Here is a 57,671-nt window from a genome sequence, read left to right on the forward strand (position 1 = left end):
AAGTGGGGGTTCCTGAAACTTGATCCCCATAAGCCAAAACATAGTAGGTTCCGGTTTGTTCGATGGGAATGACAATTTCGGGATCAGCGTTAAAAGGTTGTACTGTCGTTAGGTCAAATTGTCCTCTGGTGGGCATTTCCCCATAACTGACATAAAGTTCGTTAAACGCTTGATCCGAACTACTATCTAACTGTAAACGAATCGCTTGCCCGGCATTGGCATCGAAACGGTAGTAAATGGCTTGTCCTTGCGCTAAGGTCCCTGTGTCTGGCGTATCTAGGGTTAAAACTTCTACGTCTAAGGTCACTTGTTCCCCAGAAACCCCGACATTGTTACTCTCATCCACTTCCGGAACTTGGTTACGGATATCACTGCGAACAATCACATGATAATCCCCTAAATTGACCCCTGGGACAACACCGTTTAAGGTTTGACTATAACTGTCTCCACTGGCAATATTTCCAGAACGAGTGACTTGCCCCACTAAGGTGTCGTTAATATCCCATTGGGTATCCCTAGACAGATAAACCGAATCGGTCCAAGTGCCGAAAGCGGTGTCAGTTCCTTGGTTTTCGACGCTGTAACTAATACTAATCCCTTGGCCTGGAATGGCACTGTTAGGAACCGTAACATCTGTGACGACTAAATCGGAGGGTGCCGGTAAAATAATCTCAGTCGAAAAGCCATCAAAATTGGTATTATTTGACTCTCCATCCCTTTCATAAACGGCATTACCGCTATCTGTGACCACAAAGGCATAATACCGTCCGGCTAACCCACGGGGTACGTTAAAGCTTTCGGTGACGGTATAACTTTCACCCTCATTAATGACTCCTGTCTGGTTGCGGAAACCTAAATAAATATCACTGCTGCGATCAAATACCTGATCACGGGATAGATACACCGCATCATACCAATTTGCTCCTGTGGCAGCCCCATTATTGGCCACGGTCCAGGTTAAGGTTAAAGGTTGTCCTGCAATACCTTGGGTGGGTGCATCTACGGATTGTACAGTCAAATCAGCCGTCGGTGTCGGGGTAATGGGCAGTTTTCCCTCGCTGGTACTACCACCACCACTACTACTATCACTGGCTTTAACGTTATTATTCTCAAAATTCCCCTCAATGACATTATTATCCCGATCTGTCCTCACTAAAACATGATAATTACCATCACGATCAACCGGCAGATTAAAGGTTGCTGTTGCGGTATAACTTTCTGAGACATTTAACGCCCCGGAACGGAACACAGAACCTAAAGAAATATCATCGTTACTGATGGTAGTATCTAAGGATAAATAGACATCATCGTACCAATAATTGCTATTGGTGCGGCCAAACCCAAGATTTTCTACGGTCCAACTAATATTAACCGGGGTTCCTGACTCTAGGGTTGTGGGTAAAGTGATGGCCGTAACTTGTAAATCAGGGGTATCACGAGCAATGGTTATGGGTAAAGCATTAGACCCATTATTCCCTTCATTGCTGCCTTCATAGACGTTATTGGTGGCATCTGTGACCACAAAGAACTGATAATCCCCGGCTAAACTGAAGGGTAGAGCAACGGTTTCTGTCCGACTATAGGTTTGATTGGGGGTTAATAATCCAGTTCGGCTAAAGGTGGCGAGGGTAATATCGTCGGCATCCCCTAATACGCCATCCACAGAAGCAACAATGCGATCGCTCCAACTGGTGACAATGGTATCCCCAACTCCCTGATTTTGCACCGTCCACTGTACTTGAATGGATTTTCCAGCTTCTCCTGTGGTGGGAATAACCGCTTCTGTCACCACTAAATCGACGGGTTGAGAAACAATTTCGACTTGATTGGCACTTTGAACTAAATTATTGTCATTATCTAACTCAAAAACCCGATCGCCGTCATCGGTTACCCCAAAAACGTAATAGGTTCCGGTTAAGGTATTACTGAGGGCAAAATTGGCCGTACGTTCATAACTATCCCCTGGGTTAAGAATACCGTAACGGTTAACACTACCCAGTCGAATGTCTGTAATAGGATCAAAGTCCTCATCCGTTGAAAGATAAAAAGTATCGATCCAAGAACCATTAGGGGTTTCCGTTGCGCCATAGTTAGTGACACGGTAATTAATAGTTAAATTGCTACCAGAACGGGCATTATTGGGAATAACTAAGGTTTCAAATTCTAAATCAGGGGGTGGGGTTAAAAGAATGCTAGTAGGGGTGGTATCAAGGTTACTGTTGTTATTGTCAAAGATATGTTCGTAAACTTGGTTATAAATATCGCTTTGAACAAAGAAGAAGAAGTCGCCATCAACCCCAATGGGTAAATTAACTGTGGCAGAACCGGTATAACTATCCCCTGCATTGAGCGCACCACTATGATAAAAGGTGCCTAAAATGCGATCGCTTGCGTCTAAGGTTTCATCTTCGGACATAAACACCCGATCCCACCAGGCCGTCTCTAAAGTGCGTCCATTGCCTTCATTGGTCACAGTCCAACTTAAGTTCATGGGTTGCCCAGAAAATGCCCCTATGGGTGCATTAACATTAGTCACTTGTAAGTCTGGGGGTGGGGTTAAGTCCACATCCGTCGGACTGCCAGCACCCCAGTTATCCCCTTCGTTACCCACTTCTGTGACATAGTTATAAGCATCTGTCTGCACTAAGAAATAGTAATTACCATTGATTCCTTGGGGTAGGGTAACGCTTAAACTGTTGCTATAACTATCTCCTGTATTGAGATAACTAGGATTGGTGGTTCGTCCTAAATAGGTATCCGTATCATCAAAGGTTTGATCTAAGGATAAATAGACTGTGTCGTACCACACCGGTGCGTTGGTTCCCCCTGTACCCACGTTACTCACAGTCCATTCTACGATGGTGTCTTGACTGGAAAAGGCTGTCTCTGGTGCGGTGACACTGCTAACTTGTAGGTTAGGAATGGGAGAAAGTTCTAGGGTGAGGGTGTCCTCATCTGTCGTGGTGTTATTGGACTCGTTTTGGGTTCCTTCGGGAAGATTGCCATAATAATCCGTGGTGACAGCAACTTGATAATCCCCAGTGAGATCCAAGGGTAGGGTAAAAGATTGAGTTCTTTCAATGGATTCTCCTGACGCAATATTGCCGGTAAAGTTAAAATAGCCTAAATCTCTAACAAATGCCCCTGTACTAGCATTAACCAAATAAACGCGATCCCACCAAGTTCCCTCCGCCTCGGCTGGCCCTTGGTTGGTAACGGTCCAACTAACATCAATGGGTTGCCCTGATAAGGATTCAACAGGTGCATTAATATCACTTACGACTAAATCAGGGGCGTTAAGATTAATGGCCACCGCACGAGCATTATTATTATTATCCGTCTCTCCTTGGTTTCCTGAACCATCGGCCACAAAGATTAAATAGCGATCGCCAGTGGAAAAATTGGGTAAGTTCAGATTACGGGTGACAGTGTACTCTTCTCCTGCACCGAGAGGGGTTTGCTCAGAAATCAATTCTTGAGTCACCAATGTATCAGCATTGGCATCAAAAACAGCATCGTTGGAGAGATAAATGCGATCGTACCAATCCGTTGCAGCCGAGGTGGTTCCTTGGTTTTGCACCGTCCAAGACACTTCAATACTCTTACCCAAAGTTCCTATTGTGGGAACTGTCGCACTCGAAACGATTAAATCTGGTGCGGTTAAGGTGATAGGAACAACCGTTAAGTTATTATTTTCGTTGATTTCTCCTTGACGATTATTATGATCCGTTGCAAAGATTAAATATTGATCCCCGGTGGCGAAACTGGGTAAAACAACGTTTTTACTGATGGTATAGTTAGCCCCTACCTCTAAGGGAGTTTGGGTAGCAATGTATTCTGCAGTGACTTGAACATCACTACCGTCTAAGGTTTGGTTACTGGATAAATAAACTCGGTCATACCAGTCTCTGGTGGCTGTTCCGGTGCCTTGGTTGCTAACGGTCCAGGTTAATTCTACTGTGTCCCCTAAAACTGCCGTTTCTGGGGCATCAGTAGCGGTTATGGTTAAGTCTGAAGCAGAAATATTGATGGGAACTGCCCGCACATTGTTGGTTTCGTCTGTTTCCCCTTGGCGGTTGTTCAAAGATGAGGAATAAGTATAAATGCTATCGGTGACAAACAATAAATAGCGATCGCCGGTTTCGGTGCTGGGTAAGCTAATATTGCGACTGCTTGTATAGGTAGCATTGGCATCTAAAGGGGTATTACTGCCTTGCCACAGAGCGGTCAAATACTGATCACTACTATCAAAGGTTTGATCACTAGAGATATACACCGAATCATACCAGTCTGCATTGGCAGCCACAGTTCCCTGGTTCGTCACATCCCAAGATACGGCAAAGGTTGCTCCGACGGTAACTGACTCTGGGGCAGAGGCATCACTGACAGTTAAGTCAGGGGCATCTATGCGGAAAGCAACGGCGCGATCGTTATTGGTTTCGTCGGTTTCTATTTGAGCGTTATTGCCATCGGTACGGAAAATTAAATAACCATCCCCGATAAAGTTTGTCTGAGTGGGTAGGGTAATGTCTTGGGTTTGGGTATAACTTCCCCCTGGTTCGATGGGGGTTTGAGACGCTGCTGAAATACTGGTAATAAAGGTGTCAGAAAAATCATAGGTATCATCACTAGACCAATAAACATAATCAAACCAATCTCCCGGTGCTTCTTCTGTTGTTGATTGGTTTTCCACTGTCCACGACAGGCTAACGGTTTCTCCTAATGCTCCTGACTCCGGTGCAGTTGCTGCGGAAACCATTAAATCCGGTGCACCGATGGTAATGGCAATGGCGAGATCGTTATTATTATCGTTGGTTTCTCCTTGAGCATTGTTACCATCTGCTCGGAAAATCAGATAATAGTCTCCTGGGTTAACATTGGGTAAGGTAAGACTGCGATCTATGGTATAGTTGCCCTCTGGTGCTAAGGGGGTTTGAGGGCTAATGGATTCAGACGTAATGAAAATATCACCAAAACCACCAATGGTGTCATCGGTTGATAGATAAACATAATCGAACCAATCTGCAGGGGCGGCCACCTCTCCTTGATTAGTCACTGTCCAAGAAACATTAATCTCTTGATTACTTACTCCCCGACTGGGGGCAGTGGCATCACTAATGATTAAATCTGGCGCACTTAAACTAATAGGAAGGATAAACGTATTATCGGTTTCATCGGTTTCGCCCTGCTGATTATATTGATCAGCAATAAAAATCAAATAGCGATCGCCTGTTGCCGTGGTCGGAATAACCAGGTCACGGGTTTCTGTATAACTTCCACCTGTTCCTAATGGACTTCTCGAACCTTGCCAAATTTCAGTTACATAGGTATCAGAAAAATCAACGCTTTGATCCGATGAAATCACCACTCGATCATACCAATCTGCATTGGCTGCAACGGTTCCGTTATTTTCTACTGTCCAGGAAACGGAAAGGGTTTCTCCTAAAATTGCTGTATCGGGAGCAGTTGCACCAGACAAAGTTAAGTTAGGGGCAGTAATATTAATAGCTTGGCTATAAACGTTATCGTTTTCATTAGTTTCTTGCTGATTGTTATAATTATCTGTTTTAAATAGTAAATAGCCACTACCGACAGCTTGTCCAGATAAATTAAATGTCCGATTAATGGTATAGGTTTCTGTTGGTTCTAAAGGTAAACCTTCAAAACTATTAACAAATTCTTCATAGAGATAAACATCATCACTATCTCCAAAAATATCGTTTTCTGAAAAAACAACGCGGTCATACCAAAAGGTTCCTGTGGTGGCAGAACCGATATTGTCTACTGTCCAAGATAAGGTAACACTTTGTCCTGTTGTAGCAGTAGTTGGGGCGGTTACTTCCCTAACAACGAGGTTAGGAAAACTATTACTACTGGTTAATGTATAGTCTCCTGTTGCGCCACTACTAAAGCTGGTTACCCTGACAATATAGTTGGTATCAGCTTCCGCCGTAAAGGTTAATAAGGAGTTTAACCCTTCTCCTCCATCATCATCAGAAGTAATTAAGGCTTGAGTATCAGCATTAATTAATTGTAAATAAGTATCGAAAGGTGCCGTTAAACCGATGCTAACTGTCTCACCTGGGTTAACATCTGTTAATGTATAATCATCGCTGTACCTTCCTGATCTTGTTGGATTAAGGGCATCATCAACACTTAAAGACCCTGTAATCGTTTCATCAATAGCAGAAATTGTTCCAACAATTGGCGGAGGGGGAGGGGTTGTTACTTCAAAAGGAACCGCAAAGGTGTTGTTATTTTCATCGATTTCTATTTCATAATCATAACGATCTGTTGCAAAAATTAGATAACCATTTCCGTTTAATTCATTGTCATAATCAGGTAAATAAATACTCCTCGTAATGGTATAACTGTCTTCAGGATTGAGGGGTAAGTTATAGGGATTAAATTCTTCTCCTTCACCAAAATCATAATATTGTATTGGCTCATCGTATAGATATATATCTCCTTCATCTAAGACATCATCAGTAGAAAAATAGACTTCATCATACCAAACATTACTAGCAGTGGCTACAGTTCCTTGGTTTTGCACTGTCCAACTGACATCAATATAACTGTTTAACTCACTTGATGCAGGTGTGCTAACCTCTGTAATAACTAAATCAGAGCCATTTCCTGCAGTACCGAGAAAAAGACTATAAACGTTATCGTTTTCGTTGCTTTCAGGTTGAATTCCATTCGGCTCAAAGAAGTCAAAATCAGTAATAAAAAGTAAATATTGATTATTGGTGACTCCAAAATCAGGTAAGGTAACCTCCACAGTTTGAGTGTAACTATCTCCTGGAATTAAGGGATCAAATTGATGATAATCCGTCAAAATACTTGTTAAAAAGATATCCTCAAAGGGGTCAAAGGTTGAATCATCTGATAAGTAAACCCCATCAGACCAGCTTTCCCACGTATCAAATCCTCCTATATTTTCTACTGTCCAAGATACAGAAATGTTTTCATTTGGCTCAGGATTAATCGAAGCAGTTGAAGCGTCGGTTACGGTTAAATTAGGTAAGCCAAATGTTTCCCAATCAAAGGAATAAGTATTATCATTTTCTGGTGCAACCCATTGTAAATAATAAATTCCATCACTGGTTAATTGAGTTTCAAAATACTGACTATAAGGACTACTTTCTAAAGTCTCTGAGGTAATTAATGTTCCCTCAGCATCGTATAGATTTAAGGTAACAGGATGGGTTAAATTACCAAGTTCATAACGAACTCTTAAAAAACTTTCTCCTGTGGTTGCTTCGATTTGATACCAGTCTTCATCAAGCAGCAATAAATTAGTCAAATAAATCCCTTCTTGTTCCCTAATATCGGCGGCTGTTTCTAAGGTATTATTATCTTCAAATTCATCAGGGACACTACTAAGGACTTGGGTTGACCAACTTAGATCATAACTGTTACTAATTTGATTAGTATTGGGATCACTAGAAGGGGAATTAATCCTTAAATAATAATCTCCTGGATCTAAAATCGTAGTAATTTCTTGTTGAAAATTACCCGTAATTGAACTAGGACGATAAAGTCCAGAAGCAATTAATGTCCCTGATGGGTTATATAATCCTAAATCAAGATAACGAGAATTAGTGGGAAAATTAATAATAGTTGAGAAATATTCTTCTCCAGCATCAACGGTTACTTTATACCAGTCTTGATCCCCTGCATAGGAAATGCCTTGACCATTAATACTACTTAATAAAACTCCCTCTGATGCTGTTAAATCATAAGCAGTTGCTAGGGTGTCATTGTCTTCATAATTATCATCGGTTATATCGATGGCAAATCTAGCAAAACCACTTCCTGGGGAACGAATTCCCTCGGTCCGTAATGGATCGACATTGCCTTGATCATCAGCAACGGTTAAGGTATCCCCTTGGGTAACATATAAATAACCGTTTAAATAAACAGAAGCACTGCCTTTACCAATATTAAAAGGTGCGTCGGGCAAGTTTTGGCGATCGCTGACATAAACTATTCCTTCAGGAGTCTCACTAAGGATCACTCTGGCAAAATCAGCGTTATTAATTAATCCTCGTCCTTCATTAAACGGCCAAGTATCATTACTGGTTTCTCCCCGTAACAAATATAAGACGTTACCGGTTGCGGTAACGGAATTGCCCCATAAACTGGTGCCATTGTCGTTACTGGTCCACCCTAAATCATTGTTTAAAGAGTAAATTAAAGTCTGTTGAGAGGCCAGAGGGGTTTCTCCGTCGGGGATAGATGTCAAAAAACTTCCCTCTGGATAACCTGTCTCATTGTTAGTCCACATCACCAGTTGATCGCCACTGAGATGATACAGTCGATCATTGGTGGCGTTATATTCCCAGTCTCCTCCTCTGGGAAAATGTTGACCCGTAAAATTCCAATTGGGGGTTAACTGGGTATGGGTTCCCCCACCGTCAATGTTATCGGTTCGGGCAAAGTTATACTGGCCCCCTCCGACATGATGAAGAATGACCGGTTCTCCGTCTACATCTACCCCCACCAGGCCAGCATTACTATCAATTAAGGGACTATCGATGGTGGTTTTTTCCCATTCTTGTGTCCAGGTTCCGGTGGTTCCGGTGGTTAAATCATAGGAATAAAGGGCCGCAATTTGGGGGCCTGAGCGAAATTGATAATAATAAAGAGTATCGCCTGATACAAATAAGGGATTAACTAGATTGCCGGAGGAAAACGCATCTCCGTCTACTCCATCAAGATTTAAGGTTGGTAATGGATCCCAGGTATCGGTTTCGGGATTATAACGCCCAAAACGAACAGAACCGTTAGTAATACCTAAATTATCTAATCTTTCATTGGGATCATCTACTAAATCACCGTTCAAATCAATATAATCATCGTTTCCATCTCCACTAAAATCCGCTGCATAGAGGTAGGTTCCATCAGTAGCTAACCCTCCTCCTGCACTAATACCATAGGTAAAAGGAACATCAGCTAAGGTTTCCCAAGTATCTTCATTGTTTTCTACCTCAATGACTTGTCCGTCGAGATTGATCCATCCGTGATCATTTTCGGTTTTTAACTGGGTTAAAGTCGTCTCTGATAAGGGTTCTCCCATCACTAATGCTGAGAATATCTTCCCTTCGTCTCCTTGACTATCATTGTCTGCACCATTTAAGACAACATCCACATGATGGCCATATTCTTCTATGACCACGGCAGTTAAATTGGCGATCGCTTGTGAGTCTCCTCCGAGAACAGCGGCGTTAATATACTCTAAATACTCATAAGCTAAATAAATTGTCCCTGTTTCGGCACTATAAGCCCCATTTACCCCATTAAGCTCTGCTCGATAGCGAATTTCTACAGCAGGAAAGTTACTCAATTCTCCTGTAGACCAGGCCGACTGTAAGCTATCCAATGCTGTGGTTGTCTCAAAGGCCGTTGCCATTTTAGAGACAAATTCCGAGTCGTTGGCAAACCCTTGTAATTGGGTTTGCGTTAAGGAAAAGGCTTGGTTTAATACTGCCTCTAGGGAGGGTTCAATTAATAAAGAATGGGCTGTTAATAAGGAATCGATCCAAGAGGGTGCGCTCATTTCTAGTCTAAATTTAATCTTAAGTTAATGATAGTTTCAACGGATAAACTCAAAAATCTTCGTGAATTCTAGTTAGTTTTTTCAAATTTATCAACCCCAATCACCAAAGCAACAAAAATCCTTTATTTTTTGTAACTTTTCTTTATATACCTACTTTAAATAGTTAGCTTAAGCCTATTTATTTCAAGGTTTCAGGGTTAATTATTTTTTCTCAGCCGAAAGCAATCAACTTTTGTGTTGATAAAAAATATATGAATTTAATCTCATATCAAAACCGAAGAAACAAGAGGATTGATATAAGGAAAAAATAAGGTTAGGGAGATTTAATTTTGAATATCTTTTGATATCACAGCCTATATTAAAGCATAAATAAATACTCGATGGTGTTATCGTTATGTATAACTTCGTGTTATTTTTTAGGAAATACTGACATTTTGCACGCTGTACAAAAAAACTTAAATGAGGGTTCAGTGGTGAATCTCCAACTATAGTCTGTGATTTCGTTGGGGTGTGTTCAAAACAACAGGTAGATTAGTTAATTAGCAGATTGATAGGTAGTTTAACAACAATATCGCTTATGGTCATTTCTATTGCTCATCTGGGCCCCGTTGGCACCAATGCAGAAACAGCCGCCTTAGCTTATGCTCATTGGTTAGAAGAAAACCAGGAAAAATCCTCTTTACTCTGTCCTTATCCGAGTATTGCTCAAACCTTGCATTCTGTGGCTCAAGGAGACACGAATAAAGCCGTGGTACCGGTGGAAAATTCAACAGAAGGCAGTGTGGCCATTACCTTAGACACGCTCTGGCAACTCGATCGCCTACAAATTCAGCAAGAGGTGGTTTTACCGATCATTCATGCTTTCTTTTCACGGGGAACCGCTCTGAGTGGCATCAAAACCGTTTATTCCCACCCTCAAGCCTTGGCACAATGTCAACGATGGTTGCAGCAAAACCTGCCCAATATCCCTTTAATTCCCACTAATTCTACTACCGAAGCCCTACAAAAAATCAGCCTCGAACCCACGGCCGGGGCGATCGCGGCCCCCCGTGCGGCCAAACTGTATCACGTTCCCATTTTAGTCAATCAGATCAACGATTATCCGGATAACTGTACTCGGTTTTGGGTGATGACCTTAAACCCTACGCCGACGGTGGGCAGTCGTATCTCCTTAGCCTTTAGTGTCCCTGCTAATATTCCTGGTTCTCTGATGAAACCGTTGCAAGTATTTGCTGAACGGGACATTAACCTGAGTCGCATTGAATCTCGTCCCACTAAGCGATCGCTTGGGGAATATGTCTTTTACCTCGATGTTGAAGGCAACCAAGATGATCCCAAGATTATGGATGCTCTCAAGACGTTAACCAACCATACAGAAGTTCTCAAAATCTACGGTAGTTATCCGGTTGTGTTTCTGCGAGATACAGATATTGAGCAACTTTAAGGGGTTGCTGTTCATTGATAAGCCTATTTCAGCACATCTTTAAGGGCGGTTCGTGCCGCTAAATGATTACGGGTAGAGGTTAAAATTTCGATTTCCCGTTCTAGACGACCTTTGGTTTCTTGCATCTCTAAAAGGGCTTGTTGTTCTGCTGCAACACCGTATAAATTACCGGCTACCCAGTAAGATAATTCTACCGGAAGGTCGGGCAAATCATCGGGTAATTCGATTTTCTGGTCGGTCAACTTGGCCGAAAGACGGACCACATCCCGTAATAATTGTCCTACTTCCGTGGCCAAGGGTTCAACGTTTTCTGTAGTTGGCTTATCTTCAAGCCATTCAACTAAACCCACTCGATAAGGCTTTTCGCGAACATATTCGAGGATACGGAACCGTTGTTGTCCCATGGTTAAAATTTTCATGCGATCATCCGGAAGACGCTGAAAGCGAACTAACTCCGCACAGGACCCTACTTTAGCAATTTCTCCGTTGACGGGGTTGACCATGACCACACCAAAACGGCGATCCCCTTCTAAGATGGTATTCATCATCATGCGATAACGAAACTCAAAGATATGCAGAGGAAGAGGACGACCAGGAAATAATACGACTTCGGGTAGGGGAAAGATAGGAAGTTCTCGAACTGCAAGGGAAGAAGATGTCATAATACTCAAGCGCGCGTCTTAGCTTTTAATTAATACTTTAACTGATTTTTCTCAATTAGATCAGTTGACTTCTCCAGGGTTTTGTTCAAAATTGTTTCATCAACTTTTCTTATGGTTGAACTATCATTAAGGAAGTCGGCTAAATTATCTCTGCTTAATTCCTTTAACCCTTATGCCATAAACGGGCATAACCAGCCAAAAGCTAACAAAGTGAATTAAGATGAAAAAACAGGTTGCTCTGAGTATTCTTGCCCTGTCTTTGGGTTTATTTCCCTTCCAACCCACCCAAGCAGCATGGGACCCACCGACGCTATCAGCTGTTAGTAATGGACTAGACGCATTTTGGGGCGGAATTTTGACCCGTTTAGGGATACGCTATACCTATCCGATGGTTTATTCTCATCAAAATCTTGAATTGACCCCTTGTGGACCTTCGTTATTAGCCCATTATTGTGCTGATTCTAACACTATTCATCTGAATATGGTTCAAATGGATAAATTAGTCGAAACAGTCGGTGACTCTGCTGGCTTTTTCGCCTTAGCCCACGAATATGGTCATTCTGTGCAGAAACATTTAGGGATTCTTGACAAGAATTTGCCTATCGTGGTTTTGGAGTTGCAAGCTGACTGTTTAGCAGGGGCGTTTTTTGCTGCGACTGATGAGTTAGGGATATTAGAACCTGGAGATGTCAAAGAAGGGGCTATAACTGCCATGATGACAGGGGATTATGATTATGAACATACCCATCATCATGGAACCCCTGAACAACGAGGACGGGCATTTCTCAGTGGATTTAATGACCCTAAATCTTGTTTTCAATAGAGATTAATCTTCTTATTTGATTGTGTTTATTTATCAGGTAACTGATATTGAGACACAATTTTTTTTGCATAGTTCGGGACATGATTCTCTAACTTTTCAGGATGATTTCGTTTGACATATAAATAATTACGGGTGAAATGGGAATCAATAGAAAAACGGGCATATTCTAAGCCTTTGGGTCCAACTCTTTCAATGACAACGCCCATTAATTTGGCTGCCCACATGGGTAGGGTAACTCCTTTATCATAAGCGGGAATGCTTTGTTGAACCGCTTGTTTTCTATCCCCTTGAGAAATGACTGGTTTTGTGTTGATTTGGTCTTCTACTAAGGCTAACATTTCTTTTCCTGTCTCATTACGAACCATAATCCATTGCCAGCCAAATTCTGCCCCCATATAGCCTACCACTAAGTCAGCTAGGGAGTTAACATAATCAAAACAACTCATACAAGATGGGGCAAAAACATCTTTTAATTTATTCGTTTTTAAGCCAAAAAAGGGAACTTTTTCTACGGAACCATCTTTATGTTTAAAATGAACTCGAAAGTCCTGCATAAATTCATAATGAACCACTGTATCGGGAGATTGACTGGTGGTTTCTAAGAATTTTTGTAACCCTTCACGGGTCACATTATCGACACAGGGAGTTCCTAATACATAGAGTTTCTCTAATCCTAATTCTTTTTCTACTGCCCTTAATGCTTGAATTTGACAGCCAACTCCAATCACTAATAAGCGTTTGAGGTTAGATTGTTCGATTTGTTCTAAGATAGATAAATTAGGGGATAAAGTGGGTTTATTTACCCTAGCCGCCAAAACCTCCTCAGAAGTCCTAGCAATGACTGGCATCGGTTGAAATCTATCTTCTTTTGTATTTTGAACACATACGACTCCTTCAACTAACCCTTTTTCTAACATTTCACAAGCAATGGTACTCACAATTCCTGTCCATTGTGCGCCTTCTATGGGGTCTTTTTTTTGGGCTGCCATCATCTCTTGATGAACCCCAAAATAGCAGTCATTTTCATCTTCTAAATTGCGACTTTTTCCGTGAGCAATGGTTTCTAATTCTGCAATTTGTTGATTGAGAAATGCACAAGCTTCTTTAACATAATGAATATAATAGGTATCACATAACCCACACTCACTACAGAGTTCTTTTGCGGGACGACGACTACCAGATTTAAGGGCTTTTGCTTTACTGTGAGGGTGAATAGATGTCATAGATTATAGTATTTCTTAAATTACATTGAATCAGTGAACAGTGAACAGTATATATGATATTAGATTACGCTATTATCGTCAGTTATTATTTTTTTGTAAACTAATGTAACAAAACCTAGTATAGTTACTATTTTATCCTTAAACTTTTGATTAAACTTTAGCTATAATATTGATATAATTACTCATTTATCATTAAAAACTATGATTAAAACTTCTTCTAAATCTCTTAGCTTAAAGGAATTTTTGGCATTACCAGAAACAAAACCAGCCAAGGAATATATTAACGGAAAAATTGTTAAAAAGCCAATGCCAAAAGGGAAACATAGTACCATCCAAACTGAACTTTCTACCGCTATTAATGTTACTTTAAAAACTCAAAAAATAGCTCGTGCTTTTTCCGAATTAAGATGTACTTTTGGCGATCGCTCTATTGTTCCTGATATCACTATTTTAAAATGGGATCATATTCCTCGTGATGATAATGGTGAAATTGCAGACTCATTTTGTCTTGCACCAGACTGGGTAATTGAGATTTTATCCCCTGAACAAAGTCAAACAAAAGTTGTCAAAAATATTTTATATTGTTTAGATCATGGAACAGAAATAGGATGGTTAATTGATCCTAATGATAAATCTGTAGTCGTTTATTTTTCTCAACAAAAACCTATGTGTTTTGAAGCAAAAAAAGATAATTTACCTGTTCCTAATTTTGCCAATTCTTTTCAATTAACGATAGAAGAATTATTTGTATGGTTATTAGAATAATCAACTAAGATAAAATCTATTTGTTATTCATCGATTCTATCCAACTATCATTAAAAATCCCTTCATAAATGGGATTATGAACCTTTAAAAATTGATCATCTTTAATAATGAGTCCTGATAAAATAAGTTCTCTAATTTCTTCATCATCACTGATAGGATAATTAGGTTGATGTAGTATTGTCTGATAGCGTTTTAAGAGTCGTTTTTTATCAAGAGAACTTTTCAAAATGCGATCGCGAATGGTTCTCAAATGTTCCGGTTCGTCTTGACATTCCCAATTTTCTATAATCTGCGATCGCACTAATTCTCTAATCCATTCATCTTCTTGATCTTCAGGAATTTCCCTGGGAGAATTATGAATTAATTGACAAATTTTTTGTGTTAAAAAGGGTTGCCCATTAGTCCAATATAAAACAGCTTTCAACACAGCTTGAGGATGATTAACTTTAAATTTCAATCCCTCTAATAAAGGTTGTGCTTCATGAAACTGAAACCCTTGTAAATGAATAACTTGACCAATATTGAAGGGAGTTCGTTGTTTATCTTCTAATAATTGAGAAGGACTAGCAACCCCTAATAAAGCAAAAGTAAGCCGTTTATAATCAGGATTATCAGCCCTTTTATTATAACAACTTCTCAAGAAAATAAAAAAGTCATCCATAGGAAAATCTAAACTTAATACACTATCAATTTCGTCAACAAAAACAACAATATTATGAGAAAGATTCGGCAAAATAATCTGATAAATCAATTCTCCTAACCCCTGTACAGGTGATAAAAAGTCATGTTGTTTTAACCAGTCTCTAATATTCACTTTATCTAATAAATTTAACCCACTTAATAGGATATAAATAAATCCTGCATACCATTGTTTTATTGTTAATTTTCGATTGCCAATTTCTGATAAATCCACAGCAACACAAGCAAAATTTTCTGCTTGTAATCGTTTCATAATTTGAACTCGAAGGCTCGATTTTCCCATTTGTCTTGCATTTAAAATATAGCAAAATTCGGCTGCTTTTAAGGCTTTATAGACATAGCGATCAGCGGAACGAACAACATAACTAGGAGCATCTATCGGTAAACTTCCACCCACTTGATAATCATAGCTTTTTTCATTTTCAGCACTCCTGAGTAAAGCATTTTCTATTATTAAATCGGCTTGAGTTGCTTTGAGAATTTTTAAGGTTGCTGTTAGTTCTTCGGTTCTTTCAAGAACTTTTTTTTCTAGGGTAGCATTATAATGAGATAGTTGCTCTTTAGTTTGTTGTAAATCAAGATTTTTTTTCGCTAATTCTTCAGTAAAATGAATGCGATCTGCCTCTGCTTTTTTTCTTTGTGTAATATCTTGAAATGCCGCAATAACATAAGAAATATTTCCTTTTTCATCATAAATTGGTTGGGCAGAAATTTCTAGAGGAATATGCTGTTCCTTATGGCGAATTTCTACATCTGACACCGTGGTGCTTTCCCCTTGTAAGGCGCGTCTAACTGGTAATTTATCAAGCGGATATTTTTGCCCAGTCTGTAAACAATAGGGTTGATAAATCTTAGTCAAATCATCAAAATTAACTTCGCTCAAAAGTTCTTCTCCGAAAATTTTTTTAGCTTGATTGTTAGCATAATAGGGGTATCGAGTCTTAGCATTAATAATAAAAATACCAACGGGAATATCGGCTAAAAATTGGGTTAATTGCTTTTCATTATTGCGTAACGCTTCTTCAACTTTTTTACGCTTTTCAATTTCTTGTTTTAATTTATTTAAAGACTTTTCTTGTGCTTCTCTGGCTGCTTTTTCCTGGGCGAAAGCCCTTTTAATTTGTTGAACATGATTTAAGGTTTTAGTGGTCGTAATTTCTAAATCCTTAAAATCAATCGGTTTTGTTAAAAAGTCAAACGCCCCGCAATTCATAGCTGAGCGAATATTATCAAGATCCCCATAAGCAGATATAATAATCGCTTTAATAATGGGATCAATTTCTTGAATTTTACTTAATAGGGTGAGTCCATCCATTTCAGGCATATAAATATCCGTCAAAACCATATCAATATTGCCATAGACTCGGATATACTCTAACGCTTCTAGTCCATTATGAGCAAAGACAAAATCAAGTTCTTTTTGTCTTATTTTTTTTCTAAATTTTTGTCTAATTAGTCGTTCTAAATCTAATTCATCATCAACGACTAAAATTTTCGGGATTTCCATACAACTCACATTTTAGTTAAATTAATTCACTAATTTTTTCTTTAAGATGTTCAAATTCAATGGGCTTAGTTAGATAATCATCGGCTCCATATTGTATGGCTGTTTGATAATTATAATCATCTCCATAGGCTGTGATCATAAATACCTTGATATCGGGATAATTATCTTTAATGATTTTCAGCAATTCTAAGCCATTCATTCCTGGCATATTAATATCAGCCAAAATCAGAATCAAATGATTTTCTTGTTTGTCTATACAATTTAAGGCATCCTCAGCCGAAAAAACAAAAGAAAATTCTACCTTTTTTTGTCGAATTTCTTTTCTAAACTTTTGTTTAAACAAGAGGGTGATATCTTGTTCATCATCCACAACCATTATATTCATCAAAACAATACCTTAGAATTTTTTTGATTCAGTAAAATTGGTGAACATCTGAGACAGAATTGCTTCTATTTTAGCAGTGTATTCTCTTAAACCTTCCTTAATTGTCCATTTATTCAGTTTAGTTCACCCAAAGTTCTCAGACCCTGGTAGGATAAATCCTGACAGCTACTATAAAAATATAATTAAGATGACACAAACAGATGGCATTGCCCCTCACGGCGGTCAATTAATTAATCGTATTGCGACCACCGCAGAAAAAGAGGAATTTTTAGCCCAAGCCGACAAACTCCCCAGAATTACCCTAGATAAACGGGCCACTTCTGACCTGGTTATGATTGCCATTGGTGGGTTTAGCCCTCTTAAAGGCTTTATGGAAAGGGCCGACTATGAAACCGTTGTCGAAGATATGCACTTAAGCAATGGGGTTCCTTGGTCAATTCCGGTTACCCTATCAGTGAGTGAAGAAGTAGCCGACTCTCTCCAAGAAGGGAACTGGGTGAGATTAGACGATCCCAATGGTAACTTTATCGGGGTGCTAGAACTGACCCAAAAGTATCACTATAATAAAACCCACGAAGCTGTCAACGTCTATAGGACTGACGAAAGCAAACATCCAGGGGTGAAAGTTGTTTACGATCAAGGGGCCGTTAATTTAGCTGGTCCTGTGTGGTTATTACAACGGGATGAACACCCCCTATTCCCCAAATATCAAATTGATCCGGCTGAGTCTCGCAAACTCTTTAAAGAAAGAGGTTGGGCCACTGTGGTTGGGTTTCAAACCCGTAACCCCATCCACCGCGCCCACGAATATATTCAAAAATGCGCCCTAGAAGTGGTAGATGGCCTGTTCTTACATCCCCTCGTCGGTGCCACCAAAAGCGACGACATTCCGGCCGATGTACGGATGCGTTGTTATGAAATTATGATGGATAACTATTTTCCTCAAGATCGGGTAATTCTCGCCATCAACCCTTCTGCCATGCGCTATGCAGGCCCGAGAGAAGCCATTTTTCATGCCATCGTTCGCAAAAATTATGGCTGTACCCACTTTATTGTCGGACGAGATCACGCAGGGGTAGGGGATTATTACGGCACCTACGATGCTCAACATATTTTTGATGAATTTGATCCCGACGCATTGGGTATCGTTCCCATGAAATTTGAACACGCTTTTTACTGTAAGCGAACCGGACAAATGGCCACCACCAAAACCAGTCCCAGTAGCAAAGAAGAACGCATTCACCTCTCAGGGACAAAAGTTCGAGAAATGCTCAGACGGGGAGAAATGCCACCCCCTCAGTTTTCTCGTCCAGAAGTGGCAGCTGAATTAATTAAAGCCATGCAAAATTAATTATCCCTTCTCTGGCTGATGGGTGTGGGGTGTAGTAACTCTTAACCCCTACACCCTGTTCAACAGAGACCAAAAACAGAGAACCACTCCCTACTCCATTGTTGTCATGGTTGTGATTCTTCGATATACTCCCTGTAAGCAACAAATATGTAATAAAATAAATGAAGCCTATACATATTAGCGCGAGTGTAATAGCGGTATCTTCCCAAGAGAGCAAACAGAAACCATGAAATGGGATCGGCGGACTTTTTTACAGACCTTACTCACCTGGGGGGTCGCTCAAGAAAGCCTGACATGGCTAAATTCTAATCGGCAACTGAAAAAATATTATCAAACCCTAGCAGAACCAACCCATCGTAAACTGGCCTTGTTGGTGGGAATTAACGATTATGGAAAAGGATATAGCCTAAAAGGCTGTGTCACCGATGTTGAACGACAAAAAGACTTACTGATTCATCGGTTCGGGTTTAATCCTCAAGATATTCTCACCTTGACCGATAAAGAAGCAACCCGTCAAGGCATCGAAACCGCCTTTATCGAACATTTAGTTCAACAAGCTAAAGCAGGGGATGTGGTGATCTTTCACTTTAGCGGTTATGGAAATTACGTTAATATTCCTCCTGATATTGTCCCCACCCTGACCAAAGGCCAACTACCAGGGATAATTGCTCAAGATGGCATTACCTTAACCCAAGGCAATCCTAGCACCAATAATATTCTTGAAGATACCCTACGGTTATTAGGGCGATCGCTTTTGACCGATAAAGTGACCATGGTTCTCGATACCAGTTATCACAGTAGTGGACAAACGGTTCAAGGGCATCTTCGGGTGCGATCGTTTCCTTATCCGACCGATACGATAGAACGAGACGAATTTACCTTTCAAGCAGACCTCAAACAAAAACTCCCCAAAAGCAAAGCCGGAAGCAGCGCCGGAATCATTCTCTCGGCCGCCAAGTCCGAACAAATGGCCACAGAAATTAAAGGTAACGGTTTTAGTGCAGGACTCTTTACCTATGCCTTAACTCAACATCTATGGTCTACGGTTCCTGCCAGTCGAGTTAATATAACCCTCAACAAAACCACAGAACAAATACTCCCCATCATGGGAGGACAACAAGAACCGCAACAAGAAAACAGTCCTTCTCAACCCCTGTTTACCTATTATCTCCTTCCTCCCGTATCTCAAGGATCAGAAGCTTTCATTAATAGTGTGGAAGACTCAGAAAGAGCGGACATTACTTTAACTGGTTTTCCAGCCAATATTGTCCGATATTACGGTGTTAACTCCATCTTTTATCCTGTAACTAATCAGTCGTCATCCGTTCCTCTACAATTGCGTTCTCGCAATGGACTAAAAGCTAAAGTTCGTCGACTCTCTTCTCAACCAGGAGACAATGAATCTTTAGCCGTAGGACAATTATTACAAGAATCGGTTCGTTGTTTACCCAAGACTATTGGTTTAACCGTTGCCTTAGACCCCCAATTACAACGAATTGAGCGAGTGGATGCCACCAGCGCCTTTTCAGCCATTGATATTGTCTCCGATGTGATGACAGAAGGAGAACAACCCATCGATTGTATTTTAGGGTTACGTTCCTCTTTCTCGACTCCCTCCTCCCAACCCCAAGAAACAGGAACTTACTCCCTGTTCCTTCCAGGGGGAGTCCCCCTTCCCAATACCCTTGGTAAATCCGGAGAAGCCATAAAATCCGCTATTGAACGATTACGTCCCACCCTAGAAAAACTTCTAACGATGAAACTTTGGGGCTTAACCCTTAATGAAGGCTCCTCTCAAGTCCCTTGGCGCGTCACCCTCGAAGGTCTTGATCCCAAACCCTACGGCATCGTACAAAGGCAAACCACTCGCATCAAAACCCAGACCCCACAAGCAGAAACTGATAAGAATAAACCCATAACGCCAGAGTCTAATAATATTCCAGGGTTACCCAAAGTCCCCCGAGGAACTCGGTTACGTTATCGGTTGGAAAATTTAGGAGAAACGCCCCTGTATTACCTTGTATTAGGGATTAATAGTAGTGGCAAAGCCATCGCTTATGTTCCTCCTTATGAAGAAGACATTGAACCCAGTGAAGATGAACAACGATTTATTGAACCCGGAAGGAACGATTTTGTCCCCGCCACTTCCACCGGACTCACCTGGACAACCTCCAGTACAAAAGGATGGGAGCATATTTTGGCGATCGCAGCCATTGCCCCTTTTCAGAAAACCTTAGAAGCCCTGAAAAAAATCTCCGAGTTTAAAACCGATAAAGATCAAATTCTCACCCTCAAAAATCCCTTGGAGGTATCTAAAGCACTGTTAGAAGATTTAGAAACCGCCAGCCAGCAAACTAATTCCCTGGTTGAAGGGAACCCTGATAGTTATATTCTCGATGTTAAAGCTTGGTCAACCTTAAGCTTTATGTACCAAGTGATTTAGATGAGCTAAACGCCTAAGTAGTTATGTTTTAACAATGTCCCTTGGTGTCCGCTAGGGGACTATTTTTATTTTATTGCCTTCGTAAAAATGGTTAAGGTTTCAATAATAGAGAAGGTAATCTAAACACTGCCGTAACGATTCCCCCAATAACGGCACTAATACCACCGACAATTAAAGGGAGGATTAGGGAACGAAAACCTTTCAAGTCAGATACTTCTTTTACTAAAGTATTTTGGACAGTTTTTATGTCTCTAACGTCTTCTTTGAGGTTTCTTACTTCTGTCTTGATTTCTGCTAACTCAACCTCAATGGTGTTTAGTTTCTCAAGCTTGGTGTTTACGTCTTTGATGTCCTGTTTTAGTTCTTTGAGGACTTCTACCAAGTCATAAGTAACGGTAATAGGTTCATTCATGAGTTAAACTCCTAAATAAGAATTATTTATTTGATGATGTCCCTTGGTGGCCTCGGTGGGGACTATTTTTATTTTATGCTTACATATTGCACCTTCGATAAAATTATCTAGTGAGAATAGGAAAAAGGAATAATTTTATGATCGGAATGTCTAGAACACTAAAATAATTTATTTTTGAGGAGTGTTTAATGCGTCCATACTTGGGGTTTGCTGCACTTATTGCTATGTCTATGATAACGACATAAGTTTATTTCTTTTGTTCAACTAAACGTTTGATAACTGATGTTCTCGTTCAGAACTTGAATTTATTTTCACTTCAATATTTACGTTTAGTTCTTTACACAAAATAGAATAAATAGCGGTTAAATTATCCATTGTCGGATTACCTTTTGCTGATAGCATTCGATGAAGACTTTTACTAGGTTTAGATGTTTGATTTGCTAGTTCTTCAAATCCTATTGTTGAATTCACCAAGTCTCTCAAGATAAGTCTAGCTGTCTCTGGTTCCCCATTAAGAAAAAGAGATGTAGCTTCGTCTAGCAAAGCTTTAGCCAGTTCAGCATCTTGTTTGACTCTCTTATTGATTGTTTCAATATAATCTCTAGTTAAGTCCATAATAATTAAGTCTTTTTTTTCTCCTGTTGTTTTCGGTTTTTGTACTCTTGGTAAAACTTTTTGGCTTTTTTAATATCAGATGATTGATTCTTTTTTGTTCCACCACCCAATAAAATTATTAGTTGTTTCCCTTCCATGACTAAATAAATTCGATATCCAGGCCCCCAGTTAATTCTGTATTCCCCAATCCCATTAATCCACTTAATATTTGACGTATTACCTAACTCTAAACGAGACAAGGCAACGGTTACTTTGGCCGCACCTTGAACATCAAGACTGTTAAACCATTTCTCGTAGGGACTTGAGCCATCTTCTCTAATATATTCTTGAACTTTCATCTTAGGCTCAATAGTAACATATAAGTTACTGCCTGGGTTAGAAACGCCTACTTATTATGCTAAAGTAGGCGTATTTTATACAAACTTATAGTTTAACTTCGATTTCAACCCCTGCAGGTAAATCTAATTTCATCAAAGCATCAATGGTTTTAGAAGATGGCTGATAAATATCAATGATGCGTCTATGGGTTCTAGTTTCAAAGTGTTCCCGTGAGTCCTTATCAACGTGAGGTGATCGCAGAACACAATAGATCCGTCTTTTTGTCGGTAAAGGAATCGGGCCGATCGCAGTTGCGTCGGTACGGTTAGCAGTATCGACAATCTTTTCGCAAGAGGTGTCTAATAAACGACGATCAAAAGCTTTTAAACGGATGCGGATTTTTTGTTGTGCTAGAGTTGCCATAATGTTTAATTGTCAAGGTTCAGAAATTTACAACAAGAGATGGGAAAATTAAGTGACCAGCTAGGATAACATTTACCTGAACTGGTCACTTATGGATTATTTGGTTGTCCTACTTAAGAATTTTAGAAACAACACCGGCACCGATAGTACGGCCACCTTCACGGATAGCAAAACGCATTCCTTGTTCAATAGCAATCGGGTTAATTAACTCTACAGTCATTTTAATGCGATCGCCAGGCATAACCATTTCTACAGCACTACCATCATCAGCAGTGTAGTCTTGAATGGTTCCGGTTACGTCGGTGGTTCTTACATAGAACTGAGGACGATAGTTCTTGAAGAAAGGAGTATGACGGCCACCTTCTTCTTTGGTGAGAACGTAAACTTCTCCTTCAAACTGGGTATGAGGGGTGATCGATCCGGGCTTAGCAATCACCATCCCCCGTTCGATGTCTTCTTTTTTAACCCCCCGTAACAGGAGACCAACGTTATCCCCTGCCATCCCTTCGTCGAGGGTCTTCTGGAACATTTCTACCCCAGTAACGGTGGTGCTGCGGGTGTCTCTGATACCAACGATTTCGATGGTTTCGCCCACTTTTACTTTACCCCGTTCAATCCGTCCGGTGGCAACCGTACCCCGACCAGAGATGGAGAAAACGTCTTCTACTGCCATTAAGAAAGGCTTATCAATTTCCCGTTCAGGCTCAGGGATATTTCCATCCACTTCTTCCATAAGTTTGAGGATTTTATCGGTCCATTGGTTTTCCCCAGGTTTGAGCATCGGATTTTCTTTAAGGGCTTCTACGGCCATTAAAGCTGATCCGGTAACGATGGGAATATCATCCCCAGGAAAATCGTACTCACTGAGAAGTTCCCGTACTTCGAGTTCAACGAGTTCTAAGAGTTCTTCGTCATCAACTTGGTCTTCTTTGTTCAAGAAAACCACAAGACTAGGAACCCCAACCTGTTTGGCTAAAAGGATATGCTCACGGGTTTGAGGCATTGGACCATCGGCCGCGGATACCACTAAGATACCGCCGTCCATTTGGGCTGCGCCTGTGATCATGTTTTTCACGTAGTCAGCGTGTCCAGGACAGTCAACGTGAGCGTAGTGACGGTTAGGGGTTTCGTATTCCACGTGAGCGGTATTGATGGTGATACCCCGTGCTTTTTCTTCGGGGGCAGCATCAATGTCTTCGTAGTTACGAGCTTTTGCACTACCGGCTGCGGCTAAGGTCATGGTAATAGCAGCAGTTAAGGTTGTTTTACCATGGTCAACGTGACCGATAGTACCGATGTTAACGTGAGGTTTAGTCCGTTCAAATTTTGCGCGTGCCATGAATTAATTGTTCCTTTTTTTGTCTTCTTTATTCTAAGCAGTGAGGTTTTTTGGATCATCAGTTACCAATAGTCTATTATCCACTATCAATGGCTGACTCTGCACTGATTTCTCATAATCATTCACTGTCGTAGGTGTAGGCGTTCCCTGTGTTTTTCAGGACTATCGCTTCTGCGACATTACGAGGGACTTCTGCATAATGGCTAAATTCCATAGAGAAGATCCCTCGTCCTTGGGTTTTTGACCGGATATCGGTCGCGTAACCAAACATTTCTGCTAGCGGAACGTCAGCAGAAATCTTGGCAAGTCCGTCGTCGGTGTTCATCCCCTCGATATTCCCGCGACGAGCGTTGAGATCCCCGATGACATCGCCTAAGAAATCTTCTGGGACTTCGACTTCAACTTTCATCATGGGTTCGAGGAGGACTGGTGAGGCTTTTTTGACCGCGTTGCGAATGGCCATCGAGCCTGCAATTTTAAAGGCCATTTCTGATGAGTCAACATCGTGATAAGAACCATCGACTAAGGTGACTTTAACATCAATAAGGGGATAACCTGCAATAATTCCTGAGTTACAGGCTTCTTTCATCCCTTGTTCGGCCGGAGAAATAAATTCTTTAGGAATCGCACCCCCGACAATTTTGGAGACGAATTCAAAACCGCTGCCTGCTTCGGCCGGTTCTAGTTCAATGACCACGTGACCATATTGACCTTTTCCGCCACTCTGACGAATATATTTGCCTTCAGCTTCGCTGGCTTTGCGAATGCTTTCTCGATAGGCCACTTGGGGTTGACCAACGGTTGCCTCAACCTTATATTCTCGCAACATCCGATCCACTAAAATTTCTAAGTGGAGTTCCCCCATTCCTGCGATCACGGTTTGGTTGGTTTCGGGATCAACACTGACTTTAAAGGTGGGATCTTCGTCTGATAGGGCTTGCAAGGCTTTAGACAGTTTTTCCATGTCTTGCTTGGTTTTGGGCTCTACGGCCACGGAGATCACGGGTTCTGGAATATACAAGGATTCTAGAAGGATGGGATGTTTTTCATCACATAAGGTATCCCCTGTAATGGTATTTCTTAGGCCAATGGCTGCCCCTAAGTCCCCTGCTCTGAGTTCGTCTACTTCAATGCGATCGTTGGATTTAAGAACGATTAAGCGAGAAATTCGCTCTTTCTGCTCTTGGGTGGCATTATAAACATAATTACCTTTTTCTAAGACACCGGAATAGACGCGCATAAAGGTTAAACGGCCATAAGGATCTGAGGCAATTTTAAAGGCCAAAGCAGAAAAAGGTTCTTCATCGTCGGCTTTTCGGGTCTCTTCTGACCCATCTTTTAATAACCCTGTGATGGGAGGAACATCAAGGGGGGAAGGCAAGTAGTCCACTACGGCATCTAACAATAGTTGAACTCCTTTGTTTTTAAAGGCAGAACCGCACAACATGGGGATGATGGTCTTATCGAGGGTTCCTTTGCGGAGTCCCTGTCGAATTTCTGCTTCGGTAATTTCTTCCCCTTCTAGATATTTTTCTAAGAGGGTTTCGTCGATTTCTGCGATCGCTTCGATGAGTTTAGCGCGGTATTCTTGGGCCTGTTCTAGGTATTCCTCTGGGATCTCGGTATCTTCGATGTTTTTCCCTAAGTCATCTTGATAGATTTTTGCCCGCATCCTCACTAAATCCACAATGCCACGAAATTCGCTTTCGGTGCCGATGGGAATTTGAATGGGAACGGCGTTGGCTTTGAGGCGATCGCGGATTTGCTGATACACTTTGAAGAAGTTAGCCCCGGTTCGATCCATTTTATTGACAAAGGCAATACGAGGCACATGATAGCGGTTGGCTTGTCGCCATACCGTCTCTGACTGTGGCTGAACTCCACCCACGGAACAAAATACGGCAATGACACCGTCCAATACTCGCATAGACCGTTCCACTTCAATGGTGAAGTCTACGTGGCCCGGAGTATCAATGATGTTAATGCGGTGATCGAGCCAACTGGTACTAATGGCTGCTGCTGTAATGGTGATGCCCCGTTCTTGTTCTTGGGCCATCCAATCCATTGTTGCCGTCCCTTCATGGACTTCACCGAGTTTGTATGCGATTCCTGTGTAGAAGAGAATGCGCTCTGTGGTTGTTGTTTTGCCCGCGTCAATGTGGGCAGCAATGCCAATATTTCGCACCCTCTCTAGGGGGATATTCCGTGCCACAGCTACCTCCTTCTGCTTTGCCTGGCTGTTTTTCTGCCTTGAGGCCGTCTATAAGTTTACACTATTTACAATTCTATACTTTCCTTTGCAACAGTTTACCCTAAATCCTTCATAAAATTAGGAAGTTACCTTTTAGTTTTGATCGGATAACCCCCCTATTTCTAATAACGGTAATGAGCAAAGGCTTTGTTTGCGTCTGCCATGCGGTGGGTTTCATCCCGTTTTTTCATGGCTGCTCCTGTTTCGTTGGCTGCGTCCATGATTTCGTTTGCTAGTTTACTGGCCATACTACGACCCCCTCTGATGCGAGAATAGCGGATTAACCACCGTAGGGCTAAGGTTGTTCCTCTCGCGGGACGCACTTCCATCGGGACTTGATAGGTTGCCCCACCCACCCGTCTTGCTTTGACTTCTACTAGGGGGGTTAAATTTTTCATGGCTCTTTCAAAGACTTCTAGGGGATCTTCTCCTGTCCGTTCTTTGATCATGGTCATGGCATCATAGACAATGCCAGCCGCGACGGAATTTTTCCCACTCTTCATAACCCGACGAATGGTCATGTTTAATAAACAACTATTATAAATCGGATCGGGGGGAACGGGTTTTCTTTTGATGTTTCCTCGGCGAGACATAGTGGTTGGTTCCTTTGTACTAAGTTGACATTACAGAGTTTACAATTTTGTTTATCAAACGACCCCATCAGGGCTGTTTGTCATTTTCAAGGTTCAGAATAATCCCTAAATATTGCTTATTTCAAGTGTTGATCTTACTCTTTGGGTTTTTTGGTTCCGTACTTAGAACGGCCTTGCTTACGATCTTTTACCCCTTGAGCATCTAGGGTTCCCCGAATGATATGATAACGCACTCCAGGTAAATCTTTTACCCGTCCTCCGCGAATTAATACCACTGAGTGTTCTTGTAAGTTATGACCAATTCCAGGGATATAAGCGGTGACTTCAAACCCTGATGTTAAACGAACCCTGGCTACTTTTCTTAGGGCTGAGTTGGGTTTTTTGGGGGTGGTGGTATATACTCTAGTGCATACACCGCGACGTTGGGGACACTGCTTTAGGGCAGGGGATTTTGTTTTCTTCTTGGCTTTGGAGCGTTCACTCCGAATGAGTTGTTGAATGGTTGGCATAATTTCATATATAACAAAACTGTCAGACCTTTCGATTCTATAAAATCGCTGACAAATTGCCATCATACCAATATATACTATGCTGTGTCAATGTCCTTGAGGAAAGGCTTCAACTTTCTTTAAGGGTAAAAGATAGACCACACCGACAGGAAGTAGCAATTAAGGGGTTGTGGAAACGAAACCCTCCTCCCATTAAGTCCTCTGCATAGTCTAACCGTAAGTCTGATAAATAGTTTAAACTGTGTTCATCGATCAGTAAGGAAATGTCTTCTACGGTTTGAAGGCGATCGCTATTTTCTTTAGTTTCAGATAAATCAAATGTATAATAGAGTCCATCACAACCCCCTGGTTTAACCCCTAGACGAAAGTAACTATTCGGTTGTTGACGACTATTTTGCATTCGTTTTATTTCTTGTATGGCTGCGGATGTCAGTTCGATCATAGTTTAGGTATCATAACCTCTCAAATATTAATTATAAGATGAGAAGGTTAGTTTATTAACATACTTGATAATCGGTTTTCCCGACGGTGTGGTGTCGACCTAGAATGGACTACATCGCTAAAATGGTGGGTTACGGCGCAGAGCAAAACTGATTGTGTTTTCATCAAAATAAAACCTGCACCTAACCCACCCTACCAAGTTAAACAATTACCAGAAAAACCTTATGGCAAAAAATCAATATTCAATAACTGTTCTGGGGTAAAAGGACAAGTTTCAGGAAACAGATTAGAGGGTAAGTTTGTCTTTTTTATAACTCGTTTCTTCGCTTTAGGATAAAGTTCGTCGATTCGTTTTAAATAGTAATTATAAAGCGTTTTTGATTCAAATAATAGTTCTAACTCCAAACGGAAATTGTCAATTTCATTTTCCCAACCTCGTTGACATTTTTCTTTTTCTGCTTGCCAATAACGATATAATAGTAAGTGGATTAAAAGTTGTACTAAATAACTATCAACCTTGTGACGTTGTTCTCGTCCCAACCCTTCTATCTCCTCTATTAAATGTGGCCAGTCGATGTGTTCTAAGTCTTTATTATAGAGGGATTTGACTGTTTCATCGACCCATAAAACAAAATCTTGGTCGTAGAGTTGAGAGAGTTGACTATGATAAGAACTAACCATAAAAAACACAAAAAATCTGTCTAATTAATTTTAGCGAATCAGACAGATAATTTAGGATTGAGTATGACTAATGACAGTAAAATTTAACTATTTATGACGGGAATAATCATCTTGGAAACGAATAATATCATCTTCCCCTAAATATTCACCATTTTGAACTTCAATGAGGATCAATTTAATCACCCCTGGATTTTCCAGACGATGGGAGGTACACTGAGGAACATAAGTAGATTGATTCGCTCCTAAAATCTCTTCTTTATCCCCACAAGTTACTTTAGCAGTCCCAGAAACAACGATCCAGTGTTCGCTGCGATGGTGGTGCATTTGTAAGCTAAGACGATGACCGGGATTAACTTCAATACGTTTGATCTTATAACCGGGTCCTTCTTCTAGGGTCGTAAAGGAACCCCAAGGGCGCATTTCGGTGGCTGCCACCCCTGTATGGGCAACGGAGAAAGGGATAGTCGCCAGATCAGTTTTCTTATTTTCTTTAGCTTGAACCATAATATCCTCTAACTATACAAAAACTAAATTTAAAAAGACTCAACCAACTGTGCAACACGATAGCATAAATTACTAAAAATGGCTGTGATCTGATGAAATTTATCTTACCTTTAAAAGTTAAAGAAATATTACGGCTTATTTTAATCTTTCTGTGGACTGATAATACTGAGACAGTATCCCTAAGGGTTCCCCGGACACCTCTAAGGTGAGCAACTCTCCCTGACAATCGATCTCAGAAAAGGGAATCACTTCGACAACACTATTGGTATAAGCAATGATTTCTAGGGATTGAACCCATGAGGGAGTCCATGGATTTTCTGCAACGGTGATAGGGTGTTGACGTAACCAGTGGATTAATTGCGATCGCCCAATACCGGGTAAAATTTTACCCTCTAAAGGGGGGGTGTACCATATTCCTTGTTTCCATCCCCAGAGATTACCTGTACTGGTTTCGAGCCAATTACCTTGTGAGTCGACTAAAATCGCTTCTTGAAAGCCGAGGGTTTTGGCTTGTTGCAGGGCTAACCAAGCGCCTAAATAATTTCCTGTTTTATGACGATTTAGGGTTCGTTGAAAGAGGGGATAGGGTGCTAACCATGCTTTAATCCCTTGTTGTTGCAATTGCCCTAAATTTTCGGGTAACAAACGTCCTGTAATCCATTCTCTTCCATCAGGGAAAATGGTTATTCTTAAAACAGGGTAGGTGGCAATTAAATGTCTTGCCCCTTGAGCGATTTGATGCCAATGGGGGAGACACCAACCAAAGGCTTCTAAGCTATTTTTTACGCGATTCAGATGTGCTTCCCATTGCGTTAAAGGGTGTTCTAAGGATTGTTCATAAACTCGAAGGGTTGTAAAAACCGTCGCCCCATATTTTAACCCTAAATCGTTAATGGATAGACAAATTGTCTCTTCTTCAAATAGCTGGCCATTGTACCAATACATCAATCAAGTGATCCCTCTGATGACTGTGACATCGCTCTTAATTGTCCACAAGCTGCATTGGCTTCTAACCCTCGTGAATAACGAACACTCACAGCAATTTTTTGCTCTTCTAAAATACTGCTAAATTGGCCAATACTTTGACTATTAGGTCGTTGATAGTCGGCTTCGGCGATGGGATTATAAGGGATTAAATTAACATGGCTTTGAAACCCTTTTAAGCATTTCGCTAACTGTAGGGCTTGTTCGGGTAAATCATTGACACCCCCTAATAAAATATACTCAAAAGAAACTCTTCTTCGGGTAATTTCGACATATTTTCGACAGTCGGATAAGAGTTTAGGAAGGGGATAATATTTGGCACTGGGAATTAATTGTTCTCGTAGGGTTTGATTCGGGGCATGAAGACTGAGCGCAAAGGTAACTTGTAGTTTATGATGAGCGAGTTCTAAGATTTTTTTGGGAATTCCAACTGTGGAAATAGTGAGCGATCGCTGGCCAATTCCTACGTCTTGATTGAGGATTTTTACGGCTTTAATCACCTCTTTTAGATTTAACAAAGGTTCACCCATTCCCATGAAAACAACATGACTGACTCGTTGTTGAAAATCTTCTTGTACCGTTAAGACTTGATCAACAATTTCAGCACAGGTTAAATCTCTGGTATACCCGCCTTTTCCGGTGGCACAAAAATCACAATTCATGGGACAGCCCACTTGGGAAGAAACACAAACGGTTAAGCGTTTTGAGGTCGGAATTCCCACGGTTTCAATAATTAATCCATCCCCTAAACTTAAGAGGTATTTTCTAGTTTGATCATTGGCAATGGTACAATGAGAAATGTTAGAACGACCGATAGGATAATCTTTTAATTCTTCTCGCCAGGTTTTGGGAAAAACAGAAATATCTGTAAGCGATCGCGCTCCTTTTTGATATAACCATTGATGGAGTTGTTTGCCTCGATAAGCGGGTTGTCCTTGTTGTTGGACCCAGTGGGTTAATTGTTCTACAGATTTACCTAATAAGATTTCTTCTTGTACTTTCATAATTGCTGTAAATGTTTGTCCCTTTCACTACCAATGAGAAGCATTATTCTTGGGTTGGCTTTAGGGGTGTGATTAGTGCCATTGCTGCCTATATGATAACTTGATTAGCTGATTGCGTTATTAATCTTTTCCCTAGTTGTCTGTTCCTTGTTGCCCATAATTGAGTTATAATTGTCCACAAGTCTTAAATCTTAAGAATATTTACCATTAATAGTGAAAAAAGCTCAGTAAAATAACCAGCAACAACCTGGTTAGTGGGTTGCAATTTTATTTAATTTTTCTCATCATCAAGTTATGGCTCCTTTACCTGAGTATCGACCCGAAAAACTGTCTTTAGGCTCTCTGGAAACGGAAATTTTAGAAATTCTTTGGGACTTTGGCCAAGGAACGGTTAAACAAATCCACGATCGCATTTTAGCTGATCCCGAACGGGAACTGGCCTATGCTTCGGTGACGACGGTGTTAAATCGTTTGACGAAAAAAGGGTGGCTCAAATGTTGTAAAACGAAGAAAGCATTTATCTGGGAACCGTTAGTGTCCCGTGAACAGGCAAAAACTCTACAAGCTTACGAACAATTACAACAATTTCTGGCGATTAGTAATCCTGATATGGTCGCTTCATTTGCTGATAGTTTAGATACAACCAGTTTAGAACAATTAGAGGCGATCGCCACTCGTCTCCAGGCTATTCGTCGTCAACGGGGGAATCCTTAACCATGCACTTAATGATGATTATAACTGCGTTGGGGTTAGCCGTAGGAATCCGCTTATCTAGTCCTTTATGGTCTTATAAAATGAGTCGTTGGCAGCGATCGCTGATTACTTTTATGGTGCCACCTTTATTATTATTGATGACCGCGATCGCCGTTATTTGTATGGGCTATCATGGAGAAATGTTAGGCTTTCAGGCGAGTCGGTTTAGTTATCTATTAACCATTGTTTTCTTAGGATTTAGCGTAATCAGAGGGTTAGAAATTACTTATCGAGGGTGGTTATCTATCCAAAAAATAAAAAGCTATCCTCAAACAACCATCAATCACAATCCTGCGAGAATTATTGACCTTACGTTGCCCTATAGCGCACAAGTTGGCTTTTGGAATTCTGAATTAATTATTAGTAATGGTTTACTAGAAACCCTCGATCATGACCATTTAAAAGCAGTGATTGCCCATGAAAAAGCCCACGCTCATTATCATGATACGTTTTGGTTTTTCTGGTTAGGTTGGTTAAAACGGATTAGCTTTTGGCTTCCGCAAACTAACGAACTTTGGCAAGATTTATTACTATTAAGGGAAATTCGAGCGGATCAAAAAGCCGCTCAAACCGTTGATCCTTTAACCTTAGCGGAATCTTTACTGATTATTGCTCAAGAAATTAAGAAAATCGTGACAAGTGATGGTTTGGGGGTTTTAGAAGCAGGGTTTAACGATGTTGAAATGAATAATCGACTCGAAGAAAGAATTGATGCTTTATTTAATGAATCAGATTACTTTCGATTTGAGGCCATTGATTGGCATTACATTTTATTAATCTTACTTCCATTAGTTTCTATTCCCTTTCATCGTTAAACTGTCGATATTAATGAGTTTTTCTTGACGGAAGAAAGTTGAGCAAAAAAAATATTTTATTGTTTATCTAAAACAAAACAAGCTAGAAAGCGTTTAAAAGCAATTAAACAATGATTAATTGATAATGCCGAGGGTTATCGCCCAACGATCTCAGCTTGAGCAGGGGTTAAAGAGGGTCCTTGGCCGGGTAAAAAAGCGATCGGATTGATGGCTTTTCCACCGTTAGGACGAATTTCAAAATGTAAATGGGGTCCGGTACTAAATCCAGTGCTACCCATTTCAGCGATTTGTTGACCTCTTTCGACGGTTTGTCCTGAGGTGACTAACAGTCGTTGATTGTGGCCATACACACTAACATTACCATCCGGGTGACGAATGCTGACTTGATAACCCAAACCTTTATTACTCCAACCAGCAAAGATGACGACACCAGAAGCCGCAGCCACAATAGGAGTGCCAATGGCCGCAGCAATATCAACCCCTGTGTGTAATTTATTGAACCGCATTCCATAGCCAGAGGTTAGATTTCCCTGGGAGGGCCAAATATAACCTTTAGGGGATGCAGGGGTTTGAGGTAAATATTGATCTGAGGGGAGAGGGCGTAACTTTGAGCCGGCTTCTCCTTCTCCAGAAGCAGCGACGAGGTTATGGAAGGTTAAGGCGAAGCAGATGCTGACAACAGTGATGATTAATCGATTTGATAAAAATTTCATAAATTAATTAATGGTTTAGCTATATATACACATTAACGAGGAAATCAAGGGTCAAACTCTATCCCTTGAGGGAGTATTAACTCCACACTCCTCACACCACACCACACCACACTCCTAGCTCCTAACTTGTGACAACGATTATCACTTCGTAAAGAAAGTTAAAGAGTTGTAAGCTACTGTAGCAGAAAATCGACTTTTGTAAAGTTTAATCCATTGCCTTGAATCTTTTAATCTGACGATTACCTGATGTTTACCTTCATCTTTTACACTGTCTCGTAAAGTATTGTCGTTTAACGATGGGAAGACTAAAATTAAAATGCTGTTAGCCTATAACCCTACTGAAACTCTGTCCCTTGAAGCTACAGAGGATCGACGACTGCACTTTTATGAACGAGGGGAAAGGATTCCTCTGGGAACAGAAGGGGTGTGGCAAGTTTATCGTGGCGTTGCACAATTAAGTCAGTTATCTCCCCAAGGAGAAGAAATTTTGCTAGGATGGGCCCAACCGGCAACGTTTTTTGGGTGTTGGTTAACTTGTGTCGATTCTTATCAAGTGAGAGGGTTATCGGATCTCTATTTAAAATGGCATCCCCTCGAAGAGTTGACTAACTCTGCTCAACTCAGTCAAATGGCTTTTACTCAATTAGCCCGTCGAATGCGTCAAACAGAGGCATTATTAGCTATTTCAGGATTGAAACGAGTGGAAGATCGTCTGCAACAATTACTGAGTTTACTGAAGCAGGAATTGGGGGAAACCACTGAGATAGGAACCCGAATTAAAGTGCGTTTAACTCATCAAAATTTAGCCGGGGCCATTGGGACGACGCGGGTCACGGTGACTCGGTTATTAGGAGACTTTCAACGTCAAGGATGGCTTAGTTTTGATAGCGATCGCCATATTATTATTACTGGCGATCGCTTTGATGGAAAGATTAAATCTAATCTGGTTATAAATTAATGCTTACCTTTTAATTCTTTTTTTACCCATAATATTTTCCATCGGTAACAGTATTTTTAATTCAGTGTATTCGTTCTCTTTACTATCGATTAAAATTTGTCCTTGATGTCCTTGGACAATAATATCATGACTGATAGATAATCCTAATCCGGTTCCTTGTCCGGTGGGTTTAGTAGTAAAAAAGGGATTAAATACTTTATCAATAATGGTTTGAGGAATCCCTTTACCATTATCACGAATGATAATTTCTATCTCTTCAGCTTTAGCGGTTGTGGTTATGATTAATGTGGGAGTAAAGTTGGTCTGATGGGATTGACTTTTTTCGTGAACAGCATAACAAGCGTTATTAATTGCATTGAGAAAGACTCGACTAATATCTTGGGGAACGATATTAGTTTCTGGAATATTGTTATCATAATGGGTGTCAATTTTTATTTTAAAGGAAGGGTCTTTAACTCGCATCCCGTGATAAGCTAAATTGACTGATTCAGCTAATAAATTATTAATATGGGTTAGTTGTCTTTGTCCGGGTTTTCCTTTGGAGTGCATTAACATCCCATGGACAATTTTATCGGCCCGTTGTCCATGTTCATGAATTTTCTGAGAATTTTGTTTAATATCTTGTAAAATTTCTTCTATATATTCGATGGTTTCCTCATTTAATTTATCTTTTTGGGTGTCTATTTCTTCATATAATTCGTCTGTTAACTCGACACAAATTTCTGCAAAGTTATTGACAAAATTGAGGGGATTTTTGATTTCATGGGCAATTCCGGCGGTTAAAGCCCCAAGGGAAGCAAGTTTTTCTTGAGCAATAATTTGATTTTGTGTGGCTTTTAATTTGGCTAAGGTTACGTTTAATTGTTGATTTTTATCTTGTAATTCTTGGGTTCTTAGTTGAACTTTTTTCTCTAGGGTTTTGCTATAGTCTTCTAACTGTTCGTAGAGGCGAGAGTTTTCGATAGAAATCGCAGCCGAACTGGATAAAATTTTGACAATTTCGACTCTTTGTGGGGTAAATGCATCGGTGGTTAAATTGTTTTCTAAATAAATAATTCCGTTGAGTTTTCCTTGATTAATAATAGGGGTACAAAGAATTGATTTGGGTTGATTATTGATAATATAGGTGGTTTGAGTAAATTTGCCTTCTTGAGTCGCATCATTTAAAACAATACTTTCTTGGGTATGGGCGACATAATTAATAATAGGAATCGATAGTTTAATATCCTGGGAGGTTTCCTCAGAATGATGAATGGGAATGGATTGTAAGATAGTAAGATTTTCATCATCAATATTGCCTTCTGCTTCAATTAACCAATTATTATTATTTTCTAATAATAAAAATCCTCTTTGTGCGCCAGCATTTTCTATAATGGTTCTCATGAGTTTTTCTAATAAATTTTTTAAGATAATTTCACCAGAAATAACTTGAGAGGCTTTTAAAATGCTATTTAAATCTAATTCTTTGGCGAATCTTTTATCGGTTACTTTTGTATTTATTTTATTAGGAGAAATATTATCTTTTGAGAGTAAATAGGGATAGATTTCTTCGAGGTTTTTTACTTTGGAGATCGCCCCCCAAACGTTATAATAATAATGGGCATTTTGTAAATAGTAATAAGCTAAGTGGGTGTGTTCTTTTTGTAAATAAAATTTAGCGGCTAGTTCATAAGCGATGGCTTGTTCATGACTATAATCACTTTTTTCAAAGGCTTTAATGGCTTGATCATAATATTCTCTGGCGTTTTTCTCTTCACTTAAAACACGAGATAATTCTGCTTCAATTAAATAAAATTTGCCTAAATAATGTTGAGGATTATGACTAGATAAAAGTTTCATATTTTTCTGATGATGGGTTACTTTTTTAATAATATTCTGTTGTTCTTCATCAGATTTTCGGTCATAGATAGCTAAATGGGTTAAACAATAGTAAAACAGAAATTTTGGTGATCCTGCGGTTAACATTTCTCCTATGTATTTTTCCCCTTCTAAGGCATAGTCTAGAGCATTTTCTAACTCACCTAATAGATAACAAATCGTTGTTTTATGGGTATAAATATGAAATAAAGCCAGATTATAGTTAGCTTTTTTATACAAGGGAAGCATTTGATCTTCGTTAAATGCTTCACCCACTAAACGACAAGAAAATTCACACTCATTCTGCAAGTTAAGAACAAGTTGATAGTTCATTGCTAAAAAATACAGACTATTCTTGCTTTGCATTTTTTTAGCAGCTTCTATATATTTAATTAATTCATTGCTAACGTCATTTAATTCTTTTCCTGTGGCAAATAAATAATTACAATAGAGTTGAGCATTCCACATAGCATACTCAATATTACCAGTTTCTAATCCTTTTTCATAGCCTAACCGTAAAGGATGTAAAAGTTCTTTTATAGGTTCTTTCCAATGTCTAATTGATAAGATAACAATAAAAGAAGTTTGTGGTTCTAGTTGTTTTGCTTGAAGTTTTGATAATAGGGATAAAGCGAGTTTTCCAAATTCGTAACCCGCGTCAAAGTCTTTACTAATTTGACATAAAAGTTCACCATAAAAAGCATAGGAAACGCAAGCTTCAGGAGAGTTACCATAACTTAAACACAACTTAATTTGTTGAGTAACAATTAAGGTAAATAGTCGAGGACTTGCCAAAAATGCGGCCATACTCATACTGATTAAAATTCTTAAAGAAGCGATGGCCTTACTATCAGTTATCAGGGGTAAATTAACTAAATCTTGAATCACTTTGTCCTGCAATAAATACTTCGTTTCTTGCAGAGACTTTTCTACCTCTAAACTTGTCGGATTTTTGGGTATCTTTATTTCTAATAAATCTAAGGTTGATAATGATAAATCGATGGCTTCTAGTAGCTTATTTTGGGACGTATACGCTTTAATTTTAATTTCATAAGCTTTGACTTTATCGAGAAGAAAGGGACTATATTTGACAATGGTGATAATCAAAACTTCCATGATGTCAAACTGGCCAGTTAAATAGGCAGACTCCGCTGCTTCTAAGTGAAGTTCTAAAGAAAATTGATATTGAGTTGTCCAGAGTTTATCTTTTTCTAAGAGACTAATGGCAAATTGTAAATAATTTAAAGCAACTTCATAAGCTGCTGATGTTTTGGCTTTTTTTCCAGCAATTAAATTTAATCTCGCCAGTTGTTCATATTCTAAAGTATCATCAATCAGTTGATAACCAATATTAATTTGATTGACAATATCAAAGATTTTTTCTTCTTGTTTTGATTTGGCTGTATTATTTAATAGTATGTTTCCTATGGTTAAATGTATTTTTTCTTGTCTTTCTTTGGATAATAAAGAATAGGCGGCCTGTTGAACTCGGTCATGAGAAAATTTATAACTAATTTTTAATGAAGGGGGAATTTCTTGATCATCCTGATAGTTGTTAATTAATTTATATTGATTATTTAGGGGTAAAATAAATCCTTTTTCTAAGGCTTGTAATAGATTATTGGCTGTTTTAATTTGTGAATTATTACTAACTATACCCAAGGTAAATAAATCAAATTTACTCCCAATACAAGCCGCTATTTTTAAAATTTCTTGTATTTCTTTCGGTGTATTTTTAATATTATTTGCCATTAAATCAACAACATTGTCAGTAATTTGTAAGGCTTCTATTTCAGTTTCATTGTAATCCCATTGTTTTTTAAAATAATCAAATGCTAAAATTTTGTTTTGATAAAGAGAACTCAAAAACTCTTTAACAAAAAAAGGATTTCCGTTGGTTTTTTTCTTAACTAATTTAGCTAATTTTTTACGACTGATATCTTCTAGGTTAATGGCATCTTTAATTAATACTTCAATCTCAAAAATTTTTAAGTTATTAAGTAAAATGTCTTCCGTAATCACCCCTTGATTATGAATATCATTTAAGGTTAGTTTTAACGGATGGGCTAAATCAACTTCATTATCTCGATAAGCACCAATAATTAATAAAGATTGATCATCTAATGTGGTAATTAAAGACTGTATAAGTTGTAATGAAGCTGTATCTGACCATTGTAAATCATCTAGAAAAATAACTAAAGGATGCTGTTGTTTAGTAAAGACTTTCAAGAAGTTTTGAAACACTAAATTAAAGCGATTTTGTGCTGCTTTCGGTTCTAAGGGGATAACGGTTGGTTGGGGTCCAATAATTTGTTCAATTTCGGGGATAACATCAATAATAACTTGTCCATTAACCCCTAAAGCCATTAGTAATTTTTCACGCCATTGGCTAATCTTTTGGTCGGATTCAGTTAATAATTGATTGACCAATTCTTGACAAGCTTGTATAATAGCTGCATAGGGAATATTTCGTTGAAATTGTTCAAATTTTCCAGAAATAAAATACCCTTTTTTCTGAGTAACCGAGGGATAAATTTCACGAATTAAAACTGATTTACCAATCCCTGCATATCCAGACACTAATATCATAGCATTGTGTCCTTTGGTAACGGTATCGAAAGTATTGATTAAGGTCTGTATTTCCTTGTCTCTACCATAGAGTTTTTGAGGAATCTGAAACTTATCAGAGACATCATATTTCCCTAAGGAAAAGGGTTTAATTTGATTTTGTTCTTGTAATTGATGTAAACATTCTTGTAAATCAGCTTTAATTCCTGTGGCACTTTGATATCTTTCTTCAGGGGTTTTTGCCAACAGTTTCATAACAATATGTGAAATAATTGGAGGAATATTTATATTAATTTCATGGGGATAAACTGGTTTTTTTGCAATGTGGAAATGGATTAATTCTAAGGGATCTTCTGTAATAAAAGGAAGTTGCTTGGTTAGCATTTCGTAAAAGGTGACTCCGAGGGAATAAAAGTCGGTATGATAATCAATTTTACGGTTCATTCTTCCTGTTTGTTCAGGAGACATATAAGCTAATGTTCCCTCAATTAAATTAGGGTTAAATTCTTGGGTTGTTTCTAAAGCAAGTTGAGTAGAAATACCAAAATCTATTAATTTTATTTCTTGGGTTTGGGGATGGATAATAATATTGGTTGGATTAATATCTTTGTGAATAATATTATAATGATGAACAACTTCTAATCCTTCAACAATTTTGATAGCAATCTTTAAAAAACAGTCTAGCGTTAAGGTATTTTCTTTTAATAAACTGTCTAAAGCAATTCCACCAAAATCTTCTAAAACAATCACTAAAGTATTTTGATATTTATCTATTCCATAGCTTTTAATTATTCTTGGAGAATTTAGCTGACTGAGGATTTTATATTCTTGTTTAAACTGTGATAGGGTGATAGGATCTGGATAACTTTCTTGCAGAATTTTTAAGATAACAGGTTGCTGATCAATTTCTCTAATACCACGATAAATTAAAGAGTGAGAACTTTCATAGACTTTTTCTCTAATAAGACAATCATTAATAATCATATTCATAGTTTAGTGATCATGAATTTTCTAGAAACAATTTATCTAATTTAAAATAAACATTAATCAGTTTGTAGAAGCGTTAATAAGTCTGCTTCACTCAGTTGATTAATCCCTAGTTCTTGTGCTTTGATTAACTTAGATCCTGCATTTTCTCCCAGTAACAAATAATCTGTTTTTTTACTAATAGAACCGGTTACTTTGCCCCCGGCTTTTTCAATTAATGCTTTAGCCTCATTACGCTTTAAGCTGGGTAATGTGCCGGTAATAACGAAAGTTTTGCCGGATAAGGGAGTTGGGGAAGATTCAACAGTGGTTGTTTGAGGGGAACTTGTCTCTAATTGTAACCCAACTTTTTTTAATTGTTGGATTAAATTGACATTTTTTTCAATACTAAACCAGTCAATGATCGATTGGGCAATTTCTTCACCCACCCCATAAACAGAAGATAACGAAGCAAAAGAAGCTTGAGATAATTGATCAATACTCGGAAAATTTTTGGTTAATAAATTAGCCGTGACACTGCCCACATAACGAATGCCTAAACCATACAAAACCCGTGAAAACGGTTGTTGTTTGCTTTCTTCAATGGCATTAATTAACTTGTCGGCTGATTTGCTACCCATGCGTTCTAAATTGGCAATTTTTTCGGGGGTTAAATCATATAAATCAGCAATGGAATTGACCAACCCATTATCAATGAGTAAACCGACAATTTTTTCTCCCAACCCCCGAATATCGAGGGCATCCCGTGAGGCCCAATGAACTAAACTACCCCGTAAAATCGCCCCACAGGACAAATTCATACACCGCAAAACCGCTTCTTGTGGGGGACGAATGAGGGGGGAATGACATTCTGGACAGCGATCCGGCATTTCATAGGGTTCGGTGTTGGGGGGACGTAATTCTGGTAAGACACGAACCACTTCAGGAATAATCTCCCCTGCTTTGCGAATAATCACCGTATCTCCCACACGGATGTCCAGTTGGGCAATGCGATCGCCGTTGTGAAGGGTGGCTTTTTGTACGGTGGTTCCGGCTAAATGAACCGGTTCCATGACGGCCATGGGTGTCACGGCCCCGGTTCGTCCCACATTGACGATGATATCTTTAACCAGAGTCGGGGCCTCTTCGGCCGGATATTTTAAAGCGATCGCCCAACGGGGGAATTTTTGGGTAAACCCTAACGCTTTTTGCAACGAATAATCATTAATTTTGACCACTACCCCATCAGTCATATAAGGGAGGTCTTTTCTCTTAGTTTCCCACTGCTTAAAATAGTCGGCCACTTCATCAAGAGACTGGCATAATTGGCGATGAGGATTCACTAAAAAGCCACTATTTTCTAAATAGTTTAAAGACTGCCATTGACTCTTAATTTCTGTCTCTTCAAGATGTAAGGTATAAGCAAAAAATTGTAAGCGTCTTTGGTCAACAATTTTTGGATCTAACTGTCGTAACGTCCCGGCGGCTGCGTTACGAGGATTAGCAAATAAAGCCTCTCCCTTTTCTTCTCTTTGCTGATTAATGCGATCAAATTCATCTAGGGGTAAAAAAGCCTCTCCTCGAACTTCTACAATGGGGGGAGGATTATCTATATTTAATTTTAAAGGAATAGAACGAATGGTGCGAACATTTTGGGTAATCTCTTCTCCTGTGGTTCCGTCTCCTCTGGTTACACCTCGGATTAATAGGCCATTTTCATAGGTTAACGCTAGGGCTGATCCATCAATTTTCAATTCACACACATATTCAATTGAGTTAAAATCCTCGGCTTCATGATATCGTTGCCATCGGTTTTCCCACGCTTTCAACTCTTCTAAATTAAAAGCATTTTCTAAACTATAAAGGGGAATATTATGAGTAACCGAAACAAATTGAGAGGCGGGCTGATCACCGACTCTTTGGGTCGGACTATCTGGGGTAATTAACTGAGGATATTCTGTTTCTAAATTATCTAATTCTCGATATAATTGATCATAAACAGCATCCTCCATAATGGGATCATCAAGCACATAATAAGCATAATTGGCTTTTTGTAGTTGTTGACGAAGTTGGGTCACTCGTTGGTTAATTTCTGAGTTAATTGTCATTTTTTTTTCTCACTAATTTAGTTCAACTATTGTAACCAAGCTGTTAAATCTCTGTTGATCAAAGTTGCTAATTGAGTCATATCGTGGGCAAAATATTCTGTTAACGTCTTGCTTAAATTATCGTCAAGTTTGGGTTTTTCTTGTTTAATTTCTATCATTTTTGCTACTTTAGGATATTTTTTGGCTATTTTTTTAAATAAAATTGAATTGTTATCAATAAACTTATGTAATATATTTTTCTTTGAAATACGATAACTAACATTAACTTTTGAGTTAGTATTTGGTTCAAAATTCGGATCAATTCCCAAAAATAAAGCAGTTTCTTTCATTACTTTTAAAGGATCTTGACAAAAATCTTCGTATAAAAATATTTTCATCTGTTCAGGAGGAAAGTATTTAAAATATCTGGTTAATTGTTCGTAGTATAATCCGAAGGGAACATAACCAAATTCCCATGACTGTGACCCGAATAAACGAGATTCTATTTCCCAAATATCTTTGTCTATGGTTGTTAGGGAGCGGATTCCTTTTTGAACGTGCATTAGATAGTGAGAAAAGGCTCTTTCTTTGGGGTTTCGCAGAATAAATATGAGTTTCACTGTGGGAAGATTATCCCGTAGTCGCTGCGCTACCCAGGGACAGGATAGATAAGTGATTGAAGCTTCTCCAATGGCTGGATAATTTTCTGAACCTTCAAATAAGCGTTCATACTTATCTGGATCCTCGACAATAGGAAAGCGACGTTCAGATTCAGGAAGATTAAGGTTTTTCATATACTTTGGACCTTCAGGCCAATCTCTGACTATCCAATGGGTGGGTTCTTTTATCGGCGAACAAAATATCTGTGGATGTTGTTTCAACATTTTCCAAAAGGCCGAAGTTCCTGCTTTTTGTGCGCCAGCAACGATAAAGTTAGGTTGAGACATATTGATAGAAATTTAAAATCAAAACAAGAATGTGAGTATAGTTTATCCTACAAGGATCATTAAAGCCTATACTCTTACGAAATTAATAGTTTAATTTCATTGCTTTGTCATGGGTCTATATAACTCGAAAGTTGAATAACAAGTCTAATTAAATTATTATCAACTCGAAAAGCAGTACAATCAAATGTAAACTCTTATAATAACGGAGTTTTTTTGAAGAATAAATTCTTCTTTTTAAATGATATCTTGATGGCTATTATTCAGTTCCCATGCAGTCTCAAACCTTTACGATCTGTTAAGATATGCTATGATAACAATGTTTAAATTTTTTTACGTTGGTTAAGTAATTGATAGTTGGAAGTGATAGAAGAAAATGGCTGATAGTATTTCATTGAGTATCGATATAGATAGCATTATTATTTTTGCTGTTGTTACCCTAATCTTAATAACGGGTGGTATTGGCTTATTTTTGTTACCGAGAATTGTAGGAAACATTATTACCAATCTTTTCTCCAGTGAAGTCAAAATTATTTATGAGAAGATTATCCCCCCTTATCAAAACTGGTTAGGATTAATTGGGTTATTAACCATTACGGATCTGAGTTTATCAATTTTTTCCTTACCCAGTTGGCTAAAATTTCTAGAAATTCCTTTAAGTCTAGTCATCGTTTTTACGGTTATTTGGGTGGGTATACAAATTTGTCAAACCTTTTTTGATGACCATTTGTTACAACTGGCGATCGCCAATAGTAGTAAACTCAATAGTGAATTTATCATTATTGCTAAATATCTGACGAAAGCTGCTATTATTCTCATTGTTTTGTTCATCTTTGCAGAAACCCATGATATTAATGTTTTCGGGTTATTAGCTAGTTTAGGAATTGGGGGATTAGCAGTAGCTTTTGCAGCACAGAAAAGCCTAGAACAACTATTAGGGGGAATTGTTCTGTATTTAGATAAACCCTTCATTGCTGATGATTATATCGGCTTACCCGATGGCACTTTTGGCAGAGTAGAATCGGTGGGGTTAAGGTCAACAAAAATTAGAACCTCTGGGAAAGGAACCTTAATGATCGTGCCTAATAGTTCCTTAACCCAGATGAATATTGAGAACTACACCGGGGCTAAAAAAGTGGTTTCTCTGATTTATTTGACTTTTTATCGCTTAATTCCTAAAGACGAAGAGGCATTAATTCGTCAAGTCATATTAGACAGTACAAGCGACATTTTTGGCATTGACTCTCGCAGTACCGATGTTATTTTTAAAGAAATACCTATTAAGAATGGAAATGGCTTAGTAACTCAAGCCCAAATCAACTTTTTCATCTTAGGATCAGGACAAGTATCTATGGAGTTACGCCGTCAATTTTTAGAGATTGCTAATCAACAAATTACCTACCAATTAAAAGAATATGGAATCGGTTTTGATATAGAAGATAAAACCATTAACGTTGATTCACCCATTACTGTTTAATAATTATTGATCATGACAGTTATTATTGACTATTTCACCAATTTATTTCAATTTAATGAAGCAGCCCAAAAGGGGATGATTACCTTTGGCTTACAATTACTCATCTTTCTTGTTTTTGTCCTTTTATCCATACTAATTGGACGCTATACCCCTTTTTTAGCTAGGCTAATTATTCAACGATTTTCTCCTAAACAAGTTGCTAGTATTTATGAAAAATTAATTACTCCCATTGAAGACTTATTTCGCATTACAGGAACTTTAATTTTGGTTTCTATTTCTCTCAATTTTTTGGTTAGATATCCAGGAATTTATCGATTTCTAAACTTTTTTATTGATCTAGCGGTTATTAGTAGTTTTGCTTGGCTTTGTTCTCGACTTTTTCGTCAATTTGTGCGCTTTTATGGCATTGATTTAGTGAGAAAACTAGGTCGACAAGTTGACGAATTATTATTAGTGTTTGAAACCATTGCCAATGTCATTATTGGCTTTATTGCTGTTTTAGCCTTTGCCCAAAGTCAACAAGTGAACTTAGTGGGATTATTAGCCAGTTTAGGAATCGGGGGTTTAGCCATTGCCTTTGCGGCACAAAAAACCTTAGAACAACTATTAGGAACCTGCGTATTATATTTAGATCGTCCGTTTATTCCTGGGGAATATATACGGCTTCCTAGCGGTTTATTTGGCCGGGTTGAATCCATAGGCTTACGGTCAACAAAAATCCGTACAGCAGCCAAAAGTACCCTAATGATTGTCCCTAATTCTATCATGGCCAACCTAGAAATTGAGAACGTCACCCGTGGCAAAAAAGTCATGGTGTTACTTTATTTAGACTTTCTAAAACAGTTAGAAGACTCAGAACAAGCATTAGTTGAACAAGTGGTAAAAGAAAGTACCGACGCTTTATTTGGCATCGATCCTGGCAGTACCAAAATTTCTTTATTTGCCAAAGAAGGCAGTGACGGAATTCGTGCAAGGGTTACCTTTTTTATCCTAGGTTCCAGTGAAAATTCTATTGAATTAAGAAAACGGCTATTAGAATTAGCTAACGAAACCATTACCAGTAAACTGAGTAACTATGGTATTGAATTTACGGTGCAAGAACCGACAATTTATGTAGAATCTCCTGTTACTATTTAACTGGTGTGACTTAAGGAGTAAACATCTTGATAAACATTCGTTGTGGTGACGTTGAGTTTAAAGATATTGAAGCCATTATTTTTGATAAAGATGGCACCTTAGAAGATTCTAATAACTTTTTGAGAGAATTAAGTATTCGTCGGGCCCGTTTATTAGATGCTGAAATACCCGGTATTGGGGAACCTTTATTAATGGCCTTTGGTCTTCAAGATAATCAACTCGATCCCACCGGCTTAATGGCTGTCGGCAGTCGCCAAGAAAACTTAATTGCTGCGGCTGCTTACATTGCCGAAACCGGACGCAGTTGGTTTGAAGCCTTAGACATTGCTGAAAATGGCTTTAGGGAGGTTGATAAATATCTGAAAAAAGATCCCACCACATCCCCCTTATTTACAGGTAGTTTAGAGGTGTTAAAAAGCTTATCCGAAGCTGGATTAAAACTCGGAATTCTTTCGGCTGCCCCGACTCAAGACGTTCAACATTTTGTCCAAGAACACCAACTTTCTGATTATATTCAATTAATAATGGGAGGAGATCAAGGATTAAGTAAACCGAACCCCCAACTATTTATTAAAGCCTGTGAAATGCTTAAAACACCGCCAAATAGGACCCTTATGGTAGGAGACTCTCAAGGGGATATTTCCATGGCCAAACAAGCAGGAGTTGCAGGAACCATCGGTATTTGTTGGGGGAATCAGACAGTCAGTCATTTAGAGGAGGCTGATATTATTATTAATCAAATCGAAGCAATTCAATTAATAAAGTCATGAAAAACGATGGTCACATTTCCTAATTCGGATTTTAGGGTGTATGATCGGAGGTTAACAACAGCTTTAATCCGTATCGTTACTTAGAGAGGGTCAAAAACATTGTCTCGTCGTTATCTATTTACATCTGAATCTGTAACGGAAGGTCACCCCGATAAAGTTTGTGACCAAATCTCTGACACTATTATTGATACCCTACTCTACCACGATGATCAAAGTCGGGTAGCGGCCGAAGTAGTGGTCAACACAGGTTTAGTCTTGATTACTGGAGAAGTTACCTCCAAAGCGAATGTTAATTTTGTAGACCTTGCCCGCAAAAAAATTGCAGAAATTGGTTACACTGACGCTGATAATGGTTTTTCTGCCAATAGTTGTGCGGTTTTAGTCGCTTTAGACGAACAGTCCCCCGATATTGCCCAAGGGGTTACCCAGGCACAGGAACAACGTCAGGCACTTAGTGACGACGAATTAGACCAAATTGGTGCCGGCGATCAAGGGATTATGTTTGGTTATGCTTGCAACGAAACCCCCGAATTCATGCCTTTACCCATCAGTTTAGCCCATCGTTTCGCCCGTCGTTTGGCTGCGGTTCGTAAAACCGGTGATTTAAGCTATTTACGCCCCGATGGGAAAACCCAAGTCTCCATCGTTTATGAAGATGGTATTCCTGTGGGTATCGATACTATTCTCGTTTCTACACAACATGATGAAACCATCGGCTCGATTACCGATAATGATGCAGTTCAAGCTAAAATTAAATCTGACCTCTGGGATGCCGTCGTTATACCTGTTTTAGACAATATTGGTATTAAAGCGTCTCAAGAAACTCGTTTTTTAGTTAATCCTACGGGAAAATTCGTTATTGGTGGTCCTCAAGGGGATGCCGGGTTAACCGGTCGTAAGATTATTGTTGATACCTACGGTGGTTATTCTCGTCACGGTGGCGGGGCATTTTCAGGAAAAGATCCCACCAAAGTCGATCGTTCTGCTGCTTATGCTTGTCGCTACGTCGCTAAAAATATTGTGGCCGCTGGTTTAGCTGATAAGTGCGAAGTTCAACTTAGTTATGCCATTGGGGTTGCTCGTCCAGTTAGTATTTTAGTGGAAACCTTTGGCACTGGTAAAGTAGACGAAAACAAGTTACTTGATGCTGTAAAAGAACTCTTTGAATTACGCCCTGCCGGTATTATTCAGTCTCTTAACCTGCGTCAACTGCCTTCACAACGAGGGGGTCGTTTCTATCAAGATGTGGCTGCTTATGGACATTTTGGACGGAATGATCTCGATCTTCCTTGGGAAGCAACGGATAAAGCAGCCTTACTTAAAGAGGCTTTATTAAAAGTTGGCGTTTAATCTTAACTCGGTTACAACATTTAGGGGGAAAGGGGATAACTCTTTTCCCTTTCATTTTATAATCAAAGCGATTATCTTCAATAATAACTGTATCGTTCTCAAAAATGCTCTCTACATCCAAAAAGTCAATGCCATGCTTACAGATGTTTATTAGTCTTTTGTGTTCATCCCATTCAAACTTCATTACATTAATATATTTTGAAAGCGATCGCTTTTTAAAGATATTTTCAGGCTTTTTTAAGGATTAAATACGTCATCTTCAATCCCTACCCACCATTCACCCAATTTCATTAATTCTTGGTGTAATTCAGTCATTTGAGCGATATATTCATTAGATGAGAGATTCTGGCGATTTTCTTGTAATTTTTTGAGTCTTAATTGTATCAATAACCAGGGTTGTGATATTCTGTCAGTTTCTTCAATATATCGGGCTAATTCTTCACTATTCATAATTTAATTAAAATTAGACTATTAGTAATCAATAGAACCATCAGGTCTTTTGTAAAAATGATAAGATGGTTTGATACCTAATAGTGTCGGTAAACCATCAACATCAATACAAACTGCTATAGTTCCATTTTTCTCTACATGATAAGCATCGATAGAACAGCTTATTTGTTGCTCTTCCGATAGGTTAATGATAACGGTTTTTGCTGAAGAAGACAAAATTTCTGTGTAGGATTTTTGTTCATACTCTTTACCAATTTTTTCAGCTTCTTGCCATAAAATTTGATAATTTTCTCGTAGCTTTTCTCTATCTTGTTTTCTAAAAGGAAATAACTCAATCAGTTTCATAAAATTGTTTCAATGGAAAAAATAAAACTTGATCAAGGGGTAAATTATCTATTGATAAATCAAGAATATTATTATCAACTTCCGCAATTTTAATCGGAGGAAAACGCTTTAACTTATCTGACCAATATTTCAATAATCCTATCTCTCCATAAGGATAAATTTCAGCTAACCAGACTAAAAAATCTTGCAAAATATTAGAAGGGGGGAAATAAAACCCCCAATCAATTACACAATAACGATGATAAATTTTATCAGGTAAATCTGCATTAACATCTAACTGTTGTAAAAAGTCTGGCAAGCTGAATAAATTATACTGCTCAAAACCAGACTCTACAAAATTCTTCCCTCTATATTCAGTTATCCATGTCTTTAATTTATGAGAAAAGTGTTTTTCTATTTGTAAGATTTTCGATGGTATAAATAGAGAAAATTTAGCAGACACTTGACGTTAAAAACACTATAAAAATGACTAAATTCTGACTTCTAATTTCTCCTCTTTGACCTCCTTAACTTTTGATTTTGGTTGATATTGACTAGCAATTAAAGCCACTAGAAACCACCATAAAGTATTAACTTGGGGACGATACCAAACCGTATCAAATAATCCTTGGGCCATTAATCCAGCCATAGCAGCGATCGCAGCAATTAACCACATACCATAAGGATTATTTTGATCCCTTAATTGTTGAATTTGTCGGACTCCTTGATTAACAGTAACAACAATTAACCAAATGAAAATACTTAAACCAATTAAACCGGTTTCTACTGCTGTTTCTAACAAGACAGAATAAGAACTTAACGCACTATATTTAGGACTCATATAAAGGGGATAAATCTTATTAAAGGCATTATTACCTGGACCAATACCAATTAACGGGCGATCGCGAATCATATCTAATACCGCCATCCAGACATTCATCCGAAAATTATTACTACTATCTTCTCTTCCCATAAAGATAGTCATAACCCTCATTCGTAATGAGTCAACGGAGAGAATTGCAGCAAACATTAACCCCCCTAAAACAGCAAACACTAACGGTAATAACCACTTACGCCAAAAGGGAGATAAATTGTTTTTAAACCAAACAAAAAATAATAATAAAAAGGTTGCCATTAAAGCGACCATTGCGATCCAACCGCCCCGACTTCCCGTAAAATAAAGACAGGCTGTATTGACTAACGTAATAGTAATAGCTAATAGTTTCGGGAATAAACCTCGCCAAACAAAAAAGGCAGCAATCCCTAAAGCAATAGATGGTAACAAATAAGCCGATAATAAATTAGGATTACCTAAATAACTATAAACCCTGGTTGCACCGGCTAATTCTGAAGTGGGATCATTCCAAGTTGCTAATTGTTCGACTCCAAAAATTTGCTGCCTAACCCCATAACAACCGACGACTAAACCAATACCTAAAACCGCAGTAATTAAGCAATTCGTTAAGCGAGGCGATCGCAAAATCCTCGCACAAAAAACAAAAAACACCAAATACAAAGTTAACTTAACCAACCCCGAAAAAGCAGCCATTTTCACAGGAGATAACGCCACCGCAACGGCAGAAATTCCCCAATAGACAAACACCAATAAATGAATGGGACTAAACCCAGGTTTTGCCGTATCAGATAAGGTTAAAATGCCCCAATAACCCATAATGGCAATTAACCAAACTCCGATCAAACCAGTGGTAATAAAAGGACTAAAAATAAACACAAAACTAATTAATAATGCCCCAATGGCCTCACTCCACTGTAATAAAAAGCTAGACTCACGCCAAGTCGACAATAAACCCACCAAACGATAGACATAACTGGCATTTAGCCAAGTTTTCGGTGAAAAGTAAGAGAGGGTAACGAGATCCCAAGTTGAATTCATGAATCCTTACCAAAAAAGATTAGTTATTAGTTATCACGGATCAAGCTTGCTTTTGTCAACCGATATTTAAACCAGTGATAGCTAAGCAGAACCCAAAATAAAGAATTTGCGTCATCATATATTATTGTCCCTAATTCTCCTTTCCCGGTTCCCTTAAAAACCTTTATTGTGTACCCTATAACTAAAATTCCATGTTGACCTATCCAAAGGGAGATAACCCGTTGACTACCCTAATTCATCCTACGGCTGTCATTCATCCGAAGGCACAAATTGATCCCACTGTGGAAGTCGGCCCCTATGCTGTCATTGGTGATCAGGTGAAAATAGGCGCAAAAACCACCATAGGACCCCATGTGGTCATCGAAGGACCCACAGAAATTGGGGAAAATAACCGCATTTTCCCCAGTGCAGTCATTGGTTTAGATCCCCAAGACCTCAAATATAAAGGGGCCCCGAGTCGGGTCAAAATTGGAAATGGTAACACCATTCGGGAATTTGTCACCGTCAACAAAGCCACCCACGCCGATGAAGTCACAGAAATTGGTAATAATAACTTGTTAATGGCTTATGTCCATGTTGCTCATAACTGTGTGATCGAAGACCATGTGATCATCGCCAACGCCGTCGCTTTAGCCGGCCACGTTCATATTGAGTCTAGGGCAGTGATTGGGGGTGTGTTAGGGGTTCATCAGTTTGTGAGAATTGGCCGGAATGCCATGTTAGGAGGAATGAGTCGCATTGATCGCGATGCCCCTCCCTTTATGATGATCGAAGGAAACCCTTCTAGAGTGCGATCGCTCAATTTAGTGGGGTTAAGACGGGCCGGCCTCACCACCGAAGATGTGGGCTATCTTAAAAAAGCCTTTCGTCTGTTGTATCGGTCTGATCTCACATTGCAACAGGCCCTAGAACAGTTAGAAAGCCTCGATAATAATGAATATGCCCAATATTTACGTCATTTTCTTCAACTCTCTACCACAGGAGAAAAACGGCGAGGGCCAATCCCAGGAAATAATTAAGTAATCGTCTATTGATAATGAGGGGTTAAATAGGAAGTCATGCAGATTTTTATCAGTACCGGGGAAGTGTCAGGGGACTTACAAGGATCAATGTTAGTTGAAGCCCTGTATCGACAAGCCAAACAGCAAAATATTCCTTTAGAAATTTTGGCCCTGGGAGGTAATCTCATGGAAGCCGCCGGGGCAAAGTTATTGGGAAATACGGCCGGGATTGGGTCCATTGGTATTGTTGAAGCGTTGCCCTTTATTATCCCCACTTGGTTAATGCAGCGCCGGGTTAAGGCTTATTTACGGGATAATCCCCCCGATGTGTTAATTTTATTGGATTATATGGGACCGAATGTGGCTTTCGGTAAGTACGCCCGTAAACACTTACCCCATGTGCCGATTATTTATTATATTGCTCCTCAGTCTTGGGTCTGGGCCCCGAATAATAAAACCATTGAACAATTTGCTGAAATTACTGATATTTTATTGGCGATTTTTCCCGAAGAAGCCCGATTTTTTGAGAAAAAAGGGGTTAAGGTTAAATGGGTGGGTCATCCCTTGTTAGATAGAATGGCCAAAGCCCCCTCCAGAGAAGCCACCCGTCAAGCTTTGGGAATTAAAGAAGATCAACTGGTGGTGGCTTTATTTCCTGCCTCTCGTTATCAAGAATTAAAGTATCATTTACCCTTAATTTGTAAGGCAGCACAGAAGTTACAAACAAAGGTTCCTAATGTGCATTTTCTCTTGCCTGTGTCGTTAAAAGAATATCGCCATACCATCGAAGAAATGGTTAAACAATATGATTTATCCATTACTTTATTTGATGGACGGGCCATAGAAGTGATGGCCGCTGCTGACTTTGCCATTGCTAAATCAGGAACGGTGAATTTAGAATTAGCGTTATTAGATATTCCTCAATTAGTTCTGTGTTTAGTGAATCCTTTGACTATGTGGATCGCTAGAAATGTTCTTAAGTTTTCTATTCCGTTTATGTCCCCTCCTAATTTAGTGGTGATGGAAGAAATTGTGCCAGAATTATTACAAGAAGAAGCCACTATCGATCGCATTGTGGATGAATCTTTAGACTTATTATTAAACCCCGAACGTCGTCAAAAAACTTTCGCTGACTATGAACAAATGAGAACCCTGTTAGGAGAGGTGGGAGTCTGCGATCGCGTGGCTCATGAGATTTTACACTACCAAAACCAAAGCACCATAGCATCCTAGAAGAAACTCTAGAGGGAGCAAAGGGAGAAAAATGTTAATTTTCTTCTCACACTCACTTACGTTTGCTACCCCCTCTAACTCCCCCTTTTGTTAGGGGGAGAACCCTTGCTACCCCCTCTAACTCCCCCTTTGGTTAGGGGGAGAACCCTTGCCCATTCCCCATTCCCGATTTCTGCAAGAAGTCTAATAAGGATAAGTTAAGATAAACTAATTCTAAGACCCCATAGTAGGATTGATTTCTATGGGTTCATGATTGTCTTCAAAACCTATTGACACAGACCATGATTATGCACCCTCAATTAGAGAAAGCATTAGAACAACGTCAAGCTATCAAGATTATTAGTGGTTTGACCAATTTTGATCACAGTAACGTTTCCGCGATCGCCAAAGCAGCCCAAGCAGGAGGGCCACCTTTGTCGACATCGCGGCTTCCCCTAGTTTAGTTCGTCAGGTTCGTTCCTTAATTGATTTACCCATTTGTGTTTCTGCTGTGGAAGCCCAGTTATTGGCAGACGCGGTGGCAGCAGGAGCCGATTTAGTCGAAATTGGGAATTTTGATGCGTTTTATGCCCAAGGACGGCGCTTTGAAGCCCCTGAAGTCCTAGCCTTAACCCAACAAACTCGCGCTTTACTGCCCCATACTCCCCTGTGTGTGACGGTTCCCCATATCCTACCCTTAGATGAACAAGTGGCCTTAGCGGAGGCCTTAGTTGAGGCAGGTGCTAATCTCATTCAAACCGAAGGCGGCACCAGCAGTCGTCCCACTCACCCAGGAACCCTCGGTTTAATCGAAAAAGCAGCCCCCACCTTAGCGGCAGCCCATAGTATTTCTCGCGCTGTGTCGGTTCCTGTTATCTGTGCTTCTGGTTTATCTACTGTGACGGCTCCTATGGCGATTACGGCCGGTGCGTCAGGGGTGGGTGTGGGTTCTGCTATTAACCAACTCAATGACGAAGTGGCTATGGTGGCAGCCGTTCGTTCCCTTGTGGAAGCTCTACAACAAAGCGTGATTAAGGTTAACGTTTAACCTTGTTGTCCTATTCTCCTGATGACACATCAGGAGATGATAATAACGCTGCTGATTTTTTATCCAGGAATAATGTCGCGTCGGAATGTTTTCTTAAAATAGAAGCTGGACATTGGGTGGAAATGGCTTCTTGTAGCATTTGTTGAATGATTTCGGCCTTGTTTTCTCCTGGAGCTAAACAGATTATTTTTTTCGCTGATAAAATAGTGGGAATGGTCACCGTTAAGGCATATTTTGGCACTTGATCAAACTCTTTAAAATGGCCTTGACTTACTTGCATCCAACGGGTTTGTTGATCTAATTTGACAATTTTGACCCAGTGGGGATCATCAAAATTAGCCACCTGGGGTTCATTAAAGGCTAAATGTCCATTCACCCCAACCCCTAAACAACACAAATCAATGGGGTATTGTTTGAGTAATTGGGTGTAGCGATCGCATTCTTCTATGGGTTCTAACCCATCGCCAATTAAATAATTAAATGATTTAGGATTAATCCGTTTTTCGACTCTTTCATGAAGATAAAAACGAAAGCTCGCCGAGTTGTCCCCTTCAATGCCTAAATATTCATCTAAATGTAATAAATTAATCCGTGACCAGTCAATTTTATGGGAAGCAATTAAAATATCGAGAAATTTTAGTTGGGAGTTACCGGTGGCTAATACAATGGTAGCTTCAGCTTGATTATCTAAAACCTTTTCGATATAGTCTTGACCCATTTTAGCCGCTCCAATAGAGAGTTGTTCTTCATTTTCATAAATATGGGTCCCTAAAGAATCAATGGTGAAAACTTGCTCGGATTTCATATTAATTTACACAAAATAACTTAAGTGAGTACACAAAATTAATTTCCTAGTAAGGATAGGCAAAAGGCAAGAGGCAAGGGTTCTCCCCCTTTTGTTAGGGGGAGTTAGAGGGGGTGGCAAGAGGCAAAAGGCAACGAGCTTATTGCGATGTGTAATTAATTTTGCTTAGATACTTATTAGTAATGAGTCATTGATTGATAATTGATAATTGTTAAACCCTATTCCCTTAATTCATTAGTCAAGATTATACTTGAGGATCAATTTTTTTGTTAGGCATATCGGGAGCCATTTTTGCTTTTTTTAGAGAATAACCTTGTCTTTCTAAATGTTGCACAAATTGATCTGAATTTTGAGAAGACTTTTTAAGTTGCTTAGGTTGCTCTTTTCTCTCTTTTTTGAGTTTAGCTTTGCGTCCCATTGAGTTAAGTTCCTCTTGAGATATATCTCTTTAAATCTTACTATACTTAAGACTTTGATCGATCCCTCAATTAATATCACTTAACAGTAGAAAATCTGACTACACCCTTCTTATTTTTCTTGGGATTTAATTGAAACCAAATGAGCTTGAATGCTGTTCAATTAATCCTCAAAAGCATATAAATCTTTTTCCCTTCCCAAGGCAAAACTAACAGAGGTTTTCAAATTATAATTAGATTGACTAATAAATAGGAAAAAAGCAGCTAAAGCGAGACTACTATTAATCGTAAAAATAGCTTGATAACTTAAATCACTCCCTAAACTTCCCACCATTGGACCGGCTAAGGCGATCCCAATATCAAACCCCCCTAAACAAACAGAATAAACCCGTCCTCTTTCGTAGGAAGAAGACCGATCAGAAATCAAAGCAATAATCATAGGAATTAAAGTTCCTGCGCCAATGCCTTCAAAGATACCAGCTAATAATATTTGTCGGCTATCGGTGGCTTGAGTTAACAAGATCATCGACACAAAATAACACAACAGACTAACGGTTATCAAAGGGCCACGACCATAACGATCAGAAGCAGGCCCCGAAAAAATACGAGAGGAAAAACTACCAACGGCTGCTACAGTATAAAATAAACCTGCACTAAACCCTAAATTATTTTCCTGTAAAAAGAGTGGTAAAAATGTGATTAAAGTTCCGAATAATAACCCAATCATCAATAAAATTAAAGCAGGAATCACTAAAGAATGACTGCTAACCATTTGTTTAAAATTGCGTATTTTACCTTTAGCATCAGAAGTGTGCTGATAGTGAACCTTTGATTTTTCCTGAATAAAACTGACTAAACATAAACCGAGAAACCCAAAACCAGCAGACGTAATAAACAGGGTCGTATATCCAAAAGATTCTTGTACAAACCCCCCTAAAGCAGGGCCAATACTCATACCAATAGGAGTCACTAAACTCATATAACCGATCAATTCTCCCCGTTTTTGTACGGGGGCAAAATCCACCACTAACGCACTATAAGCTGTAGTAAAAGCAGCGATACTAATACCATGAACTGCCCGAACCGCCATTAAAGGGAAAACCGATTGAATTAATAAATAACCCAGGGGAGCAAGTCCAGCCACTAGAATACCAATAAAAAGGACTAATTTACGACTTTTTGTATCCGCTAAATAACCTAACAAAGTACGAGAACAGAGTAACCCAATGGCAAAGCTACCCATGACTAAACCAATTTGGGAACGGGTGCCGCCAAGATATTTAATATAAGTGGGTAACGTGGGTAATAGGGTGGTAATACTAATCCAAAAGAATAGCCCTATCCCTAATAAAAATCCTAAACTGCGTCTTTGTTCCGGTTTAAGATGGGCATAAGTGTTTAAAATACTCACAGAAGCTGTCCAAGGTTTAATAATCGGGTTTTGTTAACTATTATAAAGCAAGTCATTTTTGCCCATCACACAATCAAACATTTCTCTCCCCACACCCCGACTGGTGGTAAAAAAAGCAAAAACGTTTTAAGCTATTTGAAGCATTTTTCGTCGAATCCACAACCACTATGGAAGACCTTTGGTTTCAACCCTTCATTTGGACAGATTATCGACTCGCCCTTTTATTTACACTGATCATTCCCTTAATCTTAACGATTTGGGCATTAATGAAACAAGTTGACGCGATCGCACGTTTATTAATCATCTATTGGCGAGTGGCCAGCTTATTATTAATTACCGTTTATTTACTCGCTCCGGGTTGGGTTGGGGAGAATACCCCCTTTGAGGCATTTTGCGGACAAATGGGCTTCATTACCGCTTTAACTGCTCGTATTCTCATTCCTGTGTCTCTATGGTTTTGGGTGGATTTGAACGATGAAATTAAAGATTTACCCTGGAGTTTCCTAAAATTGATGGTAACCTCCTGGCGTTGGGCTGTCACGGTTTATGGCAGTATTGGAGCCATGGTTCAAGTTCCCTTTCTCTCTTGTGCGGTGTCCTCAAGCACCCTAGAGACTCCCTTTTGCCAAGTTTGGATACAAGCGCCGGTGGGCTACTGGTCCATTGTTCATGGAGATGCTACCCCAGGGTTTATGGGCTTTATGGGGTTATTGGGATTGTCGATTTATGTTCTTTATTTTGCTTATTTTTTATTGGTGCGTTTGGGAAAACAAGGAAGATCGGCATTAGAGCATTAAGTTAGACTCATAACCCCACACCCCCCACACCCCCCACACCCCCCTTTAAAAGGGGGGCAGGGGGGGTTAGGGGCAGGGGGGGTTAGGGGCAGGGGGGGTTAGGGGCAGCGGAGCAGAGGAGCAGGGAGCAGGGAGCAGGGAGCAGAGGGAGAGTACAACTATTGCCACCCCCTCTAACTCCCCCTTTTGTTAGGGGGAGAACCCTTGCCACCCCCTCTAACTCCCCCTTTTGTTAGGGGGAGAACCCTTGCCTCTTGCCTGTCATCACTTTAATGTTTCTTTCGGTAGAGGGGATAGAGATGATCTCTTGTTTGCATAGTAACTAGAAGGAAAACAAAAGGAGATAATTCTTTATGAGTACCCAAGATAGAGTTGAAGCAACCAAAAGCAACATTGAAGGAAAAGCCCAAGAGGCCATGGGAGAAATCACCGGAGATCCCCAAGATAAGGCTGAGGGTGAAGCCAAACAACAAAAAGCTGAAGTTCAACATAGCGTTGAAGATGCCAAAGACAAAGTCAAACAAGCTATCGACTAATCATTGTTGATCATTAAAGCTAAAAGTAGGAATGTTACCATAATTCCTGCTTTTTTTGTTGCGTTAATGAGGAAATGTTTCAGCCAATAATAAACAATATTAAAAAAGTGTTGATCATATAAAATTATCGGATAGAATATAAACAACAACGACTAACACCTAGATATAAGTTATTAAGCTTGTTCTATAAAACCCCCATTTATTAAACAGGGAAAATATAAGACAACCCCCTCCTTATAGCTCTTACTCATTAATTTCATTGACTAAGAAGCAAATTCAAGGGATTTTGAGTTGTTTAATAATTAAATAACCGAAAGCCAGTTCTAAGTATTCAGTGCCAGAAATGCCACGCTTAGAGATGCCTATCCGCTTTCTTCAATGAGGATATAATATGGACCTGGTTTTTCCTTCTCACACTACTGCTCATACCCATCATCCATCACC

At 39.3% G+C, this 57,671-nt stretch carries 46 protein-coding genes and 1 pseudogene (1 of these 47 running past the window's edge); 18 read left to right on the top strand and 29 right to left on the bottom strand.

What is annotated here, in order from left to right:
- On the bottom strand, window positions 1-9,562 hold a 9,562-nt coding region (locus C4E06_RS11260), incomplete at its 3' end, for a CARDB domain-containing protein (protein ID WP_198648553.1).
- Window positions 9,563-10,139: 577 nt separating this feature from the next.
- Here C4E06_RS11260 and pheA point away from each other — a divergent pair.
- On the top strand, window positions 10,140-11,006 hold the full coding sequence (gene pheA, locus C4E06_RS11265; RefSeq protein WP_107668147.1) for a prephenate dehydratase: 867 nt from the start codon (window positions 10,140-10,142) through the stop codon (window positions 11,004-11,006).
- A gap of 23 nt (window positions 11,007-11,029) precedes the next feature.
- Here pheA and C4E06_RS11270 read toward each other — a convergent pair whose 3' ends face one another.
- Window positions 11,030-11,668, bottom strand: a complete 639-nt coding sequence (locus C4E06_RS11270) for an LON peptidase substrate-binding domain-containing protein (RefSeq protein WP_107668148.1) — start codon at window positions 11,666-11,668, stop codon at window positions 11,030-11,032.
- A gap of 220 nt (window positions 11,669-11,888) precedes the next feature.
- Here C4E06_RS11270 and C4E06_RS11275 point away from each other — a divergent pair, with 220 nt between their 5' ends.
- The gene (locus tag C4E06_RS11275; protein ID WP_107668149.1) at window positions 11,889-12,491 is read left to right on the top strand and encodes a neutral zinc metallopeptidase; all 603 of its coding nucleotides are present in this window, start codon (window positions 11,889-11,891) and stop codon (window positions 12,489-12,491) included.
- Between the two features lie 26 nt (window positions 12,492-12,517).
- Here C4E06_RS11275 and C4E06_RS11280 read toward each other — a convergent pair whose 3' ends face one another.
- The gene (locus C4E06_RS11280; RefSeq protein WP_107668150.1) at window positions 12,518-13,714 is read right to left on the bottom strand and encodes a Coenzyme F420 hydrogenase/dehydrogenase, beta subunit C-terminal domain; all 1,197 of its coding nucleotides are present in this window, start codon (window positions 13,712-13,714) and stop codon (window positions 12,518-12,520) included.
- A 201-nt stretch (window positions 13,715-13,915) separates the two neighbouring features.
- Between C4E06_RS11280 and C4E06_RS11285 the strand changes: the two genes are divergently transcribed.
- Window positions 13,916-14,479, top strand: coding sequence for a Uma2 family endonuclease (locus C4E06_RS11285; RefSeq protein ID WP_107668151.1), 564 nt, complete (start codon window positions 13,916-13,918; stop codon window positions 14,477-14,479).
- Between the two features lie 16 nt (window positions 14,480-14,495).
- Here the strand turns inward: C4E06_RS11285 and C4E06_RS11290 are convergent, their stop codons facing one another.
- Both C4E06_RS11290 and C4E06_RS11295 read right to left on the bottom strand, forming a co-directional pair.
- Complete coding sequence (locus tag C4E06_RS11290) at window positions 14,496-16,685, bottom strand: AAA-like domain-containing protein (RefSeq protein ID WP_107668152.1); 2,190 nt, start codon at window positions 16,683-16,685, stop codon at window positions 14,496-14,498.
- Between the two features lie 16 nt (window positions 16,686-16,701).
- A complete protein-coding gene (locus C4E06_RS11295; RefSeq protein ID WP_107668153.1) occupies window positions 16,702-17,070 on the bottom strand; it encodes a response regulator in 369 nt (122 codons plus the stop codon).
- Between the two features lie 187 nt (window positions 17,071-17,257).
- Here C4E06_RS11295 and sat point away from each other — a divergent pair, with 187 nt between their 5' ends.
- A complete protein-coding gene (gene sat, locus C4E06_RS11300; RefSeq protein WP_107668154.1) occupies window positions 17,258-18,421 on the top strand; it encodes a sulfate adenylyltransferase in 1,164 nt (387 codons plus the stop codon).
- Between the two features lie 226 nt (window positions 18,422-18,647).
- Window positions 18,648-20,864: a caspase family protein gene (locus tag C4E06_RS11305; RefSeq protein WP_107668155.1), complete on the top strand. Its 2,217-nt coding sequence runs from the start codon at window positions 18,648-18,650 to the stop codon at window positions 20,862-20,864.
- Window positions 20,865-20,955: 91 nt separating this feature from the next.
- Here C4E06_RS11305 and C4E06_RS11310 read toward each other — a convergent pair whose 3' ends face one another.
- From C4E06_RS11310 to rlmN, 13 genes are all read right to left on the bottom strand, one after another.
- Entirely contained in the window at window positions 20,956-21,276 is a 321-nt protein-coding gene (locus C4E06_RS11310; RefSeq protein WP_107668156.1) for a shikimate dehydrogenase, read from the bottom strand.
- Between the two features lie 264 nt (window positions 21,277-21,540).
- Complete coding sequence (locus tag C4E06_RS11315) at window positions 21,541-21,891, bottom strand: DNA-binding protein (RefSeq protein WP_107668157.1); 351 nt, start codon at window positions 21,889-21,891, stop codon at window positions 21,541-21,543.
- 5 nt (window positions 21,892-21,896) lie between these two features.
- Window positions 21,897-22,229, bottom strand: a complete 333-nt coding sequence (locus C4E06_RS11320; protein ID WP_107668158.1) for a type II toxin-antitoxin system RelE/ParE family toxin — start codon at window positions 22,227-22,229, stop codon at window positions 21,897-21,899.
- A gap of 85 nt (window positions 22,230-22,314) precedes the next feature.
- Window positions 22,315-22,632 (bottom strand): 30S ribosomal protein S10, encoded by a 318-nt coding sequence (gene rpsJ, locus C4E06_RS11325; RefSeq protein WP_007304701.1) that lies wholly within the window; start codon window positions 22,630-22,632, stop codon window positions 22,315-22,317.
- Between the two features lie 109 nt (window positions 22,633-22,741).
- On the bottom strand, window positions 22,742-23,971 hold the full coding sequence (tuf, locus tag C4E06_RS11330) for an elongation factor Tu (protein WP_107668159.1): 1,230 nt from the start codon (window positions 23,969-23,971) through the stop codon (window positions 22,742-22,744).
- A gap of 118 nt (window positions 23,972-24,089) precedes the next feature.
- Window positions 24,090-26,183 carry an elongation factor G gene (fusA, locus tag C4E06_RS11335; RefSeq protein WP_107668160.1) on the bottom strand — a complete coding sequence of 698 codons (2,094 nt, stop codon included), beginning with the start codon at window positions 26,181-26,183 and terminating at the stop codon, window positions 24,090-24,092.
- A gap of 161 nt (window positions 26,184-26,344) precedes the next feature.
- The gene (gene rpsG / locus C4E06_RS11340) at window positions 26,345-26,815 is read right to left on the bottom strand and encodes a 30S ribosomal protein S7 (RefSeq protein ID WP_107668161.1); all 471 of its coding nucleotides are present in this window, start codon (window positions 26,813-26,815) and stop codon (window positions 26,345-26,347) included.
- 134 nt (window positions 26,816-26,949) lie between these two features.
- On the bottom strand, window positions 26,950-27,324 hold the full coding sequence (gene rpsL / locus C4E06_RS11345; RefSeq protein ID WP_007310088.1) for a 30S ribosomal protein S12: 375 nt from the start codon (window positions 27,322-27,324) through the stop codon (window positions 26,950-26,952).
- A gap of 109 nt (window positions 27,325-27,433) precedes the next feature.
- Window positions 27,434-27,766 carry an iron-sulfur cluster assembly accessory protein gene (locus C4E06_RS11350; protein ID WP_107668162.1) on the bottom strand — a complete coding sequence of 111 codons (333 nt, stop codon included), beginning with the start codon at window positions 27,764-27,766 and terminating at the stop codon, window positions 27,434-27,436.
- A 221-nt stretch (window positions 27,767-27,987) separates the two neighbouring features.
- Window positions 27,988-28,446: a DUF29 domain-containing protein gene (locus tag C4E06_RS11355; RefSeq protein WP_107668163.1), complete on the bottom strand. Its 459-nt coding sequence runs from the start codon at window positions 28,444-28,446 to the stop codon at window positions 27,988-27,990.
- An 87-nt stretch (window positions 28,447-28,533) separates the two neighbouring features.
- On the bottom strand, window positions 28,534-28,950 hold the full coding sequence (locus C4E06_RS11360) for a phosphomannose isomerase type II C-terminal cupin domain (RefSeq protein ID WP_107668164.1): 417 nt from the start codon (window positions 28,948-28,950) through the stop codon (window positions 28,534-28,536).
- A gap of 135 nt (window positions 28,951-29,085) precedes the next feature.
- A complete protein-coding gene (locus tag C4E06_RS11365) occupies window positions 29,086-29,895 on the bottom strand; it encodes an aminotransferase class IV (RefSeq protein ID WP_198648555.1) in 810 nt (269 codons plus the stop codon).
- Window positions 29,895-30,938, bottom strand: a complete 1,044-nt coding sequence (rlmN, locus tag C4E06_RS11370) for a 23S rRNA (adenine(2503)-C(2))-methyltransferase RlmN (RefSeq protein ID WP_107668166.1) — start codon at window positions 30,936-30,938, stop codon at window positions 29,895-29,897. The genes C4E06_RS11365 and rlmN overlap by 1 nt, the downstream gene beginning before the upstream one ends.
- A 294-nt stretch (window positions 30,939-31,232) precedes the next feature.
- On the opposite strand from rlmN, the gene C4E06_RS11375 reads away from it, so the two are divergent.
- Both C4E06_RS11375 and C4E06_RS11380 read left to right on the top strand, forming a co-directional pair.
- Window positions 31,233-31,652 carry a BlaI/MecI/CopY family transcriptional regulator gene (locus tag C4E06_RS11375; RefSeq protein ID WP_107668167.1) on the top strand — a complete coding sequence of 140 codons (420 nt, stop codon included), beginning with the start codon at window positions 31,233-31,235 and terminating at the stop codon, window positions 31,650-31,652.
- A gap of 2 nt (window positions 31,653-31,654) precedes the next feature.
- Complete coding sequence (locus tag C4E06_RS11380) at window positions 31,655-32,506, top strand: M56 family metallopeptidase (protein ID WP_107668168.1); 852 nt, start codon at window positions 31,655-31,657, stop codon at window positions 32,504-32,506.
- Window positions 32,507-32,640: 134 nt separating this feature from the next.
- Here C4E06_RS11380 and C4E06_RS11385 read toward each other — a convergent pair whose 3' ends face one another.
- Window positions 32,641-33,219, bottom strand: coding sequence for a M23 family metallopeptidase (locus tag C4E06_RS11385; protein WP_107668169.1), 579 nt, complete (start codon window positions 33,217-33,219; stop codon window positions 32,641-32,643).
- Window positions 33,220-33,535: 316 nt separating this feature from the next.
- Between C4E06_RS11385 and C4E06_RS11390 the strand changes: the two genes are divergently transcribed.
- Window positions 33,536-34,177: a Crp/Fnr family transcriptional regulator gene (locus tag C4E06_RS11390; protein ID WP_107668170.1), complete on the top strand. Its 642-nt coding sequence runs from the start codon at window positions 33,536-33,538 to the stop codon at window positions 34,175-34,177.
- Window positions 34,178-34,180: 3 nt separating this feature from the next.
- On the opposite strand, the gene C4E06_RS11395 is transcribed toward C4E06_RS11390, so the two are convergent.
- The 3 genes from C4E06_RS11395 to C4E06_RS11405 are packed head-to-tail and all read right to left on the bottom strand — an operon-like array spanning window position 34,181 to window position 42,602.
- Complete coding sequence (locus C4E06_RS11395; protein WP_198648556.1) at window positions 34,181-39,592, bottom strand: AAA family ATPase; 5,412 nt, start codon at window positions 39,590-39,592, stop codon at window positions 34,181-34,183.
- Window positions 39,593-39,645: 53 nt separating this feature from the next.
- Entirely contained in the window at window positions 39,646-41,676 is a 2,031-nt protein-coding gene (ligA, locus tag C4E06_RS11400; protein WP_107668171.1) for an NAD-dependent DNA ligase LigA, read from the bottom strand.
- 26 nt (window positions 41,677-41,702) lie between these two features.
- Window positions 41,703-42,602 (bottom strand): sulfotransferase domain-containing protein, encoded by a 900-nt coding sequence (locus C4E06_RS11405; protein ID WP_107668172.1) that lies wholly within the window; start codon window positions 42,600-42,602, stop codon window positions 41,703-41,705.
- Between the two features lie 373 nt (window positions 42,603-42,975).
- On the opposite strand from C4E06_RS11405, the gene C4E06_RS11410 reads away from it, so the two are divergent.
- The 4 genes from C4E06_RS11410 to metK all read left to right on the top strand — a co-directional run bounded on the left by C4E06_RS11410 (window position 42,976) and on the right by metK (window position 47,333).
- The gene (locus tag C4E06_RS11410) at window positions 42,976-44,076 is read left to right on the top strand and encodes a mechanosensitive ion channel family protein (protein WP_107668173.1); all 1,101 of its coding nucleotides are present in this window, start codon (window positions 42,976-42,978) and stop codon (window positions 44,074-44,076) included.
- A gap of 12 nt (window positions 44,077-44,088) precedes the next feature.
- The gene (locus C4E06_RS11415; RefSeq protein WP_107668174.1) at window positions 44,089-45,213 is read left to right on the top strand and encodes a mechanosensitive ion channel domain-containing protein; all 1,125 of its coding nucleotides are present in this window, start codon (window positions 44,089-44,091) and stop codon (window positions 45,211-45,213) included.
- Between the two features lie 26 nt (window positions 45,214-45,239).
- On the top strand, window positions 45,240-45,983 hold the full coding sequence (locus C4E06_RS11420; protein ID WP_107668175.1) for an HAD family hydrolase: 744 nt from the start codon (window positions 45,240-45,242) through the stop codon (window positions 45,981-45,983).
- 99 nt (window positions 45,984-46,082) lie between these two features.
- Window positions 46,083-47,333 (top strand): methionine adenosyltransferase, encoded by a 1,251-nt coding sequence (gene metK / locus C4E06_RS11425; protein ID WP_107668176.1) that lies wholly within the window; start codon window positions 46,083-46,085, stop codon window positions 47,331-47,333.
- Window positions 47,334-47,570: 237 nt separating this feature from the next.
- Here metK and C4E06_RS11435 read toward each other — a convergent pair whose 3' ends face one another.
- Genes C4E06_RS11435 through C4E06_RS11450 form a run of 4 tightly spaced genes read right to left on the bottom strand, consistent with a single transcriptional unit; the run spans window position 47,571 to window position 50,001 of the window.
- Complete coding sequence (locus C4E06_RS11435) at window positions 47,571-47,783, bottom strand: hypothetical protein (RefSeq protein WP_107668178.1); 213 nt, start codon at window positions 47,781-47,783, stop codon at window positions 47,571-47,573.
- Window positions 47,784-47,804: 21 nt separating this feature from the next.
- Window positions 47,805-48,128 carry a hypothetical protein gene (locus C4E06_RS11440; RefSeq protein ID WP_107668179.1) on the bottom strand — a complete coding sequence of 108 codons (324 nt, stop codon included), beginning with the start codon at window positions 48,126-48,128 and terminating at the stop codon, window positions 47,805-47,807.
- The gene (locus C4E06_RS11445) at window positions 48,115-48,570 is read right to left on the bottom strand and encodes a hypothetical protein (protein ID WP_107668180.1); all 456 of its coding nucleotides are present in this window, start codon (window positions 48,568-48,570) and stop codon (window positions 48,115-48,117) included. Before C4E06_RS11445 ends, C4E06_RS11440 begins: the two co-directional genes overlap by 14 nt.
- A 27-nt stretch (window positions 48,571-48,597) precedes the next feature.
- Window positions 48,598-50,001 carry an IctB family putative bicarbonate transporter gene (locus C4E06_RS11450; protein WP_107668181.1) on the bottom strand — a complete coding sequence of 468 codons (1,404 nt, stop codon included), beginning with the start codon at window positions 49,999-50,001 and terminating at the stop codon, window positions 48,598-48,600.
- Window positions 50,002-50,192: 191 nt separating this feature from the next.
- Between C4E06_RS11450 and lpxA the strand changes: the two genes are divergently transcribed.
- The 3 genes and pseudogenes from lpxA (at window position 50,193) to C4E06_RS11465 (ending at window position 53,262) form a co-directional block, all read left to right on the top strand.
- Window positions 50,193-51,020 carry an acyl-ACP--UDP-N-acetylglucosamine O-acyltransferase gene (gene lpxA, locus C4E06_RS11455; RefSeq protein WP_107668182.1) on the top strand — a complete coding sequence of 276 codons (828 nt, stop codon included), beginning with the start codon at window positions 50,193-50,195 and terminating at the stop codon, window positions 51,018-51,020.
- Between the two features lie 39 nt (window positions 51,021-51,059).
- The gene (lpxB, locus tag C4E06_RS11460; RefSeq protein ID WP_107668183.1) at window positions 51,060-52,235 is read left to right on the top strand and encodes a lipid-A-disaccharide synthase; all 1,176 of its coding nucleotides are present in this window, start codon (window positions 51,060-51,062) and stop codon (window positions 52,233-52,235) included.
- Between the two features lie 281 nt (window positions 52,236-52,516).
- A pseudogene (locus tag C4E06_RS11465) lies at window positions 52,517-53,262 on the top strand (DUF561 domain-containing protein).
- A gap of 10 nt (window positions 53,263-53,272) precedes the next feature.
- Here C4E06_RS11465 and C4E06_RS11470 read toward each other — a convergent pair.
- The 3 genes from C4E06_RS11470 to C4E06_RS11475 all read right to left on the bottom strand — a co-directional run bounded on the left by C4E06_RS11470 (window position 53,273) and on the right by C4E06_RS11475 (window position 55,894).
- Complete coding sequence (locus C4E06_RS11470) at window positions 53,273-54,067, bottom strand: glucosamine-6-phosphate deaminase (RefSeq protein ID WP_107668184.1); 795 nt, start codon at window positions 54,065-54,067, stop codon at window positions 53,273-53,275.
- Window positions 54,068-54,311: 244 nt separating this feature from the next.
- The gene (locus C4E06_RS27875) at window positions 54,312-54,485 is read right to left on the bottom strand and encodes a hypothetical protein (protein ID WP_198648559.1); all 174 of its coding nucleotides are present in this window, start codon (window positions 54,483-54,485) and stop codon (window positions 54,312-54,314) included.
- 161 nt (window positions 54,486-54,646) lie between these two features.
- Complete coding sequence (locus tag C4E06_RS11475; RefSeq protein ID WP_107668185.1) at window positions 54,647-55,894, bottom strand: MFS transporter; 1,248 nt, start codon at window positions 55,892-55,894, stop codon at window positions 54,647-54,649.
- 167 nt (window positions 55,895-56,061) lie between these two features.
- On the opposite strand from C4E06_RS11475, the gene C4E06_RS11480 reads away from it, so the two are divergent.
- The 3 genes from C4E06_RS11480 to C4E06_RS11490 form a co-directional block, all read left to right on the top strand.
- Complete coding sequence (locus tag C4E06_RS11480; RefSeq protein ID WP_107668186.1) at window positions 56,062-56,691, top strand: DUF3177 family protein; 630 nt, start codon at window positions 56,062-56,064, stop codon at window positions 56,689-56,691.
- A gap of 353 nt (window positions 56,692-57,044) precedes the next feature.
- Complete coding sequence (locus C4E06_RS11485) at window positions 57,045-57,227, top strand: CsbD family protein (protein WP_107668187.1); 183 nt, start codon at window positions 57,045-57,047, stop codon at window positions 57,225-57,227.
- A 391-nt stretch (window positions 57,228-57,618) separates the two neighbouring features.
- Window positions 57,619-57,671 carry the 5' portion of a response regulator gene (locus tag C4E06_RS11490; protein WP_107668188.1) on the top strand. Its footprint extends 397 nt past the window's final position, so only the first 53 of its 450 coding nucleotides appear in the window; the start codon lies at window positions 57,619-57,621; its stop codon lies beyond the right edge, outside the window.

Source organism: Cyanothece sp. BG0011 (assembly GCF_003013815.1).
Taxonomy (GTDB): domain Bacteria; phylum Cyanobacteriota; class Cyanobacteriia; order Cyanobacteriales; family Microcystaceae; genus Crocosphaera.

Coding starts and splice junctions, on each gene's coding strand:
- C4E06_RS11365 (WP_198648555.1), bottom strand. CDS start 29,895: ATGTATTGGTACAATGGCCAGCTATTTGAAGAAGAGACAATTTGTCTA.
- C4E06_RS11275 (WP_107668149.1), top strand. CDS start 11,889: ATGAAAAAACAGGTTGCTCTGAGTATTCTTGCCCTGTCTTTGGGTTTA.
- C4E06_RS11295 (WP_107668153.1), bottom strand. CDS start 17,070: ATGAATATAATGGTTGTGGATGATGAACAAGATATCACCCTCTTGTTT.
- C4E06_RS11390 (WP_107668170.1), top strand. CDS start 33,536: ATGCTGTTAGCCTATAACCCTACTGAAACTCTGTCCCTTGAAGCTACA.
- C4E06_RS11360 (WP_107668164.1), bottom strand. CDS start 28,950: ATGGTTCAAGCTAAAGAAAATAAGAAAACTGATCTGGCGACTATCCCT.
- C4E06_RS11480 (WP_107668186.1), top strand. CDS start 56,062: ATGGAAGACCTTTGGTTTCAACCCTTCATTTGGACAGATTATCGACTC.
- C4E06_RS11485 (WP_107668187.1), top strand. CDS start 57,045: ATGAGTACCCAAGATAGAGTTGAAGCAACCAAAAGCAACATTGAAGGA.
- C4E06_RS11290 (WP_107668152.1), bottom strand. CDS start 16,685: ATGGAAATCCCGAAAATTTTAGTCGTTGATGATGAATTAGATTTAGAA.
- C4E06_RS11320 (WP_107668158.1), bottom strand. CDS start 22,229: ATGAAAGTTCAAGAATATATTAGAGAAGATGGCTCAAGTCCCTACGAG.
- C4E06_RS11280 (WP_107668150.1), bottom strand. CDS start 13,714: ATGACATCTATTCACCCTCACAGTAAAGCAAAAGCCCTTAAATCTGGT.
- C4E06_RS11285 (WP_107668151.1), top strand. CDS start 13,916: ATGATTAAAACTTCTTCTAAATCTCTTAGCTTAAAGGAATTTTTGGCA.
- ligA (WP_107668171.1), bottom strand. CDS start 41,676: ATGACAATTAACTCAGAAATTAACCAACGAGTGACCCAACTTCGTCAA.
- rlmN (WP_107668166.1), bottom strand. CDS start 30,938: ATGAAAGTACAAGAAGAAATCTTATTAGGTAAATCTGTAGAACAATTA.
- C4E06_RS11440 (WP_107668179.1), bottom strand. CDS start 48,128: ATGAAACTGATTGAGTTATTTCCTTTTAGAAAACAAGATAGAGAAAAG.
- C4E06_RS27875 (WP_198648559.1), bottom strand. CDS start 54,485: ATGGGACGCAAAGCTAAACTCAAAAAAGAGAGAAAAGAGCAACCTAAG.
- C4E06_RS11315 (WP_107668157.1), bottom strand. CDS start 21,891: ATGGACTTAACTAGAGATTATATTGAAACAATCAATAAGAGAGTCAAA.
- C4E06_RS11270 (WP_107668148.1), bottom strand. CDS start 11,668: ATGACATCTTCTTCCCTTGCAGTTCGAGAACTTCCTATCTTTCCCCTA.
- C4E06_RS11305 (WP_107668155.1), top strand. CDS start 18,648: ATGAAATGGGATCGGCGGACTTTTTTACAGACCTTACTCACCTGGGGG.
- C4E06_RS11380 (WP_107668168.1), top strand. CDS start 31,655: ATGCACTTAATGATGATTATAACTGCGTTGGGGTTAGCCGTAGGAATC.
- C4E06_RS11395 (WP_198648556.1), bottom strand. CDS start 39,592: ATGAATATGATTATTAATGATTGTCTTATTAGAGAAAAAGTCTATGAA.
- sat (WP_107668154.1), top strand. CDS start 17,258: ATGACACAAACAGATGGCATTGCCCCTCACGGCGGTCAATTAATTAAT.
- C4E06_RS11435 (WP_107668178.1), bottom strand. CDS start 47,783: ATGAATAGTGAAGAATTAGCCCGATATATTGAAGAAACTGACAGAATA.
- C4E06_RS11350 (WP_107668162.1), bottom strand. CDS start 27,766: ATGATCGAACTGACATCCGCAGCCATACAAGAAATAAAACGAATGCAA.
- rpsG (WP_107668161.1), bottom strand. CDS start 26,815: ATGTCTCGCCGAGGAAACATCAAAAGAAAACCCGTTCCCCCCGATCCG.
- C4E06_RS11385 (WP_107668169.1), bottom strand. CDS start 33,219: ATGAAATTTTTATCAAATCGATTAATCATCACTGTTGTCAGCATCTGC.
- lpxA (WP_107668182.1), top strand. CDS start 50,193: ATGTTGACCTATCCAAAGGGAGATAACCCGTTGACTACCCTAATTCAT.
- C4E06_RS11405 (WP_107668172.1), bottom strand. CDS start 42,602: ATGTCTCAACCTAACTTTATCGTTGCTGGCGCACAAAAAGCAGGAACT.
- lpxB (WP_107668183.1), top strand. CDS start 51,060: ATGCAGATTTTTATCAGTACCGGGGAAGTGTCAGGGGACTTACAAGGA.
- C4E06_RS11410 (WP_107668173.1), top strand. CDS start 42,976: ATGGCTGATAGTATTTCATTGAGTATCGATATAGATAGCATTATTATT.
- C4E06_RS11310 (WP_107668156.1), bottom strand. CDS start 21,276: ATGAATGAACCTATTACCGTTACTTATGACTTGGTAGAAGTCCTCAAA.
- C4E06_RS11450 (WP_107668181.1), bottom strand. CDS start 50,001: ATGAATTCAACTTGGGATCTCGTTACCCTCTCTTACTTTTCACCGAAA.
- rpsJ (WP_007304701.1), bottom strand. CDS start 22,632: ATGGCAACTCTAGCACAACAAAAAATCCGCATCCGTTTAAAAGCTTTT.
- C4E06_RS11375 (WP_107668167.1), top strand. CDS start 31,233: ATGGCTCCTTTACCTGAGTATCGACCCGAAAAACTGTCTTTAGGCTCT.
- pheA (WP_107668147.1), top strand. CDS start 10,140: ATGGTCATTTCTATTGCTCATCTGGGCCCCGTTGGCACCAATGCAGAA.
- C4E06_RS11470 (WP_107668184.1), bottom strand. CDS start 54,067: ATGAAATCCGAGCAAGTTTTCACCATTGATTCTTTAGGGACCCATATT.
- C4E06_RS11415 (WP_107668174.1), top strand. CDS start 44,089: ATGACAGTTATTATTGACTATTTCACCAATTTATTTCAATTTAATGAA.
- C4E06_RS11355 (WP_107668163.1), bottom strand. CDS start 28,446: ATGGTTAGTTCTTATCATAGTCAACTCTCTCAACTCTACGACCAAGAT.
- tuf (WP_107668159.1), bottom strand. CDS start 23,971: ATGGCACGCGCAAAATTTGAACGGACTAAACCTCACGTTAACATCGGT.
- rpsL (WP_007310088.1), bottom strand. CDS start 27,324: ATGCCAACCATTCAACAACTCATTCGGAGTGAACGCTCCAAAGCCAAG.